Consider the following 57,671-nt stretch of genomic DNA (forward strand, 5'->3'; position numbering starts at 1 on the left):
CTGTTCGTCGTCATCTACTTCCTCAAGTGACCCGAGTGGCACCGATGGACTCCACCCCCGATCCCCGCAGGAAGGTTGCCTCGATGGCCTCCCCGAAGACGAAGAGCCGCGCCAAGAAGGGTCGCCGCCACCCTCTCGCCACGCTGGCCCTGATCGCCATCGGCCTCGGCCTGACGGGCGGCACGTACGCGGCCGTCGGCGTCGCCACCTCGGCCTCCGCCGAGACCTCGGCGAACAGCCAGCAGACCATCGACGAGGGCTCGAAGCTCTTCGCCGCCAACTGCGCGACCTGCCATGGCCTCGATGCCGCAGGGACCGACAACGCCCCGTCGCTGATCGGCGTCGGAGCGGCCTCCGTCGACTTCCAGGTGGGCACCGGCCGCATGCCGATGCAGATGCAGGGGCCGCAGGCGCTCGAGAAGCCCGTGCAGTTCACCGATGAGCAGGTCGCCGAGCTGGCCGCCTACGTCGCGTCGCTCGCCCCCGGCCCCGCGATCCCCGAGGGCGAGGTCCTCGACGGCCAGGGCGACACCGCCAACGGCGCCGAGCTCTTCCGCATCAACTGCGCGATGTGCCACAACGTGGCCGGTGCCGGTGGTGCGCTCACCGAGGGCAAGTTCGCTCCCCCGCTGGGCGGCGTGACCGAGGCGCACATCTACGAGGCAATGGTCACCGGACCGCAGAACATGCCGGTCTTCAACGACCTCAACATCTCGCCCGAGGACAAGCGCGACATCATCTCGTACCTCAAGTACATCGAGGCCAACCCGTCCCCCGGCGGATTCGCGCTCGGCTCCCTCGGGCCGGTCGCGGAGGGCCTCTTCCTCTGGATCTTCGGTCTGGGCGCCATCGTCGCGCTCACGGTGTGGATCACCGCCCGATCGAACTAGCGGACACCGGCGCCCCTCACGGGCGCTCCAGAACGGCACGAACTCAGAACGGCACGAACCATCCACCGGCACCGATCGTGCCGACAAGGCGTCCGAGACAACGGCGTGAGAAGGAGAACCATGGCAGAGCACGATGAGGGTGGCACGGACCTCGCCACCTCGTCGGCCACCGGGCACGGGACGGCTCCGGCCGGCACCGCGGTCGTGACGCGGGGACGCGTCCAGGACCCGGGTCTCCCGCCGCACCGCCCCCGGATGACCGACCTCGACCCCAAGGTCGAGAAGCGTGCCGAGCGCACGGTGTACACGCTCTTCTACCTCTCCTTCGCGGGCTCCATCTTCGCGGTCGCCGCGTACATGGCGTTCCCGATCACGGAGGACGTGGCCTCGGTGCGCCTCAACACCCTGTTCATCGGGCTCGGCATGTCGCTCGCCCTCCTGGGCATCGGCATCGCCGCCGTCCACTGGGGCAAGCAGCTGATGTCCGACCACGAGGGCATCGACATCCGCCACCCCGTCCGCAGCGCCGAGGACACCCGTGCCCGTGCGCTCGAGATCTTCGACCAGTCCGACAAGGAGTCCGGCTTCGGCCGCCGCTCCCTCGTCCGGAACAGCCTCATCGGCGCCCTGGTCGTCTTCCCCCTGCCCGCCGTGATCCTGTTCCGCGGCCTCGGCCCGCAGGACCAGAACCCCGTCGCCCTCCTCAAGACCACGATGTGGCGCGAGGGCACGAGGCTCACCCTGGACCCCTCCGGCGCTCCGATCCTCGCATCGGACGTCACCCTGGGTTCCGCCTTCCACGTCATCCCCGAGGGACTCGACGAGGTCGAGGGCAAGCTGGAGGAGAAGGCCAAGGCCGCCGTCCTCCTGATGCGCCTGAAGCCGGAAGACCTGATCGTCAGCGAGGGTCGCGAGACCTGGAACTACGACGGGATCGTCGCCTATTCCAAGATCTGCACGCACGTCGGCTGCCCCGTGGCACTGTACGAGCAGCAGACCCACCACCTGCTGTGCCCGTGCCACCAGTCGCAGTTCGACATCACGCGTGAAGCCGCTGTGATCTTCGGACCCGCGAAGCGCCCGCTTCCGCAGCTACCCATCACCATCGACGACGAGGGCTATCTGGTCGCGCAGAGCGACTTCACGGAGCCCGTCGGACCGTCCTTCTGGGAGCGATGACCACCATGTCCACCACCACCCCCTCACGCCCCGCCGGCTCCCCCGCCGAGCAGGGCGACGGCGTCATCCTCGGCAGCGGCAAGCTGCAGAAGGGCTACGTCGGAGCCGCCTCGAACTACATCGACGAGCGCACCAGCATCTCCGCGGTCGTCAAGGAGTTCGGTCGCAAGATCTTCCCCGACCACTGGTCCTTCCTGCTGGGTGAGGTGGCGCTGTACAGCTTCGTCATCATCCTGCTGTCGGGTACCTTCCTCACCTTCTTCTTCCAGGCCTCGATGGTCGAGACGCACTACGAGGGCAGCTATCTGCCGCTCAAGGGCATCGAGATGTCCGCGGCGATGTCCTCCTCGCTCGACATCTCGTTCGACATCCGCGGCGGCCTGCTGATGCGCCAGATCCACCACTGGGCGGCCCTGCTGTTCGTGGCCTCGATCGGCCTGCACATGCTCCGCATCTTCTTCACCGGCGCGTTCCGCAAGCCGCGCGAGCTCAACTGGGTCATCGGCTTCGTCCTCTTCATCCTCGCGATGGCCGAGGGCTTCACGGGCTACTCGCTCCCCGACGACCTGCTCTCGGGCAACGGCCTGCGCATCATCGACGGCATGGTCAAGGGCATCCCGATCGTCGGCACCTGGATCTCGTTCCTCCTCTTCGGCGGTGAGTTCCCGGGCACCGACATCGTCGGCCGCCTCTACACCCTGCACATCCTCCTGCTCCCGGCCCTGGTGCTCGCGTTCATCGCGCTTCACCTCGTGTTCGTGGTCGTGCACAAGCACACCCAGTTCCCCGGAGCCGGCAAGACCGAGCAGAACGTCGTCGGCTACCCGGTGCTGCCGGTCTACGCCGCCAAGGCCGGTGGATTCTTCTTCATCGTCTTCGGTGTCGTCGTCCTCATCGCCTCGTTCTTCACGATCAACCCGATCTGGAACTACGGACCGTACGACCCCTCCCCCGTGTCCGCCGGCACCCAGCCCGACTGGTACATCGGCTTCGCCGACGGTGCTCTGCGTCTGATCCCGCCGGGACTCGAGTGGGCCATCCCGGGCATCGGCACGCTGTCGTTCAACATCCTGATCCCGCTCGGCGGTCTGGGGCTCTTCATCGTCCTGGTGATGCTGTACCCGTTCATCGAGGCCTGGATCACGGGTGACAAGCGCGAGCACCACCTGCTCGACCGCCCGCGCAACGCCGCGACCCGCACCGCCATCGGCGCGGCCGGTGTCACGTTCTACGCCGGCCTCTGGGCCGCGGCGTCGTCCGACATCATCGCGACGCACTTCCACCTCACGATGGAGGGCGTCATCCACGCCCTGCAGTTCGCGGTCATCGTCGGTCCTTTCATCGCGTACTTCATCACGAAGCGCATCTGCCTCGCGCTGCAGAAGAAGGATCGCGAGATCGCCCTCCACGGCTTTGAGTCCGGCCGCATCGTCCGCCTCCCCGGAGGCGAGTTCATCGAGGTGCACCAGCAGCTCGACGAGTACGAGCGCTGGAAGCTGGTCAGTCAGGACGAGTACCAGCCGCTGATGATCCGTCCCGACTCGCGCGGCCGCATCACCGCCCCGCAGCGCGTCCGTGCCGGCCTCTCGAAGTGGTTCTTCGAGGACCGCATCACGCCCGTCACCCAGAAGGAGCTCGAGTCCTCGCACAGCGAGCACTGATACTCCTCAACGCCGAAGGGCCCGGACGATCCGTCGTCCGGGCCCTTCGGCGTTCCTGCGCTGCGAGGGCCGCACTGCGCCGGTGGAGCGGGCACAGCCGCCGACATCCGCGACCGGCGTTCCCTGAGGGAAGCCGGAGCGGCCCGTCTCGACGACGCCGGCGTCCAGAACCGCAGCGACCGGTGGACCGACACCGCGGACAGCGGGGCCGGGGAGCCATGCCTCCGCCCCTCATACGGCCTCAGCGACCTCCGGAGGGGCGGGTGCGCCGTCCCCTCCCCTCCGCCGCTGATCACCCCGAGTAGCCGAGCAGCCAGCGCACGCCGAACCGGTCGGTCACCTGCCCGTCGTGATCGCCCCACGGACGCTGCTGCAGCGGATCGACGTCGACGGCTCCCTCCGACAGGCGGGAGAACCACTGCGCCGTCCTCTCCGGGTCCGCGGCTCCGAGCAGGGAGAGCAGCATCCCCTCCGTCCGAATCGAGCCGGAGGCGTCCTCGTCCGCGGCGAAGAGCGGCACCGGACCTCGGAGGCTCCCGTGGGCGATGGCCTCGGGCGATCCGTCCTGGCGGCCGAACTCGGCGCGCGTGTGCAGCTCCAGCTCACCGCCGAAGACGGAGCCGTAGAAGCTCAGCGCCTCTCGTGCAGAGCCGGGCAGGAACAGGTAGGGAACGGCGCCCGGGGAGCGCTCCTGCGGCGATAGCGGGGTCGACGGAAGGGCGTTCTCGATCAGCTGCAACTGCGTCCCGTCAGGGTCGACCAAGAAGCCGACGCGCTGCCCCCCTGGCTCCCTGCGGACGGGGTGCAGGCACGGCCGGCCTCCGGTCCCCTCCTCGACACCGGCGTCGAGGATCCGCTGGTACAGCTCGTCGACGTCGTCGACTCGAATGCTGCAGCGGAACGAGCTCTTCTCCGGCTCGAGGTCGGGGAAGGGGAAGAACTCGAGCTCGACTCCGTCTCTGCGCAGGATCAGCCATCGGTCATCGCGGTACTCGGGGGCGAACCCGATCGTCGCGTAGAACCGCACCGTGGTGTCGAGGTCGCGGGACGGCAGGTTGGGCACGGCACGATCGGTCATGCGACGAGGCTACCCAGGCCCGCTGTCGCCGTCACCCGAGAAGTCAGGAAGGGCCGGGTGCCAGAGGAGAAGACCCTCAGCACCCGGCCCTGTCACCGGAGTCGTCGCCTCAGCGGGCGAAGTACCCGCGGTAGTACTCGTAGACCCAGCCGGCGATCGCGACGAGGAAGAGTCCGACTGCGATGTAGACGATCCAGAAGCCGACGGCGAGGCCGAGGAAGGCCAGCGCAGCCGAGGCACCGAGGATCAGCGGCCACCAGCTCCACGGGCTGAAGAAGCCCAGCTCGGGGTCGCCGTCGTCGATGTCCGCGTCCAGACGGTCCTCGGGCAGTTCGGCGCCCTGCGCCTTGTGCACGCGGCCGACGTAGAACGCGATGAACGCGCCCAGCACCGACGAGAGGGCGATGCCCACGGTGCCGACCCACTCGACCTGACCGGTATCGATCAGCGACCAGGTGATGTAGATGGCATCGGCCAGGAGGAAGAAGCCGGCGAGGAGCCAGAACAGATTGACGTTCGCGCGCATGGCCCTACTTCACCGTGCCTTCGGACTTGTCGTACGTGGGGGCGTCGGGAGCGTCCTTCGCCGGCCCGATGCCGACGGGGATGCCCGCCTCGGGGTGGTTGAGGTCGAAGGCCGGAGCCTCGCTGCGGATGCGCGGGATCGACGTGAAGTTGTGGCGGGGCGGCGGGCACGAGGTCGCCCACTCGAGCGAGCGCGAGAAGCCCCACGGGTCGTTCACGGTGACCTTGGGCGCCTTCCTGGCCGTGATGTACACGTTGAGGAAGAACGGGATCAGGGACACCGCGAGGATCATCGCGCCGACCGTCGAGAGCTGGTTCATCCACGTGAACCCGTCCTCGGGCAAGTAGCTGGCGTAGCGACGGGGCATACCCACGACGCCGAGCCAGTGCTGGATGAGGAACGTGGTGTGGAAGCCGATGAACAGGAGCCAGAAGTGCCACTTGCCCAGCGTCTCGTTCAGCATCTTGCCGGTCCACTTCGGCCACCAGAAGTAGAAGCCCGAGAACATCGCGAAGACGACGGTCCCGAAGACGACGTAGTGGAAGTGCGCCACGACGAAGTACGAGTCGGACACGTGGAAGTCGAGCGGCGGCGAGGCGAGGATCACGCCGGTGAGACCACCGAAGGTGAAGGTGATCAAGAAGCCGATCGCCCAGATCATCGGGGTCTCGAACGTCACCGAGCCGCGCCACATGGTGCCGATCCAGTTGAAGATCTTCACGCCGGTCGGAACCGCGATCAGCATGGTCATCAGCGAGAAGAACGGCAGGAGGACCGACCCGGTCACGTACATGTGGTGGGCCCACACGGTGACGGAGAGGGCGGCGATCGCGATCGTCGCGTAGATCAGGGTCTTGTAGCCGAAGATCGGCTTGCGGCTGAACACCGGGAAGACCTCGGACACGATGCCGAAGAACGGCAGCGCGATGATGTAGACCTCCGGGTGCCCGAAGAACCAGAACAGGTGCTGCCAGAGCAGCACGCCGCCGTTGGCCGCGTCGTAGATGTGCGCGTCGAAGACGCGGTCGGCTCCGAGGGCGAACATCGCGGCCGCGAGGACCGGGAACGCGAGGAGCACGAGGATCGACGTCACGAGGATGTTCCACGTGAAGATCGGCATGCGGAACATCGTCATGCCCGGCGCGCGCATCGTGATGATGGTCGTGATGAAGTTCACGGCGCCGAGGATCGTGCCGAAACCGGAGAGGGCGAGTCCGAAGACCCAGAGATTGCCGCCCAACCCTGGCGAGAACGTCGTGCTCGAGAGTGGCGCATAGGCGAACCAGCCGAAGGAGGCGGCCCCCTGCGGCGTCACGAAGCCGGCGACCGCGATCAGCGAGCCGAAGCTGTAGAACCAGTAGGCCAGCGCGTTGAGTCGCGGGAAGGCGACATCGGGGGCGCCGATCTGCAGCGGCATGAGCACGTTGGCGAACCCGGCGAACAGCGGCGTCGCGAACATCAGCAGCATGATCGTGCCGTGCATCGTGAAGAGCTGGTTGTACTGCTCGCGGGTCTCGACCACGGCGAGGCCGGGCTCGAAGAGCTGGGCACGAATGACCAGCGCCATCACTCCCGCGATGCAGAAGTAGATGAAGGACGTGATCAGGTACATGTACCCGATGACCTTGTGGTCGGTGGACGTCATCCAGCGAACGAGGACGTTCGCCTTGCGCTCGACCGGCGGTGTGCCGAATGCGCGGGACGACGGGGCGGGTGCTGTCGCGGTGCTCATGCTCCCTTACTCCTCGTTCTCGGTGCGGACCGGCGCGTCGGTGCCGGGAAGGTTGCTGTTGCGGTCGTACTCCGCGCCGAGCTGGCCGGTCTGGCCCGCGTCGCGAAGGGACTGGATGTAGTCCTCGTACTCGCCCTCGGAGACGACCTTCACGTTGAAGAGCATCGCGGAGTGGTACTCGCCGCAGAGCTCGGCGCACTTACCGGAGTAGGTGCCCTCCTTCAGCGGAGTGACGTACATGAAGTTCGTCTTGCCGGGGATCATGTCCTTCTTGTAGAGGAAGTCCACGACCCAGAAGGAGTGGATCACGTCGCGAGCATCGAGCTGGATCGTGATCTTCTTGCCGACGGGCAGGTAGAGGGTGGGCACCTCGGACTCGACGAGCGAACCGGCGGCGTCGCCGGTGCCTCCCTCGTACTGGCCCTGGATGCCGGCGGAGTAGACGTCCTCGTCGACGTAGTTGAAGTCCCACGCCCACTGCTTGCCGTAGACCTGGATGGTCTCGTCGGGGTCGTCGTAGGGCTGCTCGATGGCGGCCTGGTCGCGCGCGGTGAAGGCGAAGAAGCCGATCACGAGGATCAGCGGCACGATCGTGTAGAAGATCTCGATCGGCATGTTGTACCGCAGCTGCACGGGCAGGCCGGTCTGGCCCTTCCGGCGGCGGTAGACGACGACCGCCCAGATCGTGAGACCCCACGTGATCACACCGACTGCCAGCAGGACGATCCAGGAGGTGACCCAGAGTCCGATGACGCGGTCGACGTGGTTCGTCGTCCCGGGTTCGGTGGGGAGCCAGCCCTGGAGCTGCTCCTGCGTGCAGCCCGCGAGAACGAGGGCGAGGGCTCCTGCAACGGGGGCAGCGACCCACCTGCGGAGACGGCGATTGAAGCGCACCGGTGACCTTTCGGAAGACTGGGGACCAGTTCACACGAAACTGTATTAGACCGTCGCTAGCTTACTCTGCCGGTCCGCGACCCCGACGCAGCGACCCCGCTCTTGACGTCCGGAGCTCGCGGTGGCAGGGACGACGAACGGCGCCCGACGGCCCCTGGCGGGGGCTGTCGGGCGCCGGACGGGTGCGGCGTGTCGCCGCGGACGACCCTCAGTGGAAGCTGTCGCCGCAGGCGCAGCTGCCCTGCGCGTTGGGGTTGTCGATCGTGAAGCCCTGCTTCTGGATGGTGTCCTCGAAGTCGATCGAGGCGCCGTCGAGGTAGGGGACGCTCATCTTGTCGACCACGAGGCCGACGCCCTCGAACTCGACCACGGCGTCGTTGTCGAGCGTGCGCTCGTCGAAGTAGAGCTGGTAGATCAGGCCTGAGCAGCCACCGGGCTGGACGGCGACGCGCAGACGCAGGTCGTCGCGACCCTCCTGCTGGAGGAGGCTCTTCACCTTGGCCGCGGCCGTCTCGGTCATCGAGACGCCGTGCGCGGTGGTCGCGGGCGTCGTCTCGGCTGTCAGTGTCGTGTCGGACATGTCACTCCTCGGGGAACGGGCCGGATCGGACGGCGTGAGCCTCCGATTCTACGGTGGCAACCGGGAGACGGACCCGGGTATTCCGGATCCGCGGCCTCACTCGCTGCGGTGGGCCGCCGCGCGCAGGAGGAAGAGCGCCTCCGTCTGCGCCGCGCGCTTGAAGACGCCGAGGTGCAGCGACTCGTTCGGGCTGTGCGCGCGGGAGTCGGGGTCCTCGACCCCCGTCACCAGGATCTGCGCGGCGGGGAACTCGCGGACGAGATCGGCGATGAAGGGGATGCTGCCGCCGACGCTGGTCTCGAGGGCGTCGCGACCCCAGGCGTCCGCCATCGCGTCCTTCACCAGGCCGACGGCCCAGCCCGACGTGTCGACGAGGAAGGGCTCGCCCGTGTCGACGTCGTCGATCTCGAGCTGCGCACCGAACGGGGCATGCGCGTGCAGGTGGCGCTCGAGGGCGGCGAAGCCGTCGGGGGCGGCCTGGCCGGGAGCGATCCGGGCGCTGATCTTGACCGTGATCGCCGGGCTGAGGGTGTTGGACGCGTCGATGACGCTCGGCGCGTCGATCCCGGTGACGGTGATCGACGGCTTCGACCACACCCTCGAGAGGATCGGGCCCTCTCCGATCAGCGAGACGCCGTCGAGGACGCCCGCGTCCCGCCGGAACTCCGCCTCCGCGACCTCGGGGACGACTCCGTCGTGCGAGGTGAGGCCCTCGACAGCGACTGCGCCCGTCTCGGTCCAGAGAGTCGAGAGCAGCCGGAGAGTCGCGAGCATCGCGTCCGGGACCGCACCGCCGAGCATGCCCGAGTGCGAGGCGTGGTCGAGGGTGCGGACCGTGAGCGTGAAGGTGACGTTGCCGCGGAGTCCGACGGTCAGGGACGGCGTGTCGATGTCCCAGTTGTCGCTGTCGGCCACGACGATCACATCGGCGCGCAGGGCGTCGTGGTGCTCGCGGAGGAACGTCGGGAACGAGCGCGAGCCGAACTCCTCCTCGCCCTCGATGAAGAGGACGAGCCCCAGGTCGTGGTCGTCGCCGGCCACCTCGCGCAGCGCGCGGACGGCGGCGAGGTGCGAGACCACTCCGGCCTTGTCGTCGGCGGCCCCGCGCCCGTAGAGGCGGTCACCCCGCACGGTCGGCTCGAACGGAGGCGTGTCCCACGACGACTCGGCGCCCTGGGGCTGCACGTCGTGGTGGGCGTAGAGGAGGACCGTCGGTGCGCCGTTGCGGGCGGCTCGCGTGGCGAGGACGGCAGGCTGGCCGAGGACACCCGAGTCGCCGATGGTCGAGCGGCGGATCGAGACCTCCTCGAACACCCCCGTCTCGCGGGCCAGCTCGGCGACGGCGTCGGCACTCGCGGCCACGCGAGTGGCGTCGAAGCCGTCCCACGAGACGGAGGGGATCCGCACGAGCCGGCCGAGCTCGCCGAGCGATCGCGGCAGGTCGTCGCGGACGGCGGCGAGCACCGCCTCCTCGTCGGCGGAGAGTGTGGACGGCGGAGTCGGAGCGTCGTGGGCCATGGAGGTAATCTTAGGAAACTCCCTCGATACCAAGGACGTTCCCCGTGGCCAAGCCCCCGATCGCAACCGACAGCCCCGACGACGCCACCCCCGCGGCGTCCGGGAAGGGCCGGCCGACGCCGACGCGTCGCGAGCAGGAGCTGGCCCGCAAGCGGCCCCTCGTCACCACCGACCGCAAGCAGGCCGCTCGCGACGCCCGCGAGAAGGCCGCCGTGCAGCGTGAGCAGGCCCGGATCGGCATGGCCGCCGGCGACCAGCGCTACCTTCCGTTGCGCGACAAGGGCCCGCAGCGCAAGTTCGTTCGGGACTGGGTCGACGCGCGCTTCAGCCTCGGCGAGTTCCTCATCCCGGTGATGGTCGTCGTCCTGCTGCTCAGCTTCTTCCCGCAGCCGGAGCTGCAGTACGCCACGCTCGTCATCCTCTGGCTGTTCTTCCTCCTCGCGGTCATCGACTGCATCCTGCTCGGCATCCGCCTGCGCAGGAAGCTCGCCGAGCGCTACGGAGCCGACAAAGTCGAGAAGGGCATCCGCTGGTACGCCGCGATGCGCGCCCTCCAGCTCCGCGTCATGCGCCTCCCCAAGCCCCAGGTCAAGCGCCGGCAGTATCCGAGCTGAGCGCCGCTGCGCGGCGCTCAGTCTGAGCCCGTCCCCGCCGGGCTCAGCGCAGTCGGCCCGTGCAGGTGGTCGCGTTTCGCAGAGCGTCCTGCGTACGCCTAAGAAGATCCGCTGAAACGCGGATCTCCTGTTCGGCTCGCGGAGCGTCGCTGACACAGACCCTCCTGACCGAGCGGTCTTCGATGTCGCGGCGTGCAGGCGAATGCTTGGCTGGCGAGCCCGTATGTCGAGAGGTGCAGCCGAACGGCGGAATCGCGTGCCAGCGATTCCGTCCAGGCGGACGCAGGACGCTCTGCGGAACGCGACCACTGATATTGGCCGACTGCGCTGAGCCCGGCGAGGACGGGCTCAGTAGACGGCTCCGGGGGCTCAGAGGGGGCGGAGCGAGCGGAGCTCGCGCAGCCCCCTGTTGACACTGCGGGCCCAGAGGGGGCCGCGGTAGATGAAGGCGGTGTAGCCCTGGACGAGGGTGGCGCCGGCATCGAGGCGGGTCTGGACATCGGCGGCGGTCTCGACTCCGCCGACCGAGACGACGCAGAACGAGGCCGGCACGACGGTGCGGATGAGACGCAGGACCTCGAGTGAGCGTGCGGCGAGCGGCGCTCCCGAGAGTCCGCCCGCTCCAGCACGCTCGACGACGGCGGGATCGGTCTGCAGGCCTTCGCGGGAGAGGGTCGTGTTGGTGGCGATGATGCCGTCGAGGCCGAGGCGGACGGCGAGCTCCGCGACCCGCACGACCTCGTCGTCCGAGAGGTCGGGCGCAATCTTCACGAGCAGCGGAGTGGTGTCGGCCGCGTCCTCGACCGCGGCGAGCAGGGGCTCGAGCCTGTCGATCTCCTGCAGGCCCCGGAGGCCGGGTGTGTTCGGGGAGCTCACGTTCACGACCAGATAGTCGGCGAGCGGCGCGAGCATCCTGGCGCTGATCAGGTAGTCCTCGACGGCGTCGTCGACGGCGACCACGCGGCTTTTGCCGATGTTGACGCCGATGACCGGTCGACGACGCGCGTTGCGCAGGCGCGCGAGGCGCCCCGCTGCGGCGCGGGCACCGCGGTTGTTGAAGCCCATCCGGTTGATGACGGCGCGATCGGCGATCAGGCGGAACAGTCGCGGCCGGTCGTTGCCGGGCTGCGGCTGCGCGGTGAGGGTGCCGATCTCGACGTGGCCGAATCCGAGCGCACCGAGCCCGAGGACGGCGGTGGCGTCCTTGTCGAAGCCGGCGGCGACTCCGAACGGGGTCTCGAAGCGCAGGCCGAGCGTCTCGACCGACAGGTCGGCGCGCGGCATCGTGACACGGCGCACGAGCGGGGCGACGAGCCCGAGCGCACGGATGACCGGGAACGCGAGGTGATGGGCTCGCTCGGGATCGAGACGGCGCAGGACGGTCGAGAACAGCAGCGGGTACACGGCGCTCAGACCTCGTCGGCGCCGGAGACGGCGCCGGCTCTCTCGGCCCGCAGCAGCAGGATCGCCGACTCGAAGTCGTCGAGCGAGTCGAAGGCCTGGTAGACGCTTGCGAACCGCAGGTACGCGACCTCGTCGAGCTCGCGCAGCGGCGCCAGGATGGCGAGGCCGATGTCGTTCGCGTCGATCTGCGAGGCGCCGGTCGAGCGGATGTGCTCCTCCACCCGCTGGGCGAGCACGGCGAGGTCGGAGTCGGTGACGGGCCTGCCCTGGCACGCCTTGCGGACGCCGCTGACGATCTTCTCGCGGCTGAAGGGCTCGACGACTCCGCTGCGCTTGATCACGACGAGGCTCGCGGTCTCGGTGGTCGAGAAGCGACGGCCGCAGGCGGGGCACTGGCGGCGTCGGCGGATCGAGAGGCCGTCGTCGCTGGTGCGCGAGTCGATGACCCGCGAGTCGGGATGCCGGCAGAAGGGGCAGAACATCGGAGTGGCCTCTCGGGATCAGGCGAAGCGCGCGTCGACCGCATCGCCGTGCGCGGGCAGCGCCTCGGCGTCGCTGAGGGCGCGGATGTACGGGGCGACGCGCTCGAGGGCCGCGCGGTCGTACGAGATCAGCTGCTGCGGGCGGAGGAAGGTGTACGCGCCGAGCCCGGAGGAGAAGCGGGCCTGCCCGAGGGTCGGCAGCACGTGGTTCGAGCCGGCGAGGTAGTCGCCGAGGCTCACGGGAGAGGTGGGGCCGAGGAAGATCGCGCCGGCGTCGTGGATCCGCTCGGCGGTCGCAGCAGGGTCGACCGTGTGCAGCTCGAGGTGCTCGGGGCCGTAGGCGTCGCTGAAGGCGCAGGCGGTGTCGAGGTCGTCGACGATCACGAGTGCCGACTGCGGGCCGCCGAGAGCGATGGCGACGCGCTCGGAGTGGTGCGTGCGAGCCGCCTGCTGCTCGACCTCACGCTCGACGGCGCGCGCCAGCTCGATGTCGTCGGTGACGAGGACGACCGAGGCGGACTCGTCGTGCTCGGCCTGGCTGATCAGGTCGGCGGCGACCAGTCGCGGGTCGGCGCTGGAGTCGGCGATCACGAGGATCTCGGTCGGTCCGGCCTCGGAGTCGATGCCGACCTGGCCGAGGACCTGCCGCTTGGCGGTGGTCACCCAGACGTTTCCGGGGCCGGTGACGATGTTGACGGGCTCGAGCCCGATCGAGTCGACGCCGTAGGCGAGGGCGGCGACGGCGCCCGCTCCCCCGGCCGCGTAGACCTCGTCGATGCCGAGGAGCCCCGCGGCCGCGAGGATCGTGGGGTGCACAGCTCCGCCGAACGCCTTCTGCGGAGGCGAGGTGATCGCGACAGAGGCGACGCCCGCCGCCTGCGCGGGAACGGCGTTCATGACGACGCTCGAGGGGTAGACGGCCTTGCCGCCGGGGACGTAGAGGCCGGCGCGGGCGACCGGCTGCCAGCGCTGCGTGACCGTCGCTCCATCGTCGAGGCGCGTGGTGCGGGCCGGCGGGATCTGCGCGGCGCTCGCCTGGCGGACCCGGTCGATCGCCTCCTCGAGGGCACGCCGGATGCCGGGATCGAGGTCGCGGACGGCCGCGGCGATGTGCTCGGCGGGCACCCGCAGGTGCGGCGGGCGGACGCCGTCGAGCCGCTCGGACTGCTCGAGGAGTGCCTCCGCCCCGCGAGCGCGGACGTCGGCGATCAGCTCGGCGACCACCGGCCCGACGTTCGCGCTGGTGCCCGGATTGCGGGGCACGAGAGCGAGCAGTTCGGTCGCGGACGGACGACGGCCCCGGAGGTCGAGAGTCTGGATCATGGCGCCCCCAGTCTACCGGCCCGCCCCCACCCCCTCCGGCGACGCAGGCGTACGGGCCACCCCCCGACGACGGTCGGTCTCGATACGCCCCTGCGGTGCGACTCGACCACCGGGCCGGCCTGTCTCGGCGCAGCCGGACCCCGCCGACAGCCGGCGCGACCACCTCCGAGGCGAACGGTCGATTCGCGTCTCAGCGAATCGATCTAGCCGTGCGCACCACGCTCCACCTGCGCAACCACCTCGGAGAGCCGACTGCGCAGAGCCCGGCAGGGACGGGCTCTGCGACGAACACAGCAAACGGTCGATTCGCGTCTCAGCGAATCGATCTAGCCGTGCGCAGGACGCTCCACCTGCGCAACCACCTCTGGAAGCCGACCGCGCGAAGCCGGGCAGGGACCGGCTTCGACATCACCTCAGTACAGGCAGTTGGGCCCCAGGAGGGACTTGAGCTCTCCGAACAGGTCGGGGGTGATCCGCACCGGGAAGGGCACCTCGAAGATGCGGGCGGTCTCGCCCTTGATCAGCTTCAGGCGCACCTCGGTGCGGCCGGAGTGCCGGATGAGGACGTCGCTGAGCTGCGAGACCGTGTCGGTCGTCGCGCGCGACTCCGGCATTGAGACGGTCAGCGGGCCCGAGTCGCCGTCCTGGTTGAGCTCGGGAGCGAAGAGGCTGAACGCGTGCAGGTTCATCCCGTCGTCCCGCATGCTCACACGGCCACGGACGACGACGATCGAGTCGTTGGTGAGGGCCGGTGCGAACTCCTGGTACGCCTTGCCCATGAACATGCAGGTGATCTCGCCGCCGAAGTCCTCGACCTGGATCATGCCGTACTGGTTGCCCGAGGTCTTCGCCATCCGGTGCTGGACGCTGGTGACCAGCCCTGCGACGACCACGGTCTCGCCGTCGGCGATCGAGTCGGATCCGAGCAGGTCGACGATGGTCGTGCTGTAGTGCTTGGCGAGCTCGGTCTCGAGCCCGGCGAGCGGGTGGTCCGAGACGTAGAGGCCGAGCATGTCGCGCTCGAAGGCGAGCTTGTCGCGCTTGGCCCACTCGGGTCGCTCCGGCACCTGGATCGCCGCCTGCGGCTCGTCCCAGAGGCTGTCGAAGTCGAAGCCGACCTGTCCGTTCGCCTCGTTGCGCTTCTCGCCCACGGCCGCCTCGACGGAGGCCTCGTGGACCTCGACGAGCGCGCGCCGGGTCGATCCGAGCGAGTCGAAGGCGCCGGCCTTGATCAGCGACTCGATGGTGCGCTTGTTGGCCACCGGCAGCGGCGCCTTGCGGAGGAAGTCGTGGAAGCTCTCGAAGCGCCCCTTCTCCTCGCGCGCCGTGCGGATGCCCTCGACGACGTTGGTGCCGACGTTGCGCACGGCGCCGAGGCCGAAGCGGATGTCGGTGCCGACCGCGGCGAAGAACCCGATCGACTCGTTGACGTCAGGCGGGAGGACCTTGATCCCCATCCGCCGGCACTCGTTGAGGTAGGCCGCCATCTTGTCCTTGGAGTCGCCGACGCTCGTCAGGAGCGCGGCCATGTACTCCGCGGGGTAGTGCGCCTTGAGGTAGGCGGTCCAGTACGAGATGACTCCGTAGGCCGCCGAGTGCGCCTTGTTGAAGGCGTAGTCCGAGAAGGGGAGCAGGATGTCCCAGAGCGTCTTCACCGCGGCCATCGAGTAGCCGTTGTCGGCCATGCCGCCCGAGAAGCCCTCGAACTGCTTGTCGAGCTCGGACTTCTTCTTCTTGCCCATCGCGCGCCGGAGCAGATCGGCCTGCGCGAGCGTGAAGCCGGCGAGCTTCTGCGCGATCGACATCACCTGCTCCTGGTAGACGATCAGTCCGTATGTGCCGCCGAGCACCTCCGCGAGCGGCTCCTCGAGCTCGGGGTGGATCGGGGTGATCTGCTGGATGCCGTTCTTGCGCAGCGCGTAGTTGGTGTGGGAGTCGGCTCCCATCGGCCCGGGCCGGTAGAGCGCGAGGACGGCCGAGATGTCCTCGAAGTTGTCGGGCTTCATCAGTCGCAGGAGACCGCGCATCGGCCCGCCGTCGAGCTGGAAGACGCCGAGCGTGTCGCCGCGGGCGAGCAGCTCGTAGGCGGCGGGGTCGTCGAGCTCGAGGTCCTCGAGCACGAGGTCCTCACCGCGGTTCGCCCGGATGTTGTCGAGGGCGTCGTCGATGATCGTGAGGTTCCGCAGCCCCAGGAAGTCCATCTTGATGAGGCCGAGCGACTCGCACGCGGGGTAGTCGAACTGCGTGACGATCTGGCCGTCCTGCTCCCGCTTCATGATCGGGATGATGTCCTTGAGCGGATCGCTCGACATGATGACGCCCGCGGCGTGGACGCCCCACTGGCGCTTGAGGTTCTCGAGCCCGAGTGCCGTGTCGAAGACGAGCTTCGCCTGCGGATCCTCGGCGATCACGTTCCTGACGTCGAGCGCCTCCTTGTAGCGGGGGTGCTCGGGGTCGTTGATCCCGGTGAGCGGGATGTCCTTGCCCATGATCGCCGGGGGCATCGCCTTGGTGAGCTTCTCGCCCATACCGAACGGGAATCCCAGCACGCGGGAGGCGTCCTTCAGCGCCTGCTTGGCCTTGATGGTGCCGTAGGTGACGATCTGCGCGACGCGCTCGTCGCCGTACTTGTCGGTGACGTAGCGGATGACCTCGCCGCGGCGACGGTCGTCGAAGTCGACGTCGAAGTCGGGCATCGAGACGCGGTCGGGGTTGAGGAACCGCTCGAAGATCAGTCCGTGACGCAGCGGGTCGAGGTCGGTGATCTTCATCGCGTAGGCGGCCATCGAGCCGGCGCCCGATCCGCGGCCGGGGCCCACGCGGATGCCGTTGCGCTTGGACCAGTTGATGAAGTCGGCGACGACGAGGAAGTAGCCGGGGAAGCCCATCTGGAGGATGACGCGGGTCTCGTAGTCGGCGCGGTCGCGCACCTCCTGCGAGATGCCGTCGGGGTAGCGCTCGTTCAGGCCCGCCTCGACCTCCTTGACGAACCAGGTGTCCTCGGTCTCCCCCTCGGGAACCGGGAAGCGCGGCATGTAGTTCGCAGAGGTGTCGAACTGCACGTCGCAGCGCTCGGCGATCAGCAGCGTGTTGTCGCACGCCTCCGGGTGGTCGCGGAAGACCTGACGCATCTCGCGGGGCGACTTGAGGTAGAACTCGTCGGCGTCGAACTTGAACCGCTTCGGATCGTCCAGCGTCGTACCGGACTGCACGCACAGCAGCGCCGCGTGCGAGGTCGCGTCGTGGGCGTGCGTGTAGTGCAGGTCGTTCGTCGCGACGAGCGGGAGGTCGAGGTCCTTCGCGAGGCGGATCACGTCGCCGATCACGCGGCGCTCGATGTCGAGCCCGTGGTCCATGATCTCGGCGAAGAAGTTCTCCTTGCCGAAGATGTCGCGGTAGTCGGCGGCGGCCTGGCGAGCCTCCTTGTACTGGCCGAGCCGGAGGCGGGTCTGCACCTCGCCGCTCGGGCACCCGGTCGTGCCGATCAGCCCCTCGGAGTGCTCCGCGAGGATCTCGCGGTCCATCCGGGGCTTGAAGTAGTAGCCCTCGATCGACGCCCGCGACGAGAGGCGGAACAGGTTGTGCATTCCCGTCGTCGTCGAGCTCAGCAGGGTCATGTGCGTGTAGGCGCCCGAACCCGAGACGTCGTCCTGCCCGCCGTCGCCCCAGCGGATCCTCGTCTTGTCGGAGCGGTGGGTGCCGGGGGTGAGGTAGGCCTCGGTGCCGATGATCGGCTTGATCCCCGCGGCCGTCGCCGTGCGCCAGAAGTCGAAGGCGCCGAAGACGTTGCCGTGGTCGGTGACGGCGATCGCCGGCATGCCCTCCTCCACCGCCGCGTCGATCAGCGGCTTCACGCGCGCAGCACCGTCGAGCATCGAGTACTCGCTGTGCACGTGCAGGTGAACGAAGGAATCGTTACTCGGCAAGGATGCGCCTCCGACGGACTGCGGGCGGGGGGACCGGGGACCTGGAGGAGGTCGCGACCGGGGCGGCAGAAAGTCTAACCGCGCCGGGGGAGGCATCGGCCGGGAGCGCGGGATCCGCTCTCGACGGCGCACCGGGCAGGGGCATCACTCGCCGCGGAGGACCTCGAGGGCGTGGGCCAGATCGTCGGGATAGGACGCCTCGAACGACACCCACTCCCCCGATCCCGGATGGGTGAAACCGAGCCGGACCGCGTCGAGCCACTGCCGGGTGAGACCGAGTCGTCTGGACAGCGTCGGATCGGCCCCGTACATGGCGTCGCCCACGCACGGGTGGCGTTGAGCGGCCATGTGCACGCGGATCTGGTGGGTGCGCCCGGTCTCGAGGTGGATCTCGAGCAGGGAGGCGAACGGGAACGCCTCGATCGTCTCGTAGTGCGTCACCGACGGCTTCCCATCGGCTCGGACCGCGAACTTCCAGTCGGAGGAGGGGTGCCGGCCGAGCGGCGCGTCGATCGTGCCCGCGAGCGGATCGGGGTGCCCCTGCACGACCGCGTGGTACACCTTCTCGACGGTGCGGTCGTGGAAGGCGCGCTTGAGATGGGTGTAGGCCCTCTCCGACTTGGCGACGACCATCAGCCCGCTGGTCCCGGCGTCGAGGCGGTGCACGATGCCCGCTCGCTCCGCCGCTCCGGACGTGGCGATCGTGAACCCCGCCGCGGCGAGGGCGCCGAGGACGGTCGGGCCCTCCCAGCCGACGGCGGGATGAGCCGCGACTCCGACGGGCTTGTCGATCACGACGATGTCGTCGTCGTCGTGCACGATCCCGAGATCGGGGACCGCGATCGGGATGATCCGCGGCTCCTCCCTCGGCGACCACTCGACGCTCAGCCAGGATCCGGCCGAGACCCGGTCGCTCTTGTCGAGGACGCGTCCGTCCGCCGTCACTCCCCCGGCCTCGGCCACTTCGGCAGCGAAGGTGCGCGAGAAGCCGAGCAGCTTGGCCACAGCGGCGTCGGCGCGCAACCCCTCGAGCCCGTCGGGGACGGGGAGGGAGCGCGACTGGACCATCAGGCGCCGCCGCGGACGTCGGGGTCGTGCGCGGGCTCCTCGGCGGCCGGGGCCTCGGGCTCCTCGGCGGTGCGGGAGTCGCGTGTGCCGTCCAGCCCGACCCCGCGCAGACTCAGGATCACGAAGATCGCCATCGCGGTGCAGATGGAGATGTCGGCGATGTTGTAGATCGCAGGCAGCAGCCACGGAGTGAAGACGAAGTCGACGACATGGCCGAGGCCGAACGACGGCTCGCGGAAGAGACGGTCGAAGAGGTTGCCCAGAGTGCCGCCGAGCAGCAGTCCGAAGAAGATCGCCCACGCCGTCGAGCGGATGCGTCGCGCGAACCAGAGGACGGCGACGACCACGCACGCGGCGATGATCGAGAAGATCCAGGTGGAGCCGCTCGCGAGCGAGAACGCGGCTCCGGGGTTCTTCACGTAGTGGAAGATCAGGACGTCGCCCAGGATGTGGACGTCCTCGCCGAGGACGAGGTTCGTCGTGACCAGGTACTTCGCGGTCTGGTCGATCGCGAAGACCGCGAGCGCAACGAGGCCGAGGGTGACCAGCACCCTCGGCCTGACGTTCGCTGCGGCGGAACTACGCCCCAAAACCGGGGAAGGAGGACGCCTCGGCCGACACCGGCTGGGTGTCGAGGTCGCGGAGCTGGCCCTCGATGTAGCTCTTCAGCTTCTGGCGGTACTCGCGCTCGAAGGTGCGGAGACCGTCGATGCGCTCCTCGACCGCGGCGCGCTCCTCGTCGAGCTTGGCGATCTGCGCGCGCTGCTTGGCCTCGGCCTCGGCGACGAGACGGGCGGCCGTGGCACGCCCCTCTGCTACCAGGGCGTCACGCTTCTCTGCACCCTCGCGGACGTGCTCCTCGTGGAGACGACGAGCGAGCTGCAGGAGTCCGCTGGAGCTCTCGGCCTCGTCGACCGGAGCGGCCTGCGAGGCGACGGGAGCGACGACCGGTGCGGGAGCCGGCTCGGGCTCGGGTTCCGGCTCGGGCTCCGGAGCGGGAGCCTCGTCGACGACCGGGGCCGGCGCGTCGGCTGCTCCGCCGTCGCGCTGGAGGTCGGAGATGCGGGAGTCGCCGGCGGAGAGGCGCTGGCGCAGCTCCTCGTTCTCCTGGTTCAGGCGGCGCAGCTCGACGACGACCTCGTCGAGGAAGTCGTCGACCTCGTCCTGGTCGTATCCCTCACGGAACTTGGTCGGCTGGAACCGCTTATTGACAACATCTTCGGGAGTGAGCGCCATGGCTTTCCACCTTCGATTTCAAGTAGGTACACGTTGACAAACGTTCGACTAAAGCTAGCAACTTCGAGCCCGAGGCGCAGTGCGAGCACCGCGGGCGACGTCCGGTCTGCGCCGACGATACGGCGCCGACGATGCAGGGTTCCCCTGCACGACGATCGATCCTACCGGGGCGACAGCGCCGAGGGCGACAGCACACGCACGGCGGGCACCCGGCCGACGCCACCCGGAGGGCGGCGACCGGGTGTCACGCGGCCTGGAGCCAGGTGGCGATGTACATGCCGACGATGACGCAGAGCATGGTGAGGCTCCAGCCGAAGTCGAGCGCGATCGGTCCGATCGAGACCGGCTTGATCAGCCGGCGGAAGAACGCGATCGGCGGATCCGTGACGGTGTAGACCGTCTCCGCGGCGACGAGGCCGACCCCGCGTGGACGCCAGTCGCGACGGATCACACGGACCAGGTCGAGGACGAACCGGGCCCACATCGCGAAGAAGTAGAGCAGGAGGAGGAAGTAGAGGACGCTCCCGAGGAGCGAGACGACGGAGTTCACCGCGGAACAGGGCTCCCGCGATCAGGACTTCGCGAAGAACGACGCGTCGGCGTCGCTCTCGGCGGAAGCCGAATCGCCGGCGACCGTGATGTGCGACGGCGAGAGAAGGAAGACCTTGCTCGTCACACGCTCGATCCGGCCGTAGAGGCCCTGCGAGAGTCCGCTCGCGAAGTCGATGAGACGACGGGCGTCCGCATCGCTCATCTGCGAGAGGTTGATGATCACCGGGATGCCGTCGCGGAAGTTCTCGGCGATGACCTGGGCGTCGCGGTACTGCTTGGGGTGGACGGTGAGGATCTCGTTCATCTCGGCGTGTGCCGTCGCCTTCGGGGTCTGGGGGGTGGGCTTGCGGAGCGGGGTGACCGTCGCGCGGGGCTGCGGGGTCTGCTCGACCGGGGGGACGGGCTGGACCGGGGAGACCGGTGCGCGATGGGCAGTGGCGGGAGCCGCCTCGACGGTGTCGGCGCGCTCGTACTCGATCTCCTCGTCGGCGAGTCCGAGGTAGACCATCGTCTTCTTCAGCGGGTTGGCCATGGGTGTCCTCCGTGTCGTCGTCACTCCCACGGGTGGATCGTGCGCGGGTGGATCGCGCACAGGTGGGTCGTGACGAGATTACGGGCGAGCGGGCCGATTGCCGGTGATTGCGGAACCGATTCGCAGGTGTGTCGCGCCCTCGGCGATCGCCTCCGCGAAGTCGTTCGACATGCCGGCCGAGATGGCGCTCGCCGCCGGATCGACGGCGCGCACGCGCTCCGAGAGCACGCGCAGGCGGGCGAACGCGGCGCGCGGCTCCTCGCCGAGCGGAGCGACGGCCATCACGCCGCGCAGGACCAGACCGGGAGCCGCGACGAGGGCGTCCGCGAGCGCGTCGACGTCGACCGGGGCGGCTCCTCCGCGACCCGGATCCCCGCTCAGGTCGACCTGGAGGAACACGTCGAGGGGGTCGCCCTCGGCGATATCGAGCAGCGGGACCAGGGCGAGTCGGTCGACCGAGTGCACCGCGTCGGCGTAGCGCCGGACCTGCCGCGCCTTCTTGCTCTGCAGCTGCCCGATGAAGTGCCACCGGGCCGCCGTGCCCTCGAGGACGGCGGCCTTCTCCTGCGCCTCCTGGTGCCGGTTCTCTCCGAAGTCGACGACCCCCAGCTCGAGGAGGCCCTGGAGGAGCTCGACGGGGTGGAACTTCGTCACCACGATCGTCGTGAGCTCCGACGGATCACGGCCGACCGAGCGGGCCGCGTCGGCGACCCGCTCGGAGACGGCGCTCCAGCGCTCGGACAGCCCCGGATCGACCACGACGACTACTTGAGGAAGTCGGGGATGTCCAGGTCGCTCTCGTCGTCGTCGAACGACGGGTCGGCGACCGGGGCGGGGGCGGCGACCGGCGTGCTCGACCAGATCGAGCCGGCGGCCGGCGTGGCGACCGGAGCGGGAGCGGGCTCCGCGGCGCTCTCGGCGGGAGCGCTCTGCTGCGCGCGCGGCTGAGCGAGCTGGGCAGGCGCCTGAGCACCGGGCTCTCCGCCGTCGAAGCCCGCCGCGATGACCGTGACGCGCACCTCGTCACCGAGGGTGTCGTCGATGACCGCACCGAAGATGATGTTCGCCTCGGGGTGCACCGCCTCCTGGACCAGCCGGGCGGCGTCGTTGATCTCGAAGATGCCGAGGTTCGACCCGCCCTGGATCGAGAGGAGCACGCCGTGCGCGCCGTCGATGCTGGCCTCGAGCAGCGGTGAGGCGACCGCCAGCTCGGCGGCCTTGATCGCCCGATCGGCTCCGCGGGAGGAGCCGATGCCCATCAGCGCCGAACCCGCGCCCTGCATGACCGACTTCACGTCGGCGAAGTCGAGGTTGATGAGACCCGGGGTCGTGATGAGGTCGGTGATGCCCTGGACACCGGCGAGGAGCACCTGGTCGGCGGTCGCGAACGCCTCCAGCATCGAGATGCCGCGGTCGCTGATCTCGAGGAGGCGGTCGTTGGGGACGACGATGAGGGTGTCGACCTCGTTCTTCAGGGTCGCGACACCCGCCTCGGCCTGAGTCTGACGGCGACGGCCCTCGAAGCCGAACGGCTTCGTGACCACACCGATGGTGAGAGCGCCGATCGACTTCGCGATGCGCGCGACGACGGGGGCACCGCCGGTGCCCGTTCCGCCGCCCTCGCCCGCGGTGACGAAGACCATGTCGGCACCCGCGAGCACCTCCTCGATCTCCTCCGCGTGGTCCTCGGCGGCGCGACGGCCGACCTCGGGGTCGGCGCCGGCGCCGAGTCCGCGGGTGAGCTCGCGTCCGACGTCGAGCTTGACGTCGGCGTCACTGAGCAGGAGCGCCTGTGCGTCGGTGTTGATGGCGATGAATTCGACGCCGCGCAGGCCGAGTTCGATCATGCGGTTGACGGCGTTGACGCCGCCACCGCCGATGCCGACGACCTTGATCACGGCGAGATAGTTCTGGTTTGACGTCACGTCTCCGGCCTCCGGGCTGAACCTTAAACCTGTAGTTGAGGCTTAAAGTTATACTGAGTATGCATGTGGGGTTCGTCTGACGGTAGGCGGAGTGCGTCGCTGCCCCCAGCAGACACGCCCGCATTCGGCAAAGAGCCGACCGGATCCGCTCTCATCGGGGCGCGGTGACCGCGGCCTGCGGTGATGAGACGTCATAGGTCCTGACAGTGGCCGGATCCGCGGCGGCCATCAGCTTCTCGAGCACGACAGCCTTCAGCGCCGACTGGTCGGACCCGCCCCACATCACGACGGAGCCGTTCGAGAGCGTCAGCGCGACGTCGTCGCCCGTGGTCGCCGCAACGGCAGTCACCTGACCGGCCAGGCTGGCGGGGACGGTGCGAAGCACCTGTGCGATCACCCGGAAGGCGGCTCCGGAGGCGCCCCCCGTCGGCGTCGTGACGATCGGGTAGCCCGGCTGAGCGGCGTCCGCCGTCTCGATGACGACTCCTGCCGCATCGACGAGGTCGAAGCGCCCCGCGTTCGCGAAGACGGCGATCGGGGTGCGCTCGACCACGGTGACGACGAGGGTGCTCGGCGGGCGGGTCTGCACCGAGTAGCTCTGCACGAGCGGATACGCGCCGAGCACGGCTCCCACCTCCGATCGGTCGACGAGAGTGAGCGGTACGCCGATCTGATCCGACAGCGACGCCTGGATCTCGCCGGCACTGACGCGCTGCGTCCCCGAGATCTCGATCGTCCTGACCGCCATGAGTGGCGAGTACGCGGCGATCGCCACGATGAGCGCGAGGACCGCGAGGGATCCGGCGGTGACCAGCGCGATGGTGCGCCGGCGACGGGCGCGCTTGGTGAAGCGCCGGACCTCGCCTCGCTCGAACCGTCGCCGCTCCTTCGCCGCTCGGGCGACGTCGCGGCGCTCTCCGCCCGGCAGCCGGACGCTGCCGAGCCGTGCTCCGACCCGTGCCCCCGCCGACGGACGAGCAGGCGCTTCGGGCGTCGGAGCCGGCGCCTTCTTCACCGTGAGCGGCGAGACGATGCGGATCGGCTCCGTGGGTTCTCCGCTCGACGCGGTCTCCGCCGGTTCGACGCGGCCCGGCGGCCGAGCCGGTCGGACGCCGTCGGGGCGCTTCATGCGCTGCTCCTGGAGACCTGGCCCCGGGTCATCGAGCGACCGGAGCGCCCTCGCTCGCTCCGAGCGATTCGAGCAGCTGCGGGATGATCCGGTACACGTCGCCGCAGCCGAGGGTGATCACGAAGTCGCCCTCTCGCGCGATCTCGGCGGTGCGGCGGGCCGCCTCCTCCCAGTCGGCGAGGAACGTCACGTGCGACGGGTCGGCGAACTTCCCGCTGACGAGGGCGCCGGTGACGCCGGGCTCCGGATCCTCTCGCGCGCCGTAGACGTCGAGGACGACGGTCTCGTCGGCGTAGAGCTCGAGCGCCTCGGCGAACTCCCGGGCGAAGAGCCTCGTGCGGCTGTAGAGGTGGGGCTGGTGGACGGCGATGATGCGCCCCTCCCCTACGACGGTGCGCGCGGCGGAGAGCGCGGCCGCCACCTCGGTGGGGTGGTGCGCGTAGTCGTCGTAGACGCTGACACCGCGGACCGAGCCGTGCAGCTCGAAGCGGCGCTCCGTGCCTCCGAAGGCCGCGATCGCCTCGAGCGACGCGGCGGGCTCGAAGCCGAGGCCGACCAGGACCGCGAAGGCGCCGGCAGCGTTGACGGCGTTGTGGCGACCGGGGATGCGCAGGCGTGCGGAGTAGCGGCGGCCCTCGTACTCGAGGGAGAAGCCGACCGGGCCGACGAGCTCCAGGTCGACGACACGGACGTCGGCGCCCTCCGCCTCGCCGAAGGTGAGGACCCGCTTCCCCGAGAGCTTCTCGGACACGCGGACGGCACCGGGATCGTCGGAGGAGACGACCACGAGCTCGCCGGCGTTCGACGCGAAGGTGACGAACGCCTCCTCGAACGCCTCGAGCGAGCCGTAGTGGTCGAGGTGGTCGGGATCGACGTTGGTGATCAGCGTCACCGCCGCGTCGTAGAGGAGGAAGCTGCCGTCGGACTCGTCGGCCTCGACGACGAAGACCTCGCCCGACCCCGCGGCGGAGGAGGTGCCGAGGCTCTCGATGATGCCGCCGTTGACGAAGCTGGGGTCGGCATCGACGCCGAGGAGCCCGGTGACGATCATGCCGGTGGAGGTCGTCTTGCCGTGCGCGCCGGCGACGGCGACGAGCCGGTGCCCGCGGACCAGCCAGGCGAGCGCCTGCGACCGGTGCAGCACGGGGAGGCCGCGCTCCTTGGCGAGCAGGTACTCCGGATTGTCCTGCCAGAGCGCGGAGGTGACGACGACCGCCTCCGCGTCGCCGAGGTGGGCCGCGTCGTGCCCGATGGCGACTGGGATGCCGAGCTCGCGGAGCTGCTCGATCGGGTGCGACTCGCGCACGTCGGAGCCCGTGACGCGGTGACCGGCGTGGTGGAAAAGGCGCGCTATGCCGCTCATCCCCGACCCGCCGATGCCGATGAAGTGGACCGAGCCGAGCTCGTCGGGGACGGTGATGCCGAGGTCGGGCTTGATCACGGTGCTCTCGCTTTCGGATGGTCGACAGGGCGCGAGAGGTGCCGCGCGCCCCGCGCCGGATCAGTGTAGACGGTGACCGGGAGGGGTTCTCCGAGCCGCGCGGACGGGCGTCATCGACGCGACTGCAGCGCGAGCTCGACCAGGTCGACGAGCCGCTCGGAGCCGTCGCGGACGCCGACCGACGCGGCCTTCCGGCCCATCTCGTCGCGGCGGGAGGCGTCCTGGAGCAGGGGGACGAGGGAGTCGTCGACCCACCCGGGCAGGAACGCGGCGTCCTCGACGAGCACCGCTCCCCCGGCGTCGACCACTCCCCGCGCGTTGAAGCGCTGCTCGCCGTTGCCGACCGGGTACGGGATGTAGACCGCCGGCAGGCCGAGGGCGCTCAGCTCGCTGACCGTCGCGGCGCCGGCGCGGGAGACGGCGAGGTCGGCGGCCGAAAGGGCGAGGTCCATCCGGTCGCAGTAGGACAGGAGGTGGTAGCCGGCGATGCCGGGATCGGTGATCTCGGCGCGGTCGCCCGTGATGTGCAGGATCTGGAAACCGGTCGCCAGGACGGCCGACGCGGAGGCGTGCACCGTCGCGTTGATCCGCCGGGCGCCGAGCGACCCGCCGGTGACGAGCAGGGTGGGGCGCGCGGGGTCGAGGCCGAACTCGCGCACCGCCTCCTCGCGCCGCGCCGCGCGGTCGAGGTCCGCGATCTCGCGCCGGAGCGGCATGCCGACGGTCCGTGCGTGCGGCAGCGGGGTGCCGTCGAACGCGACGCCGACCCACGGCGTCCCGCGGGCTCCGAGTCTGTTGGCGAGGCCCGGGCGGGCGTTCGCCTCGTGCACGACGAAAGGGACGCGGGCGCGGCGGGCCGCGAGGTAGGCGGGAGCGGCGGCGTACCCACCGAAGCCGACGACGGCGTCGATCCGGCGCTCCCGGATCGTGCGGACGATGCCGTCGACCGTGGCGCGGAACGCGGCGGGGAAGCGCAGCGCGGCGGGGTTCGGCCGGCGCGGGAACGGCAGGCGCGGGATCACCGAGAGCTCGTAGCCGCGGAGCGGGACGAGTCGCGCCTCGAGCCCCTCGGCCGTGCCGAGCACGAGCACCTCGTCGTCGGATCGGCGCGCGCGGATCTCGTCGGCGGTCGCGAGCAGAGGATTGACATGGCCGGCGGTCCCGCCGCCGGCCAGCAGGAAGCGGGTCACTTCCCGCTCACCTCGTCGTGGCGGCGGCCGGCGCCGAGCACGGGCAGCGGCGCCGTCTGCGTGCGCGCGAACGAGAGGACGACTCCGATCGCGATCAGCGAGCTGACCAGCGCCGTGCCTCCGGAGGAGATGAGCGGCAAGGGGACCCCGAGCACCGGGAGCACCCCCAGCACCACGCCGATGTTGACGAACGCCTGGCCGATGAGCCAGACCATCACGGCGCCCGTGGCGATGCGGACGAAGGGATCGGTCGAGGAGTGGATCACTCGGAAGAAGGCGACGGCGAGCACCACGAAGAGGGCGAGGACCACGATCGCGCCGATCAGGCCGAGCTCCTCGCCGATGATGGCGAAGATGTAGTCGTTGTCGGCGGCCGGGAGCCACGACCACTTCGCCTTCGAGTTCCCGAGGCCGACTCCGAAGATCCCGCCGGAGGCCATCGCCCAGGTGCCGTGGACGGGCTGCCAGCACGAGTTCTGGTACTCCTCGCTGTTCGAGCAGTCGCCGAGGAACGACATGATCCGGGTGAGCCGGTTCTCGCTCGAGACTGCGAAGAGAACGGCTCCGACGGCGCCGACGACCACGATGGGGATGATCACCCGCATCCGCATGTTCGCGTAGAAGAGCGCCGCGAGCACGATGCCCGCCATGATCACGACGGTGCCGAGGTCGCCGCCGAGGAGGACGAGCCCGATCGACCCGCCCGCGACGATGCCGACCGGGATCAGCGCGTCCTTCCAATCCTCCGGACCGCGGTAGCGACGGGCGAGGAGGAGTCCGAGCCAGAGTGCGAGACCGAGCTTGATGAGCTCGGACGGCTGCATGGTGAACCCGCCGAAACGGAGCCAGTTGGTGTTGCCGCCGACCGACCAGCCCAGAGGAGTGAAGACGACCAGCACCTGCAGGAAGCATCCGATGCCGAGTATCGCCGGCGTCGCCTTCTTCCAGAAGACGAGCGGCAGCCGCGAGACGACCAGCATCAGCGGAACGCCGAGCAGCGCGAAGCCGCCCTGGCGGTAGAAGCCGCCGAACGAGTCGTCGCTGCTGATGTAGGACGTGACCGAGGAGGAGGACAGCACCATCGTCAGCCCGAAGAGCACGAGGAAGAGCGTCGTGCCGAAGAGCAGGTAGAAGTTGGGCGACTCCGACGCGAAGACCCGAGAGAGCACGATCCGCGCGGTGCGCGCACCGCCCTTCCTGGCTCCGGCGCCCTTCGCGGAGCCGGCCTTCTCAGTCCGGGAGCGACCCGGGAGTCTGCTCGTCGTCGGAGCGGTCATCGGCCCCTCCTCCCAGATACGTCGTCACCGCGGCCGCGAACGAGCGGCCTCGAGCCGCGTAGTCGCGGAACTGGTCCATCGACGCCGCAGCGGGCGCGAGCAGAACGACGTCGCCCGGAAGGGCCAGCATCGCCGCGGCCTCGACGGCCGCCTGCATCACGGCCCCAGTCTCATCCGCCGCCACCTCGGTGACGGGGAGTTCGGGCGCGTGTCGCTGGAATGCCTCGAGGACCGCCGCGCGGTCGACTCCGATGATCACCGCGCCCCGGAGCCTGCCGACGTGAGCGGCAACGAGGGAGCCGACGTCGACGCCCTTCAGCAGGCCGCCGACCAGCCAGACCACCGAGGGATACGCACGGAGGGAGGCGTCGGCCGCGTGCGGATTCGTCGCCTTGGAGTCGTCGACCCACGTCACCCCTGCGCTCTCGGCCACCACCTGGATACGGTGCGCGTCGAGCTCGAACGTCGACAGCGCGCGACGGATCGCGCCGGGCTCGATACCGCACGCCCGCGAGAGCGCGGCGGCGGCGAGGATGTTCTGCACGATGTGGGGTGCTGCGAGGTGGCGCGCGGCCAGCTCGTCGACCGTGGCGATCTCGAGGGCGTTCGTCCGGCGGTCCTCGAGGAACGCGCGGTCGCAGAGGATCCCGTCGACGATGCCGAAGTCGCTCGGGCCGGGGACGCCGAGCCCGAAGCCGATGGCGCGCGCACCCTCGACCACCTCGGCGTCGAGGACCATCTGCTCGGTCGCCGCGTCGGAGCGGTTGTAGACGCAGGCGACCCGGGTGTTCGCGTAGACCTTGGCCTTCGCCGCGCGGTACTCCTCGAACGACCCGTGCCAGTCGAGGTGGTCCTCGGCGATGTTGAGGCAGGCGCTCGCGATCGGCTCTATCGCGCCGAGGTAGTGCAGCTGGTAGCTCGAGAGCTCGACGACGAGCACGTCGAAGCCCTGCGGATCGCGCACGGCGTCGAGCACCGGGATGCCGATGTTGCCGCACGGGGCGGCGCGGAGCCCGCCGGCCACGAGCATGCTCGCCGTCAGCTGCACCGTCGTGGTCTTGCCGTTCGTGCCCGTGACGGCGATCCACTCCGCGGGGGCGCCGTCCGGGCCCGTCACCTTGTCGCGCACGCGCCAGGCCAGCTCGACGTCCCCCCACAGGGCGATTCCGGACGAGACGGCCCATTCGACGATCGGATGCGTCGGGCGGAAGCCGGGCGAGACGATCACGAGCTCCGGGTCGAAGGCGGTGAGCTGCTCCGGCACGGCGTCGAGGCGCTCCGCGCGGTGCAGACGCGCGCCGATCACCTCGAGGAGGCGCTCGCGCTGCTCGTCGGCGCGATCGGCGAGGACGAGGACGTCGGAGCCGAGCTCGGTCAGCGTATCGGCGACCGAGAAACCGGTCACTCCGAGTCCGAGCACGGCGACGCGCAGACCGCGCCAGTCGGAGTGCCAGCTGCGGAGCGCATCGAGGCGGGCGACGAGAGCGGGATCGGTCATGCCAGGGAGAGCCATTCGAGGTAGAAGAGCCCGACGCCTGCGGCGACGAGGATGCCGGCGATGATCCAGAAGCGGACCACCACCGTGATCTCGGCCCAGCCCTTGAGCTCGAAGTGGTGGTGGAGCGGGCTCATCAGGAAGATGCGCTTGCCCCGGGTGATCTTGAAGTAGATCCGCTGCAGGATGACCGAGCCGGTGACGATCACGAAGAGGCCGCCGATCAGGATGACGAGCAGCTCGGTGCGGGTCAGGATGGCGAGGGCCGCGAGGGCGCCGCCGAGGCCGAGCGACCCGGTGTCGCCCATGAAGATCTGTGCCGGCGAGGTGTTCCACCAGAGGAATCCGACGAGCGCGCCCGAGATGGCCGCGGCGATGATCGCGAGGTCGAAGGGGTCGCTGACCTGATAGCACTTGTCGGCCACTTCGGGGTTCAGCTGCGCGTCGAAGCACCACTGGTTCGACTGCCAGAAGCCGATGATCACGTAGGAGCCGATGGCCAGGATCGACGAGCCGGTCGCGAGGCCGTCCAGTCCGTCGGCCACGTTCACGCCGTTCGACGTGCTCGTCACGATCACGCAGATCCACAGCACGAAGAGCCCGATGCCGATCCAGCCGAGCGAGGCGAAGTCGAGCGGCAGATCGCGGATGAACGAGATCGAGGTGGAGGCCGGTGTCAGGCCGTTGGAGTCGCGCACCATGATCGCGATCACGGCGAAGGCCGCCGCGACGATCACCTGACCCGCGATCTTGGCCCAACCGCCGAGCCCGAGACTGCGCTGATTGCGGGTCTTGAGGAAGTCGTCGAGGAAGCCGACGAGGCCGAGCCCGACCATCATGAAGAGCACGAGCAGTGCCGACGGAGCGATCGCCCGGTTGCCGAACAGCATCGCGAGGAAGTATCCCGCGACGGTGGCGAAGATGATGACGATGCCGCCCATCGTCGCCGTGCCGTGCTTGACGTGGTGCGACTTCGGTCCGTCCTCGCGGATGAACTGACCCCACTTGAGCCTGTGGAAGAGGCGGATGAACAGCGGCGTCAGCAGCAGCGTGAAGGCGCCGGAGAAGGCTCCGGCCAGGAGGAGTGCTCTCATCGGTGGCGCTCCCCCAGTCGGTCGCCGAGGAATCGCAGGCCGGCGGAGTTCGACGACTTCACCAGCACGGTGTCTCCGCTCTGCAGGTAGCCGTCGAGGACGTCGAACGCCTCGTCGGCGGTCTCGACGAAGACGGACTCGCCGCTCCAGGAGCCCTCGCGCTCGGCCGCCACGTGGATGCGGCGCGCTCCGGCGCCGACCACGACGATCTGCGCGATGTTGAGGCGGACGGCGAGCAGGCCGATCCGGTCGTGCTCCTCGTCGGCCCACTCCCCGAGCTCGCTCATCTCGCCGAGGACCGCGACGGTGCGGCCCTCCGGCTTCCTGATCTGGGCGAGGGTCCGCAGTGCGGCGGCGGTGGAGTCGGGGGACGCGTTGTACGCGTCGTTGACGACGGTCACGTCCGGGCCGCCGAGGACCTGCATCCGCCAGCGCTCGGCGAGCGTGACGGTGGAGAGTGCCTCGACCACGGCGTCGAGCGGCACGCCGACCGAGAGCGCGGCGGCCGTCGCGGCGAGGGCGTTCATGACGTGGTGCTCGCCGAGCACCCGGAGGAACAGCTCGGCGCTGCCCGGCTCCCGACCCTCGCCCGCGGTCACCTGGATCGTGAAGCGGGTGCCCTCAGCCGAGGACTCGACGTCGACGGCCCGCACGTCGGCGCCCTCGCCTCTGCCGAACCAGAGCACGCGGGCGGCGGTGCGGTGCGCCATCGAGGCGACACGGCCGTCGTCGATGTTGAGGACCGCGACGTCGTCGGCGGTGAGGTCGGCGACCATCTCGGTCTTCGCCTCGAGGGTGCGCTCGATCCCGCCGAACTCGCCGGCGTGCGCCAGCCCCACGGCGAGGACGACGCCCACGTCGGGCTTGGCCATCCGCACGAGGCGGCGGATCTCGCCCACGGCGCTGGCACCCATCTCGGCGACGAGGAACCGCGTCGACTCCGAGACCTGGAGCATCGTGATCGGAGCGCCGACCTCGTTGTTGAACGAGCCGCGGGGAGCGACGGTCTCTCCGACCCGCTCGAGCACGGTGCGCAGCAGGTTCTTCGTGGTCGTCTTGCCGTTCGAGCCGGTCACGCCGATGACGGTGAGACCGCCGAGCGCGCGCACCCGGCGGACGACCTCGGTCGCCAGGGCGCCCAGAGCCTCGACGGAGTCGTCGACGAGCACCTGGGGCACGTCGAGGTCGAGCGGTCGCTCGACGATGAGGAGCGCGGCGCCGTTCTCGACGGCGACCGGCGCGAAGAGGTGGCCGTCGGTGTGCTCGCCGCGCTTGGCGACGAAGACGCCGCCCGGCACGATCTCGCGCGAGTCGGTCTCGGTCGGGCCGTCGATGACGGTCGAGGCGTTCGAGGACGCGCCGGCGAGGTGCAGGCGACCGGAGACGGCCGCGGCGATCTCGGTGAGGGTCAGGGCGATCATCTAGAGCCAGCCCGCCTCGCGCAGGGCCTGACGGACGTCGTCTCGGGCCGAATACGGCATGTGCACTCCTGCGATCTCCTGGTAGTCCTCGTGGCCCGGTCCGGCGTAGAGGATCGAATCGCCCTCGCGCGCGAGCGCGACGGCGGCGCGCACGGCGGCACGCGGGTCGGGGATCTCGTGGATCTCCCGGTCGGGGACGGCTGAGGCCGCCGACTGGACGAGAACCGCGCGGATGGCCGCCGGATCCTCCCAGCGCGGGTGGAAGTCGGTCACGACGACGACGTCGGAGAGACGAGCGGCGATCGCGCCCATCTCGGCGCGCTTGGTCGTGTCGCGGTCGCCGTCGGCTCCGAACACCATGATCAAGCGGCCGGGCGTGAGGGCGCGCAGGGCCTCGAGGGCGTTGGCGAAGGCGTCGGGAGTGTGCCCGTAGTCGACGTAGACGCTGGGTCCGCGATCCCCCGAGACGCGCTCGGCGCGACCCGGGATGTACACGTCGAGCCGGCTCTCCTCGAGCGCGTGCGCGATCGCCTCGAGGTCGAAGCCGGACTCGACGAGCATCACGATCGCCAGGGCCGCGTTCGCCGCCATGTACCAGCCGATCAGCGGGATGGTCACCTCGACCGAGCGGTTCTCGGGCCCGTCGAGGCGGAAGGTCGTGCCCTCGGACGTGCCGGCGACGACGGTCATCGACCAGTCGGCCTCGTGCGCGGGCGCGACGCCGACGACCGGCGAGCTCGCGAGGGTGGTCACGGGGATCCGGCTGCGCTCGGCGAGCTGCCTCCCCCAGACGCTGTCGACGGTGACGACCCCTCGGCGCGCCCGCTCCGGCTGGAACAGGTCGGCCTTCGCCTCGAAGTAGTGCTCCATGTCGGCGTAGTCGTCGAGGTGGTCGTGGCTGAGGTTGGTGAAGCCGACGACGTCGAAGACGAGGCCGTCGATCCGGTGACGCGTCAGCGCCTGCGCCGACACTTCGATGGAGACGGCCCGCACGGCCGACTCCCGCATCCGGGCGAGCAGGCCGTGCAGCTCGCTGGCCTCGGGAGTCGTCAGAGCGCTCACCACGGCGACATCGCCGATGCGCCGCTCGGCGGTCGAGCTGAGGCCCGACACGACACCGAGGCGGCGGAGGAGGGCGTCGAGCAGGTACACGACGCTGGTCTTGCCGTTCGTCCCGGTGACGCCGAAGAGCGTGGGGACGTCCTCGCGCGTGCGGTGGATCCACGCCGCGACGTCACCGAGGGCGGCTCGCGGGTCCGGCGTCACGAGCACGGGAAGTCCGGAGGACGCGGCGAGGGCCGCCCCCTCGGGATCGGTCAGGACGGCGACCGCACCCGACGCTGCTGCGTCGGCCGAGAACGCGGCGCCGTGCGCGCGACGTCCGGCGACACCGACGTACAGGTCGCCCGACTCGACCTGGCGCGAATCGAGCGTGACGCCGCTGACCTCCACGCCCTCGACGCCGCGGACGGGGCCGAGCGAGAACTCCGTCACCAGCTGCGACAGCGAACGGGGCACGGGGTGCTCCGGACGGAGGGAGGTCTGCGGGCGAGTGTCGTGCAATGCCCGCTCTTTCTCTCGATCTGGTGCTTCTGGTCTGTGCAGTTCTGGCGCGATCACCACGTGGTGGGGTACTGCACCGGCGGCACCGTCGACGGCTCCACCCTGTTCGTCTTCAGGACCTGCGTCATGACCTGCTGGAACACGGGGGCGGTCGCCTGGGACGTGTTCATCTTAACCGGATCGGCGATGGTGACCGTCACGACGTACTCCGGGTCCTCCGCCGGCGCGAGGCCGGCGAGCGAGACGGTGTAGCTCGACGAGTAGCCGCCGTTGCCGTCCGGCTGCTGCGCGGTTCCGGTCTTCGTGGCGATGTTGTAGCCGTCGACGTGGATGTAGTCGGCGAGCCATCCCTCGTTGTAATGGGTCTGCAGCATGTCGACGACGTCCTTCGCGGCCGACGGTGAGACGACCTGGGTACCGGTGGAGTCGGGCACGTCGATCACCGAGCCGTCGGCCGTCGTGCAGCCGGCGACGAGCTGTGCCGGAAGGCGCACTCCGCCGTTGCCGAGCGTCTGGTAGATCCCCGCGACCTGGACGGCGGTCGCCGAGACGCCCTGCCCGAACATGGTCGTGTAGTTCGTCTGGTTGTCCCAGTCCTGGTAGTCGGCGAGCTGGCCACCGGACTCACCGGGGAAGTCCACGGCGGTCGAGGCGCCGAGCCCGAACTTCGTCATGTAGTCGTAGCGCTTCTCTGCCGAGAGCTTCGAGCCGAGCGTCGCGATGCCCACGTTCGACGAGTCCTTGAGGATGCCCGTGAGCGTGTAGTTGGTCGGAGTGTGCGCGAAGTCGTCGCTGAACGACGCACCGTCCTTCTCGAACGTGTCGGGAATCACCGCCTGGGTGGTCGGCGTGGCGAGTCCCTGGTCGATGAGCATCGCCGCGGTCATCGGCTTGAACGTCGATCCGGGCTCGAACGGGCTCTGGAACGCGCGCGAGCCGCGATCGGCCGCCGCGCTCGCGGAGACGTTGTTGGGGTCGACCGTCGGCGTCTCGGCGACGGTCAGCAGCTTGCCGGTCTTGACCTCCTGCACGACGACGATGCCGTAGCTGCCGCCGACCTCCGCCACGCGCGCCGAGAGCACCTGCTGCGCGTAGTACTGCAGATCGGAGTCGATCGTCAGCTGCAGCTGCCCGCCGTCGACGGCGGGCGTCTCCGAGACCGTGCTGCCCGGGATCCGCACGTAGTCGGCGCTGCGCTCGTAGCTCTCGGAGCCGTTCGCGCCGGCGAGACAGGCGTTGTCGGCGTACTCCACACCCTCCTGAGCCGCACCGTCGGCGCCGACGTAGCCGACCAGGTTGCCCGCGACCGCGCCGTTGGGGTACGTGCGGCCCTGCTGCGTCTCGAAGTACGTCCACGGGATGTCGAGCGCGATGAGCTTCTGGTAGGCCTCGAGGTCGAGCCCCTCCGAGAGGATCAGGTAGTTCGCCTTCGGGTCCTGGGCGAGCGCTCCGCTCACGGCCGCGGTGATCTGCTCGACCGACTGCCCGGTGATCGCGCCGATCTCCGATGCGGCCTGCTCCACGCTGACCACGACCTCCTGGCCGTCGGGCATCTCGCGGAGGAACTCGGCCACGTTCTTGGGCGACGTCGTGAGCCGGTAGCGGGTCGTCGTGTCCGCGAGGACGGTGCCGGAGCGATCGACGATCGTGCCGCGGGTGCCGTAGGTGACGACACTGTTCGACTGGTTCTGCGCCGCCTCGTCGGTCAGCTCGTTCGCCCGGACGATCTGGATGTCGACCAGCTTTCCGATGAAGAGTCCGACGATCGCGATGATGATGACGAAGGTGACGGCGGTGCGCCTCCTGCTTGACCGGTGGTGTCTCACTGCGGAGCTGTCCTTCTTCCTCCGGGCGGCAGCGCCGTCCTTCGTCGTGGCCGTCGCGGCAGGTGTGGCGTGCGGGTCAGTGCGTGATGGGAGCCGGGAGCTCGCCCTGCAACGGTACGGCCGAGGTCGCCGAGGCCGCGGAGGACGCGCTCGCGTCGGCGGACGCGGCGGGGGGCTGGATCAGGGCGTTCGGGACGAGCGTCGAGGCGGTGGCGGCGGTGCCGACCTCGCTCGCGGCGGCCGAGGCCGGGTCACCCAGCACGGCGCCGTCCGACAGGCGGAGGTAGACCGGAGCGGTGTTCGCCACCATCCCGAGGCCCTGCGCCGCCGTCGCGAGGTTCTGCGGCGAGCTGAGCGTGTCGACCGCGTCCTGCTTCTCGGCATTGCTGCGGGTGAGCGTCTTCTGCTCGGTCTGCAGCGCCGAGATCTGGTACGCGCCCTGCGAGAGCCCGACGCTCACGAGCAGCTGCACGACGATGATCGCGAACAGGCCCGCGACGGCGACGATCCCGTAGACGAGCTTGGGGCGCGGGCTCTTCGCCGCGTCGGGGACCGCCTCGATGCGGGGCCGCTCGGTCGGGGCACCGGGCCGGGCCGGCCGTGCCTGCTCGATGGCGATGACGGGTTCGATGACTGCGGTGGCGCTCATGCGGTCCTCCTGATCCTCTCGGCCGCGCGCAGGCGCACGGGTGTTGCTCGGGGGTTGTGGGCCTTCTCGTCGTCGGACGCGAGCTCGGCGCCGCGGATGACGAGCCGGAACTCGGGTCGGTGCTCGGGGAGCTCCATCGGGAGCCCCTCGGGTGCGGTGGAGGAGGAGGCGGCCTGCAGCGCCCGCTTGACGATGCGATCCTCGAGCGACTGGTACGCCTCGACGACGATGCGTCCGCCGACCGCCACGCGGCCCAGGGCCGCGGGGATCGCCCGCTCGAGCACCGACAGCTCCTGGTTGACCTCGATGCGCAGGGCCTGGAACACCCGCTTCGCCGGGTGGCCGTTGCGCTGGATCGCGACCGGGGTCGCCGCCTGGATGATCTCGACGAGCCGGCCGGAGCGCTCGATCGGGGCGGTCGCCCGCGCCTCCACGATCCGCTTCGCATAGCGGGCGGCGAGCCGCTCCTCGCCGTACTCGTGGAAGATCCGGCGGAGGGAGATCTCGTCGTAGTCGGCGAGGATGCTCGCCGCCGTCAGCGGGGCGGTGGCATCCATCCGCATGTCGAGCGGCGCGTCCTTGGAGTAGGAGAAGCCGCGCTCGGTCTCGTCCAGCTGGAGGGAGGAGACGCCGAGGTCGAAGAGCGCGCCGTCGATCTCGTCGATGCCGAGCTCGTCGAGCACCTCGGGCAGCTCGTCGTAGACGGCGTGGACGAGGTCGATCCGCGACGCGTGCGCCGACAGACGGTCCCCCGCGAGCTCCAGCGCCTCGGGGTCGCGGTCGAGCCCGACGAGGTGCAGTCGCGGGAAGCGCTCGAGCAGGGCGAGCGAGTGGCCGCCCATGCCGAGGGTGGCGTCGACGAGGACGGCCCCGTCGCGCTCGAGGGCGGGAGCGAGCAGTTCGATGCAGCGCTCGAGCAGCACGGGGATGTGGCGCTCCTCGGTGGGGCGTGCGCCGTTCTTCTGGGAGCGTTCGGGCTTCTCGGAGGCATCGGTCATGGTGGTCCCGTCGTCCTGTTCCTGCCGCCCGATCCCCATCCAGCTCACGACCGGACACCGGGGAAGGTGCGTCCGGGCGCCGAGTGGCTGGGAGTCGCGCGGCAGGAGCTAGAACAGGCCGGGGATCACCTCCTCCTGGGTGTCGGAGAATACGGACTCCTGCTCCTGCAGGTAGGTCTCCCAGGCGCCCTGCGCCCAGATCTCGGCGCGATTGCCCGCACCGATGACGGTGAGATCACGATCGAGACCCGCGTAGGCCCGCAGCGGGGCCGGCAGGGTCACGCGGTTCTGCTTGTCGGGAGTCTCGGCGCTCGCGCCCGACAGGAAGACGCGGAGGAAGTCGCGAGCCTGCTTGCTGGTGACGGGCGCCTGGCGGATCTTCTCGTGCATCACCTCGAACTCGCTCTGGCTGAACACGTAGAGGCACCGCTCCTGGCCGCGCGTGACGACGACTCCGGAGGAGAGCTCGTCGCGGAACTTGGCGGGGAGGATCACGCGGCCCTTCTCGTCGAGCTTGGGGGAATAGGTGCCGAGGAACACTGACTGCCCCCCATTTCTTCCGGCCAAGGACGGTGTGTGCCCCACAGTACTCCACTTCCCCCCACTCTCAACCCCGCCGCACGCGGCGGCGCGCCGGAGAGACCCCCGTCATCCGCAGAATTCCGCGGCGCGGGAGCGGTGGAGCGGAGTGGAGGGGGAAGTGCTCACCGGGGAGCATCCAGGCGCAAAAAAAGGGCCGATCCGTGAGGATCGACCCTGTGGTGGTGCGGAGTGGTGCTAGCTGCGGCCGTCGCCCCGGTTGTCCCACCGCTCGTTCAGACGGTCCATGAAGCCGGAGCCCTGGCGGCCGCTCGAGGAGCGGGGCTTGCTCGCCCGGCCGACGGTCGGCAGACCAGACTCGGCGGAGCCTCCCGCAGCGGGGCGCATCGCGACGACGACGCCCGCGAGCATCAGCGCGAAGCCTCCGACGCCGACGAGGGGCTGACGGATCGCGACTCCGGTGACGAGGACCGCGAGGCCGACGATCGCCAGGAGGATCCCGAGCACGAGTGCCCGGTAGTTGGTTCCACCGCGTCCCTTGCTGACCGCCGCGACGAAATCCGCGTCGTTCTGATAGAGATTGCGCTCCATCTCGTCGAGGAGCCGTTGCTCGTGTTCCGAAAGCGGCATCGGGACCCCTTCAGGGTGTGGCGTCGGCGGGTGTAGTCGGCGCGGGCGGCGGTGCCGGGGTGGGCGGCACGGTGTGGACGACCGCGCGGGTAGCGCTTCAGTGTAGACCGGGCCACGCGCGGGCCGCTAGGAGCCGCCCGTACGACGTCCGGTCGTGCATAGTCTGGTCGGGTGAACCACAGCACTCGTCTGGTCGATCGCGTCCAGTTCCGAATCGAAGACTTCCTCGCCGGGCGCACGCCAATTCTGCGCTCCCTCGGAGAGGACGTCCGGGCCGTCGGCGACCTTTCGCGGGACTTTCTCAGCGGGGGGAAGCGGTTCCGCGCGCGCTTCTGCGAGGCGGGCTGGACCGCCGTCTCGGCGGTGCCGAGCGAGGAGCACCCGAGCGGCTCCGACCCGATCGCCCGGGTCGGCGCGAGCCTCGAGCTCTTCCACGCCGCCGCGCTCGTCCACGACGACGTCATCGACAATTCCGACACCCGTCGCGGTGCGCCGTCGGCGCACCGCCGATTCGCCGCACTGCACGACACGAGCGGCTGGACGGGCTCCGCGGAGGAGTTCGGGCGCTCCTCCGCGATCCTGCTGGGCGACCTGCTGCTGGTCTGGTCCGACGAGGTCTTCGCGGAGGCGGAGTGGTCGCTGGAGGACCGCTGCAGCGCCGAGCGCGCCCGGGCCGAGTTCAACCTGATGCGCACCGAGGTGACCCTCGGCCAGTACCTCGACATCCTCGAGGAGAACGCCTGGGTCCGGCATCCCGAGCACGAGCACCTCGATCGGGCCGAGCGGGTGGTCGTCTACAAGAGCGCGAAGTACAGCATCGAGGCGCCGCTCGCGATCGGCGGCTCCCTCGGCGGAGGCGACGACGCCCAGCTCGACGCGCTCCGCCGCTTCGGCCTGCCCCTCGGCATCGCCTTCCAGCTCCGGGACGACGTGCTCGGTGTCTTCGGCGACCCGGCCGTGACCGGCAAGCCGGCCGGCGACGACCTGCGCGAGGGCAAGCGCACCATGCTCCTCGGACTGGCCCGGGCGGCGGCGGCGGAGGCGGACCGGGCCGAGCTCGACGCCGTCGTCGGGCGCAGCGACGCCTCGGACGCCGACATCGCCCGTGCCCAGGAGATCGTGGCGGCGAGTGGTGCGCTCGACCGGCTCGAGGAGCGGATCCTCCGCGAGGTCGACAGCGCGCTCGCCGTGCTGCCCGAGGCTCCGCTCCGCGCGGAGGGCATGGCCGAGCTGCGCGAGCTCGCCGAGCGCGTCAGCGTGCGCGCGGCCTGAGAGTCGGGCGCGGCTGATGACGCCGCGGCTGTTCAGCAGCGACGGACCAGAGGCGACGGGTCAGGCCAGGGCCTGAGCGACCCGGCGCACCTCGGCCTTGCGGCCGGCGCGCAGAGCCAGCACCGGGCTGGTGCCGAGGCTCTCCTCCTCCGACAGGAGCCAGTCGACCGCCTCGTCGTCGGAGAAGCCGGAGTCGGCCAGCAGGATCGCGGTCCCGCGGATCTCGCTCATCGGCTCCGCGTCGCGGAGGAACAGGGACGGCACCTTGAGGACGCCGTCGCGCCGGGTGCCGATCAGGTGTCGCTCCTCGAGCAGCCGGCGGACGCGGCTCACGTTCAACCCGGTCAGCTCGACGAGATCGGGGATCGTCAGCCACTCGGTGTCGGAGAGGGACGAGGAGGCTGCGGAAGCGGACGAGTCGGTCACCCGCCAAGACTGCCACGCCCTCTCGACCCGTCCAACCCGCCGAGCCGCCTGTGCGGGCGCTCACCCGCGTTGCTCACGGGTTCGCGGAAGGCTCTTGCCTAGACTCATCGCGTGACCACCAGCCAGCTCGACCCCCTCCTCGGCCGTCTCGTCGACGGCCGCTACGAGGTGCGCTCGAGGATCGCCCGCGGCGGCATGGCGACGGTCTACCTCGCGAACGACCTGCGCCTCGATCGCCGCGTCGCGATCAAGGTCATGCACGGGCATCTCTCCGACGACCAGGTCTTCAAGAACCGGTTCGTGCAGGAGGCGCGCTCGGCCGCGCGGCTGGCGCACCCCAATGTCGTGAGCGTCTTCGACCAGGGCCAGGACTCCGACATGGCCTACCTGGTCATGGAGTACCTGCCCGGCATCACGCTCCGCGACCTGCTCAAGGAGCGCGGCCGGCTGACCGCCCAGCAGGTGGTCGACATCATGCACTCGGTGCTGTCCGGACTCGCGGCCGCCCACCGGGCGGGGATCCTGCACCGCGATCTCAAGCCCGAGAACGTGCTGCTCGCCGACGACGGCCGCATCAAGATCGGCGACTTCGGCCTCGCGCGCGCCGCCTCCGCGAACACCGCCTCCGGCCAGGCCCTGCTGGGCACGATCGCCTACCTCTCCCCCGAGCTGGTCACCCGAGGCACCGCTGACACGCGCAGCGACATCTACGCCATCGGCATCATGATCTACGAGATGCTCACCGGCGAGCAGCCCTTCACGGGCGAGCAGCCGATGCAGATCGCCTACCAGCATGCGAACGACTCGGTGCCCTACCCGAGCGCGAAGGTGCCCTCCGTGCCGACCTCGCTGGACGAGCTCGTGCTGTGGGCGACCGAGCGCGATCCCGACATGCGGCCGCGCGACGCGGGAGTGATGCTCTCCCAGCTGCTCGAGGCCGAGCGGCTGATGGGCATCACTCCGACCGATCGGCGCGGAGACACTCAGGCCGTCACTCCGCTCCCGTCGCCGCCCGACTCCGCGCCGGCGACCGCCGCGCTGTTCGACGCCGCGACACCCGGGCAGACGACCGTGCTCGCCGAACCTGTGGAGGAGGCCGTCGACGACGACGCGGTCGCGCGCCTCGCCGCCCGGCGGCGCGTACGACGACGTCGAGGCGTCCTGCTCACTGTGATCGTCCTGCTGCTGGCGCTGCTCGGCGGAGGCACCGCCTGGTGGTTCGGCGAGGGTCCCGGCGCGATCGTGTCGATCCCCGACGTCGTCAGCAAGACGCAGGACGAGGCCGTGGCGGAGCTGCAGGCGCAGGGCTTCGAGGTGACACCGCAGCAGGTCCCCGACCTCACTGTCCCCGCCGGCACGGTCATGAGCTCCGACCCCTCCGGCGGCCAGGGCGTGCACAAGGGCTCGCTCATCACACTCGTCGTCTCCAGCGGTCCACGGCAGCTGGAGGTGCCGCCACTCGTCGGCCTGACCCAGGACGAGGCGACGGCCGCCATCACCAACGGCTCGTTCACTCCGGGAGAGGTGACGAAGGTCTTCGACGCCGACGTCGCAGCCGGTGTCGTCATCTCGGCATCGCTGCCCGACGGCTCCGCACTGCCCGCGACGATGTCCGAGACCAGCACCATCGCGATGGTGGTCAGCCTCGGGACGATCCCGAACGTCGTCGGCCTCTCGCTCGAGGCCGCCACCGATGCCGCCGAGCAGGCGGGGCTCGCTCTCGACAGCAGCGGCGAGGACTGGAGCGACACCGTCGCCGTCGGCATCGTGCTGACCCAGGCCAACCCCGAGGCTCCGGCGACGACCGGTGACACCATCTCGGTCGTGGTGTCCAAGGGACCGGAGCCGGTCGCCGTTCCGAACGTGGTCGGGATGACCCGCGAGCAGGCCAAGGCCGCGCTCGACGCGGTCGACCTGAAGTGGAGCTACTCGCTCTCGACGCTCGGTCCGCTGATCGACGCCGCCCCCGACGAGCTGACCAAGGTCACCAACCAGTCCAACAAGGCCGGCGACCCCGTCCAGCGCGGCACCACCATCCAGCTGTCGATCACCATCACGACCTAGCCGTTTGGTGGTGGGAGCGCGAGCGCTCCCGCCACCGCGGTCGGCAGACGAAGTGGTTGCGCTCCGAGGAGCGTCTCGCGTCCGGCTAGGGCGAATCGCTGACACGCGATTCACCCGTTCGCCTCGGAGGGAGCGGGTGGTCTGCAGGCGCACCGCCGGTGCGTCGACACCGCCCAGCCTGTTGATCGAGTAGCCCGCGGAGCGGGCGTATCGAGATCCACCAGCGTCAGAAGACTAGGTCAGAAGCCCGATCTGCTGGCGGACAGCGGTCTCGATACGCCCCTCCGGAGCTACTCGACCAGCGTGCTGGCGCGCGAACGCCTCTTTTCCCTCACCACCGCGACGCGAACCGACTTCGCCGCTCGATACGCCGCCTGCGGGGCTACTCGACCCGCGTGCTGGTGGGAACGTGTCGCTTCTTCCCTCACCACCGAGACGCGCCGCGCCTTCGCCGCGCGATACACCCCTCCGAGGGTGCGACGGAGTGGCATCCGTACCGGGAGGCTCAGCGTCGGACGCCACGACGCCCGGACATCCCGTCACCGGACCAGCCAGCCACCTCTTAGGCGAACGGGTGAATCGCGTTCCAGCGATTCGACCTAGCCGAACGCGGGACGCTCTCGGGGACGCAACCACGCTGGAAAGCCGACCGCGGTGAGGGGCGCGCTCGCGCTCCCCTCACCAGATGGCGCCCTCGTCGCGGAGGAATTGCGGCCGCGCCGAGCGGCTGCGCCGCTCAACGCTGCCGCAATTCCTCCGCGACGAGGAACGCGAGCTCCAGCGACTGCATGTGGTTGAGGCGGGGGTCGCAGACGGACTCGTAACGGGTGGCGAGGTCGGCCTCGTCGATCTGCTCGGAACCGCCGAGGCACTCGGTGACGTCGTCTCCGGTGAGCTCGACGTGGATGCCGCCGGGGTGCGTGCCGACGGCTCGGTGCGCCTCGAAGAAGCCCTTGACCTCGTCGACCACGTCGTCGAAGCGGCGCGTCTTGTACCCGGTCGGAGTCGTGAGCCCGTTGCCGTGCATCGGGTCGGTCACCCAGAGCGGCAGGGCGTCGCTCCGCTTGACGGCCTCGAGCAGCGGCGGGAGGGCGTCGCGGATCCTCCCGGCGCCCATCCGCGTGATGAAGGTCAGGCGGCCGGGCTCACGGTCGGGGTCGAGCTTCTCGATCAACTCGAGCATCGTCTCGGGCGTCGTCGAGGGGCCGAGCTTCACGCCGATCGGGTTGCGGACGCGCGACAGGAAGTCGACGTGCGCGCCGTCGAGCTCGCGGGTCCGCTCGCCGATCCAGATGAAGTGGCTCGAGGTGTTGTACGGCGTGCCGGTGCGCGAGTCGATGCGCGTCATCGGGCGCTCGTAGTCCATCAGCAGGCCCTCGTGGCCGGTGTAGAACTCGGTGCGCTTCATGCCCTCGAAGTCGGCTCCGCACGCAACCATGAACTTCACGGCGCGGTCGATCTCGCGGGCGAGCTGCTCGTAGCGCTGGTTCTGAGGGTTCTCGGTGAAGCCCTTGTTCCAGTAGTGCACGAGGCGCAGGTCGGCGAACCCGCCCTGCGTGAACGCGCGAATGAGGTTCAGCGTGGAGGCGGCCGTGTGGTACCCCTGCACGATGCGCCGCGGGTCGGCCGTGCGCGACTCCGGAGTGAACTCGTAGCCGTTGACGATGTCGCCGCGGTAGGCGGGCAGCGTCACGTCGCCGCGCGTCTCGAGATCGCTCGAGCGCGGCTTGGCGAACTGACCGGCCATCCGGCCCATCTTGATGACGGGCATGCTCGCGCCGTAGGTGAGGACGACCGCCATCTGCAGCACCGTCTTGACGCGGTTGCGGATCTGGTCGGCCGTGGCGCCCGCGAAGGTCTCGGCGCAGTCGCCGCCCTGCAGGAGGAACGCCTCGCCGCGGGCCGCGTTGCCGAGCCGCTCGCGCAGCTGATCGACCTCGCCCGCGAACACCAGCGGAGGCAGCCCCGCGATCTCGGCGGAGGCGGCGCTCACCGCGTCCGCGTCGGGCCAGTTCGGCTGCTGCTTGATCTCGAGCTCGCGCCAATAGTCCAGGCCGGCGACCACGGAGGGGGCGGCTTGGACGTACGGTTCGTTCGGATCGATGACCACGAGGGAGTCCTGGTTCTGACGGGCGCGCGGGGCGCGGGAGCCGACCGTCCGGACGGACGGCAGCGGTTGACGAGCCTATCGCCTCGGGAGGGGCTCCCCCGGGCCGGTGGCGGAGCGCTCGGCGCGCACTCAGCGGGTGAGCGCGGCGCGCTTCTCCTTGACCGACGTGGCGTACACGTCGAGGTACTCCTGGCCGCTCAGGGCCAGGAGCTCGTACATGATCTCGTCGGTGATCGAGCGCAGGATGAACCGGTCGCCCTCCATGCCCTCGAAGCGGCTGAAGTCGAGCGGCTCGCCGAAGACGATGCCGATGCGCCCGAGCTTGGGCAGACGGCTCCCGATCGGCATGATCCGCGCGGTGTCGATCATCGCGACGGGGATCACGGGCACGCGCGCCTCGAGGACCATGCGCGCGACTCCGGTGCGGCCGCGGTACATGCGCCCGTCGGGGCTGCGGGTGCCCTCCGGATAGATGCCGAGCGCCTCGCCGCCGGCGAGGACCCGCAGGCCCGTGTTGAGGGACGCCTCAGACGCCTTGCCGCCCGAGCGGTCGATCGGCAGCATCCCGGTGGCCGTGAAGAACATCTTCGTCGCCCAGCCCTTGAGGCCCTTGCCGGTGAAGTAGTCGCTCTTGGCGAGGAACACCATGTTGCGCTCGATCACCAGCGGCAGGAACACGGAGTCGATGAACGACAGGTGGTTGCTCGCGAGGATTACGCCGCCCGTCGCCGGGACGCGGTCGGCGCCGACCACCCACGGGCGGAAGATCGTCTTCAGGAGGGGACCCGCGACGATGTGCTTCATGAACCAGTAGAACAACGGTCGACTCCTCAGCGAATCTGTCGGGTCAGCATCTCGAGCGGCACTCAGAGGGTGCTGGCGTGGAGGCGGGCCAGGTCGGCCGCTCCCACGACTCCTGCGTCGTTCACCAGCTCCGCGATGCGGAACTCGGGCTCGGGGTGGTAGCCCCGCGCGGGCAGGTTGTCGAGATAGGCCTGACGGATCGGGTCGAGCAGGAGATCACCCGCCTGCGCGACTCCGCCTCCGATCACGAACATCTGGGGGTCGAGAACGGCGCTCAGGCTCGCCGCGGCCTCACCGAGCCAGTGGCCGAGCTGCCGCAGGGCAGCGAGGGCCCCGAGGTCGCCGCTCGTGATGAGCTCCGAGATGACGCGGCCGTCGAGCGTCCCGCCGTTGCGGGCGCGTGCGTCGGCGATGCCCTGGCCGATCCCGCCTGCATCGGCCAGCTCGCCGGCGAAGCGCTGCAGAGCCCGGCCCGAGCCGTACTGCTCGATGCATCCGCGGGCGCCGCACCCGCACGGCAGTCCTCCGGGGACGACGCGCATGTGACCGATCTCGGCGGCGGCTCCGAAGCCTCCGCGGAGGAGGCGGTCGTTGATGACGATCGCGCCGCCGACGCCCGTGCCGATCGTCAGCATCAGCATGTCGCTGACGAGGCGGCCCGAGCCGTAGCGGAACTCGGCCCAGCCGGCCGCGTTCGCGTCGTTCTCGATGATGATCGGCAGGTCGATCCGGGCCGAGAGCTTCTCGCGGAACGGCTCGTTGCGCCAGTTGATGTTGGGGGCGTAGTAGACGATCGACTGCGACGCGTCGATGAAGCCGGCGGCGGCGACTCCGACCGCGGCGACGTCGCCTGCCGGCAGGCCCTCGCGCAGCCGCCCGACCATCTCGACGACCACGTCCACGATCAGCTCGGGGTGACCGGCGGGGGTGGGCTGGCGATCCTCGCGGAGGATCCCGCCGAACTCGTCGACGAGCGCTCCCGCGATCTTCGTGCCGCCGATGTCGATACCGATCGCGTGCACGCGAACCGCCCTTCCCTCGCCGTCGACGCCGAGGCGCCGTCGATCCGCCTCGTTCGGCGACCAGGACGAGTGTAGTGACCGGGTGGGTCGGCGGAGGGGGCGGGCGATCGTGTCGCAGGCGCAGCCGTCTCGGTCGATCGCCTTCTGCGTGTGAATCGAGTCTGAGTGGATCTACAGCTTCGGCTCCGCCGGTAGGCTGGACGCGACGTTCGTTCAGGTTACGAAGGAGTTTCCGTGGAACAGTTCGATTCGCCCCTCGTGGTGGCCGCAGACCCGCAGGCGAACACGACGGCCCTGCTGCTCGACCGCGTGCGCGAGACTCCGGACCGCCCCCTCTTCGCCCTCCCCGACGGCGACGGCTGGCGCGATGTCACCGCGCAGCAGTTCCTCGACCAGGTGGTCGCTCTCGCCAAGGGCCTCGTCGCCTCGGGCATCGAACCCGGCGAGAAGATCGGGCTGATCTGCAAGACGCGCTACGAGTGGACGCTGATCGACTTCGCGGTCTGGTTCGCCGGCGGCGTGCTCGTCCCCGTCTACGAGACCTCCTCCCCCGCGCAGGTGCAGTGGAACCTGGCCGACTCCGGTGCCCACGCGGTCATCGTCGAGACGGCCGATCACTTCGCCCGCTTCGACGAGGTCCGCGCCGACCTGCCCGACGTGCGGACGGCGTGGCAGATCGGGCTCGGCGACCTCGACAAGCTCGCCGAGCGCGGAGTCGACGTCCCCGACGCCGAGATCGAGCGCCGCCGCTCGCTGGCCACCGGCTCCGACATCGCGACGATCATCTACACCTCCGGTTCGACCGGTCGCCCCAAGGGCTGCATCATCCGCCACTCGAACTTCGTCGAGCTCAGCCGCAACTCGGCCGTCGCGCTGACCGAGCTGATCCACCAGCCCGGAGCGTCGACGCTCCTCTTCATCACGACCGCCCACGTCTTCGCGCGCTTCATCGCGATCCTCTGCGTCCACGGCGGAGTGAAGGTCGGGCACCAGGCCGATACCAAGCAGCTGCTGCCCTCGCTCGGGTCGTTCAAGCCGACCTTCCTCCTGGCCGTGCCGCGCGTGTTCGAGAAGGTCTACAACTCGGCCGAGCAGAAGGCCGAAGCGGGCGGCAAGGGCAAGATCTTCCGCAGAGCCGCCGACGTCGCCGTCGCCCACTCCATCGCCGTGGAGGCCGGATCCGTCCCGTTCGCGCTCAAGCTGCAGTTCCTGCTCTTCGACCGCCTCGTCTACTCGAAGCTGCGGACCGCGATGGGCGGCAACGTGCGCTTCGCCGTGTCTGGGTCCGCCCCGCTGGGCGACCGGCTCGGCCACTTCTTCCACAGCCTCGGCATCAAGATCCTCGAGGGCTACGGGCTGACCGAGACGACCGCGCCCGCGAGCGTGAACCGGACCGAGCGCTTCAAGATCGGCACCGTCGGGCCGGCGATGCCCGGAGTGTCGATCCGCATCGCGGACGACGGCGAGATCCAGGTGCGCGGCATCGACGTGTTCGGCGGGTACTGGAACAACGAGACCGCGACAGCCGAGGCCTTCGACGGCGAGTGGTTCCGCACCGGCGACCTCGGGACGCTCGACGAGGACGGCTACCTCCGCGTCACCGGCCGCAAGAAGGAGATCATCGTCACGGCCGGCGGCAAGAACGTCGCACCGGCCGCGCTCGAGGACCCGATCCGCGCGAACCCGCTCGTCGGCCAGGTCGTCGTGGTCGGCGACCAGCGCCCGTTCATCGCCGCGCTGGTCACCCTCGACCCCGAGATGCTGCCGACCTGGCTCGGCAACAACGGCCAGAGCGCCGGGCTCTCGCTCGAGGAGGCGGCCGTGAACCCGGCCGTCCTCGCCGAAGTGCAGCGCGCCGTCGACGCCGCGAACGCGACCGTCTCGCGCGCCGAGTCCATCCGCAAGTTCGTGATCCTGCCCACCGAGTTCACGGAGGCGAGCGGTCACCTCACCCCGAAGATGAGCATCAAGCGCACCGTGATCCTCGCCGACTACGCGGACACCATCGGGGCTGTGTATTCGGCGGCGCCGGCTACTGAAGGCATCTCACTTCGGTAGGTGCGGCGTCGGATCCCCTCGTCCGAAGACGGCGCCGCTCTGGGCCGGTCCCTGCCCGGCCCAGCGCAGTCGGCTCTGATAGATGGCCGGGTCGGGGGGAGCGTCCTGCGTCCGCCGACGGGAAAGCGCTCCGACGCGCTCTCCCGGATACGGCTCGGAGGGGTCGGCGATCTGCAAGCGCGCCCGCAAGGCGAAGCCGCAGGCCGCATGTTCTGGAGCTGGTGGATCTCGATGCGCCCGCTGCGCGGGCTATTCGATCAGCATGGCTGCGGAGACCCGGGATACGCCCCACCGACGGCGAGCCTGCAGATTGTCGGAACCTCGGAGCCGTACCCGGGAAAGCGCGTCACAGCGCTTTCACGTCGGCGAACGCTCGACGCTCTCTGGAGTGGAACCACCTCGGGCAGCCGACCGCGCTGAGCCGCGCGGGGAGCGGCTCAGAGACAGTTCAGAACCAGGGCTGCGCCCTGACGGACTTCATCGCGCTCCGGCGGTCGTCCTTGGAGAGGCGGTCGAGGTAGAGGCGGCCGTCGAGGTGGTCGCACTCGTGCTGGAGGGCCTGGGCCATCAGACCGTCGCCCTCGAGGACGACCTCGTTGCCGTCGAGATCGGTGCCGCGCACCTTCGCGTGCGGGTAGCGGATCGCGGGGTACCAGAGGTTCGGGACCGAGAGGCAGCCCTCGTCCACCGGCTGCGGTTCTCCGCTGAGCTCGACGATCTCGGGGTTGAGGACATAGCCGATGACACCGTCGACGTTGTAGCTGAAGGCGCGGAGGTTCACGCCGATCTGCGGAGCGGCGACGCCCGCGCGGCCGTCGGGCCGGACGCTGTCGACGAGGTCTTCGACCAGGCCGCGGATGCCGTCGTCGATCGCGCCGATCGGGTCGGACACGGTCTTGAGGACCGGGTCCCCGAAGAGTCGGATCTGGCGTTCGGTCATGTGGTGCGCTCCCTCAGGGCCTCCTCCGCCGACAGGAGGGCGTTCTCGATGACTTCGCTCGCCGCAGGGTGCGGCCAGTACTGGCTGCGGGCGAGGCCGCGGATGCCGACTCCGGCGCTGGCGGCCTGGACGAGCGGCTGAATGAGAATACTCGCCTGCGGCCCCATCAGGTGGGCGCCGAGCAGTCCGCCGTCGAGTCCGACGACCAGGGTGCAGACGCTCGAGTCGTCCTCGAGGGCCCAGCCGTAGGCGGTGGAGCCGTACTCCTGGGTGACCGAGACGGCCTCGATGGCGGCGTCCGCCGCCTCGGCCGCCGTCATGCCGAAGTAGGCGACCTGCGGATGGGCGAAGATCGCGGACGGCACCGGCGCGAGGGTGTTCGACAGCAGCTCGGTGGGGTGCAACAGGTTGTGCGCGACGATACGGGCCTCGTGGTTCGCGACGTGCTTGAGCTGCCACTCGGAGGAGATGTCGCCGAGCGCGAAGAGCCCGGGCACCGGCCGGCCGCCCGAGAGCACGCGCTGCTCGGTGTCCACGGCGACGCGGCCGTCGTCGTGCAGGTCGATGCCGACCGAGGCCGCGGCGACGGTGTCGCTGTTGGGCTCGCGGCCGAGCGCCACTAGCACGACGTCGGTCTCGATGCTCGAGCCGTCGTCGAACCCGACGACGAGGGAGTCCCCCTCCGCGTCGATGCCGGACGCGGAGACTCCGGTGCGCACCTCCCAGCGCTCGCGTGCCAGGGCGGTGAAGCGCCGAGCGATGTCCTCGTCGAGCGCTCGCAGGAGTCTGTCGCTCCGGACAGCGATGGTGACCGCGGTGCCGAACGCCGCGAAGACGTGGGCGAACTCCACGGCGACGGCGCCGCCTCCGAGGATCACCATCCGCCCGGGCAGCTCGTCGATCCGCATGATCGACGAGGAGTCGTGGATCCGGGGATCGGGCTCGTACGCGGCGAGGAGCGGACGAGGACGTGATCCCGCCGCGATCACGACGGTCGGCGCGCTGATGCGCACTCCACTCGCGCTCGCCAGCACGTGGGGCCGGCCGCTGCCTCCCAGCGACTCGAAGCCGAAGCTCTCGCGGTACAGGGTGAGGTTCTCGGAGCGGTTCGCGCGGTAGTCGAGCCCGCCCTCGCTGATCGAGTCGGTGCGGCCGAAGACGCGGTCGCGGACCTCGGGCCAGCTCGGGCGCGCGACCGAGGCGTGCAGGCCGATCGGGTCGGCCTGATCGGCGTCGGTGACCACATCGGCGACGTGCACGAACATCTTGGTCGGGATGCAGCCCGCATTGAGGCAGGTGCCGCCGAACCACTCGCCGTCGTCGAGCAGAGCGACCCGCTGCCCCGCGAACTCGGGGCCGATGATCGAATTGCCGGACCCGGCGCCGATGATGATCAGGTCGAAGGCCACTGGAGCGTCGAGCACCGCGGTGTCCGCCTGGCCGGTGTCGACGGCCTCAGGCACGACGGACCGGCATGCCCTCGACGACGAGCGCGGCGAGGCGGCGCGCCGCGTCCTTCGTCGCCGGGCGCAGCTGCTGCCACTTCACCACGGAGCCCGCGGCGAGCACCGGGTCGTAGGGGATGCGGACGATGTCGCGCACCCGCGACCGGAAGTGCGACTCGATCTCCTCGAGCTTCACGAGACTCGCGCTGTCGGTCGCCGTGTTGAGCGCGACGACGGCATTCTTCACGAGGTCGCCGTGGCCGTTCGCATCGAGCCACGTCAGCGTCTCGGAGGCGAGGCGCGCCTCGTCGATGCTGCCTCCGGACACGATCACCACGGTGTCCGCGCGCTGGAGCGTCGGACGCATCACCGAGTGCACGATGCCCGTGCCGCAGTCGGTGAGCATGATCGAGTAGAAGCGCTCGACCAGATCGGCGACGACGTTGTAGTCGTCCTCGTCGAAGGCCTCCGACAGCTGCGGGTCGGTGTCGGAGGCGAGCACGTCGAGGCGCGTCTCATCACGCGAGACCATGGTCGAGAAATCGGTGAACCCGGTCACTCCGGAGGCGCGGTTGACGACGTCGCGGACGGTCGAGCGGGTCTGCTTCGGCACGCGCTCGGCCAGCGTTCCGCGGTCGGGGTTGGCGTCGACCGCGATGATGCGGTCCTCGCGCGCATCGGCGAGGGCCATGCCGAGGAGGGTCGTGACGGTGGTCTTGCCGACCCCGCCCTTGCGCGTCATCACGGGGACGAAGCGGGTGCCGCCCTCGAACTGGCGGCCGATCCGCTCGTCGAGCGCCTTCCAGGCCTGCACCTTCGCGGAGTCGCCGAGGTTGACGGCGTGGAAGGTGAGGCCGTAGACGAATCGGTTCCAGCCCCCGGTCGGCGCCGGGCGGGTCTTGCGGTTGACCTCGAGCAGGCGGTCGGGCGTGAGCATCGACGACGATTCGGGAGCCCCCGTCCCCGGACCACCGTGCTCGGCGCGGAGTCGGTCGCGCCGGGTCTCGGCTCGGGCGGCCTCGGCGTCGGAGTGCTCGGACTCGCGGCTCTCGCCGCGGCCCCGCGGGCGTTCCCCGTCGTCCTCGGGGAGGACCGAGACGTCGTCGCGCGAGGGGTAGCCCGCGGACACGGGCCGGATCGCACCGGGGACGTCGGCGGGAGCCGAGGGGAGGTCGACGGGGCGCGTCGACGGGATGCCGAGGGTGCCGATGTCGACCGACTCGTCCTCGATCGGCGCAGGGGCGCTCGAGCGCCGCCTCGGCGGGGGGTCGAGCAGGATCCCGTCCGGGATGCGCGTCGGAGCGGTGTCGCTCGCCCGCGGCACGTACTGCTCCGAGTCCCTGGCCGCGTCGAGGGCGGTCCGGGGCGTGGGGCCGGTGTCGGTGTCGGGCTGTTCGTCGTTGCGCTCATCCATGCGAACGAGCCTCCTTCCGCTTGCGGGTCAGTCTACCGAGGGCCTGCGGGCGGCCCCCTGGGCTGGAGGCGGGCCGAGGAGTCCTGCTAGGACGGCTCGACGACCACGAGCAGGTCTCCCGCGTCGACCTGCTGCGTGACCGGCACGGCGAGACGGCGCACGACCCCGGCGACGGAGCAGGTGATCGCCGCCTCCATCTTCATCGCCTCGATCGTCGCGACCGCGGCGCCCGCCTCGATCCGATCACCGACCGCCACCTTGAGCGTCACGACTCCGGCGAACGGCGCCGCGACCTGCGACGGGTCGGCGCGATCGGCGCGCTCGGCGCTCACCGTGTCGACGGTGATGGTCGCGTCGCGGACGAAGACGGGGCGCAGCTGCCCGTTGAGGGTGGTCATCACGGTGCGCATGCCCCGGTCGTCGGCGTCGCCGATGGCCTCCAGGCCGACGAAGAGGCGGACGCCCCGTGCGATCTCGACGACGTGCTCCTCGCCCTGACGGAGCCCGTAGAGGTAGTCGGCCGTGTCGAGCGCCGAGACGTCTCCGTAGGTCTCCCGCACCTGGTCGAACTGCTTCGCCGGGCCAGGGAAGAGCAGACGGTTCAGCGTCGCACGACGGGCGGCCGAGTCGTCGCCCGCGAGAACCGCGCCGTCCTCGGCCGACACCTCTGCGACGCCGATGCGGACGTCGCGCCCCTCGAGCACCCTCGAGCGGAACGGCTCGGGCCAGCCGCCGGGCAGCTCGCCGAGCTCGCCCGCCATGAAGCCGACGACGGAGTCGGGGATGTCGTAGTTCTGCGGGTTCTCGGCGAAGTCGGCCGGGTCGGCGTCGACCGCAGCGAGGTGCAGCGCCAGGTCTCCCACGACCTTCGACGACGGAGTGACCTTCGGGACGCGCCCCAGGATCCGGTCGGCCGCGGCGTAGAGGTCCTCGACGACCTCGAAGCGGTCGGCCAGGCCCAGCGCGATCGCCTGCTGACGGAGGTTCGAGAGCTGGCCGCCCGGGATCTCGTGCCGGTACACGCGCCCGGTCGGCCCGGGCAGCCCGGACTCGAACGGCCGGTAGAGCGCGCGGACCGCCTCCCAGTAGGGCTCGAGATCCGAGACGGAGGAGAGACTCAGGCCTGTGTCGCGCGGGGTGTGCGCGAGGGCGGCGACGAGGGCCGACAGCGACGGCTGGCTGGTGGTGCCCGCCATCGGAGCGGACGCGGCGTCGACCGCGTCGGCCCCCGCCTCCGCTGCGGCGAGGAGGGTCGCCAGCTGGCCGCCGGGGGTGTCGTGGGTGTGCACGTGCACCGGCAGGTCGAACCGCTCGCGCAGCGCTGACACGAGCCTCGACGCGGCGTACGGGCGCAGGAGCCCAGCCATGTCCTTGACGGCGAGGACGTGCGCGCCGGCGTCGACGATCTGCTCGGCGAGGCGCAGGTAGTAGTCGAGCGTGTAGAGGTCCTCGCCGGGGTCGAGCAGGTCGCCGGTGTAGCAGAGCGCGACCTCGGCGACCGTGCTGCCCGTCGCGAGGACGGCGTCGATGGCGGGCCGCATCTGCGACACGTCGTTCAGAGCGTCGAAGATCCGGAAGACGTCGACTCCGGTCGCCGCGGCCTCGCGCACGAAGGCGTCGGTCACCTCCGTGGGGTACGGCGTGTAGCCGACCGTGTTGCGGCCGCGCAGCAGCATCTGGATCGCGATGTTCGGCAGGGCCTCGCGGAGGGACGCCAGACGCTCCCAGGGGTCCTCGCCGAGGAAGCGCAGAGCGACGTCGTAGGTCGCCCCGCCCCATGCCTCGACCGAGAGCAGGCCCGGCGTCAGGCGCGCCACCGAGGGAGCGACCGCGATCAGATCGCGCGAGCGCACCCGCGTCGCGAGGAGCGACTGGTGCGCATCGCGGAAGGTCGTGTCGGTCACCGCGAGGGCCGTCTGCGCGCGGAGGGCCGCGGCGAAACCGCGCGGACCGAGCTCGAGCAGGCGCTGGCGCGATCCCTCTGGAGCGGGCACCGCGGTGTCGACGACCGGCAGCTTCTCGACGGGAGGCAGGCCGGGCGGGCGCTCGCCGTGCGGCTGGTTGACGGTCACCTCGGCGAGCCAGGCGAGCAGCTTCGTCCCGCGGTCGCGCGACTCGCGGCCGGCGAGGAGCTGGGGGCGCTCGTCGATGAAGGAGGTGCTGAGGTCGCCCGCCGCGAACGCCGGATCGTCGAGCACCGCCTGCAGGAACGGGATGTTGGTCGAGACGCCGCGGATGCGGAACTCGGCCAGCGCGCGCTTGGCACGGCCGACCGCGGCCGGGAAGTCACGGCCCCGGCAGGTCAGCTTGGCCAGCATCGAGTCGAAGTGCGGGCTGATCTGCGCGCCGGGGTTGATCGTGCCGCCGTCGAGGCGGATCCCGCCGCCGCCCGGCGAGCGGTAGGTGGTGATCTTGCCGGTGTCGGGGCGGAAGCCGGCGGCCGGATCCTCGGTCGTGATGCGGCACTGGAGCGCGGCTCCGTGCAGGCGCAGCTCGCTCTGGGTGAGACCCAGCTCGGCGAGCGTCTGACCCGCCGCGATGCGCATCTGGCTCGCGACGAGATCGACGTCGGTCACCTCCTCCGTCACCGTGTGCTCGACCTGGATGCGCGGATTCATCTCGATGAAGACGTGCTCGCCCGCCCGCTCCCCCGCCGTGTCGAGGAGGAACTCCACGGTTCCGGCGTTCACGTAGCCGATCGACCGCGCGAAGGCGATCGCGTCGCGGTACATCGCCCGGCGGGTGGCCTCGTCGAGGTTCGGGGCCGGAGCGATCTCGACGACCTTCTGGTGCCGGCGCTGCACCGAGCAGTCGCGCTCGAAGAGGTGCACGGTCTCGCCCGTGGCGTCGGCCAGGATCTGCACCTCGATGTGGCGGGGGCGGACCACCGCCTGCTCGAGGAACATCGTCGGATCGCCGAACGCGCTGTCGGCCTCGCGCATGGCCGCCTCGAGCGCGGGACGCAGCTCCTCCGGAGTGCCGACCCTCCGCATGCCTCGGCCACCGCCGCCCGCGACGGCCTTCGCGAAGATCGGGAAGCCGATCGCCTCGGCGCCCGCGATCAGCTCGTCGAGATCCCGCGAGGCCGGAGTCGAGCGGAGGACGGGGACCCCGGCCGCTGTGGCGTGCTCCTTGGCGGTGACCTTGTTGCCGGCCATCTCGAGCACCCGCGCAGGCGGACCGATGAAGGCGATGCCGGCGTCGGCCGCGGCACGCGCGAGATCGGGGTTCTCGGAGAGGAAGCCGTAGCCCGGGTAGATCGCATCGGCTCCGCTCTCGCGGGCGACCCGGATGATCTCGCCCACATCGAGGTAGGCGCGCACGGGATGGCCCCGCTCGCCGATCTGGTACGCCTCGTCGGCCTTCAGCCGGTGCATCGAGTTGCGGTCCTCGTACGGGTACACCGCGACAGTGCGCGCCCCCAGCTCGTACGCGGCGCGGAACGCCCGGATCGCGATCTCGCCGCGGTTGGCCACAAGGATCTTCGAGAACATGGGAGTCCTTCGGGTCGGTCCTCCGGTGGCGACGAGGGAGCCGGAGTCGCGACGGTGCGATCCCCGCTTCAGCATCCCGGGCCGGGCAGGCACGCAGGGAACGGTTAGGTTCTCCACCCTAGTGAACGTAAAGTAGTCAGCCATGCATGTACTCAGCGTGAGCTCCCTCAAGGGCGGCGTCGGCAAGACGACGGTGACCCTCGGCCTCGCCTCCGCGGCGTTCTCGAAGGGACTGCGAACGCTGGTCGTCGACCTCGATCCGCAGTCCGATGTCTCGACCGGAATGGACATCAACGTCGCCGGCCACTTGAACATCGCGGATGTGCTGACCTCGCCCAAGGAGAAGATCGTCCGCTCGGCGATCGCCCCCTCCGGCTGGACGAAGGAGCACCACGGCACGATCGACGTACTGATCGGCAGCCCGTCGGCGATCAACTTCGACGGCCCGCACCCCAGCATCCGCGACATCTGGAAGCTCGAGGAGGCGCTCGCCAGCGTCGAGGCCGACTACGATCTCGTCCTCATCGACTGCGCGCCGTCGCTCAACGCGCTCACGCGCACCGCGTGGGCGGCCAGTGACCGGGTGGCCGTCGTGACGGAGCCGGGACTCTTCTCGGTCGCCGCCGCCGACCGCGCCCTGCGCGCGATCGAGGAGATCCGCCGCGGGCTCAGCCCGCGCCTCCAGCCGCTCGGCATCATCGTCAACCGCGCCCGCGTGCAGTCGCTCGAGCACCAGTTCAGGATCAAGGAGCTGCGCGACATGTTCGGGCCGCTCGTCCTCAGCCCGCAGCTGCCGGAGCGCACGTCGCTGCAGCAGGCGCAGGGCGCCGCGAAGCCGGTGCACGTCTGGCCCGGCGAGAGCGCGCAGGAGATGGCGCACAACTTCGACCTGCTGCTCGACCGCGTCATCCGCACCGGCCGGATCGGCGAGCAGGTCACGGCGGCGAAGTAGACGCCGGGCCGAGCGCGCACGGAGAGCAGGGCAGTCGCGGAGATCCATGGACGCCGTCGTCGGCAGCTCGTCGAGATGAGCGGATGATCGCTCGCGCCCCGTCACCACGAGTGCTCGGAGTGATCCGCCTCATGTGGGTGCTCGGCTTCCTCATCGGGACAACGACTCACACGGCGGATCTGATCATCGGCGGGCCGAACGCCTACAGCGCCTTCCCCCTCGGCGTCCGGCTGTTCTGGATGACGCTGACGATCCTGGATCCGATCACCGCTGCGCTGATCGTCTTCAGGCGGCGCTCCGGCATCGTGCTCGGAATCGTCGTGATCACCGCCGACATCGCGGTGAACTGGACCGTCTTCGCCACCGTCGGCGGGCTCTCATCCTTCGGGGTCATCAGTCAGAGCCTGTTCGCGGTGCTCCTCGTCGTCACGGTCCGCCGTCTCTGGGTCTGGTTCGGGCGCTCGTCTGCAGGAGGAAGCAGCTCCGTGAGCGAAGCGGCCTGACCACCCACGACGGCCGAGCGGGCCGGGCGCTGATGCACCGAGCCTGTGGATGACTCCACTCGGACAGGGCGGCGACGAGCGTCGTCGAAGCGGCAGCTGCAGGGCCCGTCACCAGCAGGGACGGCGGGCGACCACCCGGCCGCTTCGCGCGCCGGAGGAGCGGTCAGCCGACCTTGCGGGAGGCGCGGCGCTGGGCCAGCTCGTCCATCGGGTCGAGGGTCTGGTGGTCGAGGTCGACGAGGCTGGACTCGACCTCGCGGAGGACCTTGCCGACGGCGATGCCGAAGACGCCCTGGCCACGGCTGAGGAGGTCGATGACCTCGTCGTTCGACGTGCAGAGGTAGACGCTCGCCCCATCGCTCATGAGGGTGGTCTGCGCGAGGTCGTCGACGCCGGACTCGCGGAGCTGGTTGACCGCGGTGCGGATCTGCTGGAGCGAGATACCCGTGTCGAGCAGGCGCTTCACGAGCTTGAGGACGAGGATGTCGCGGAAACCGTAGAGCCGCTGCGTCCCGGACCCGGAGGCCTCCCGGACGGTGGGGGCGACGAGCTCTGTGCGGGCCCAGTAGTCGAGCTGGCGGTAGGTGATACCGGCGGCGCGAGCCGCGACGGCTCCGCGGTAGCCGGCGTGGGCGTCGAGGTCGGGCAGACCATCGGTGAACAGGACGAGGTCGCGCTCGCCGCGTGCGTCGCGGCTGACTTCTCTCATTCCGTTGCCTCTCGGTTCCGATCGCCGGATCCTCCGAACGCGCTCCCTACGGTACTCACCGGCGGGTGCCGAGTAAACGACATCC

Annotated in this window: 49 protein-coding genes (1 of these 49 cut by a window edge); 10 read left to right on the forward strand and 39 right to left on the reverse strand. The window is 70.1% G+C overall.

Annotation, left to right across the window (positions count from 1 at the left end; all coding sequences use genetic code 11):
* The 4 genes from ctaE to qcrB all read left to right on the forward strand — a co-directional run.
* On the forward strand, positions 1-30 hold the end of the coding sequence (gene ctaE, locus ASG06_RS13420; protein ID WP_056043045.1) for an aa3-type cytochrome oxidase subunit III. Its footprint begins 609 nt before the window's first position; the window shows 30 of its 639 coding nt (coding positions 610-639); its start codon lies beyond the left edge, outside the window; it ends in the stop codon at positions 28-30.
* Positions 31-83: 53 nt separating this feature from the next.
* Positions 84-890 (forward strand): cytochrome bc1 complex diheme cytochrome c subunit, encoded by an 807-nt coding sequence (qcrC, locus tag ASG06_RS13425; RefSeq protein ID WP_056043047.1) that lies wholly within the window; start codon positions 84-86, stop codon positions 888-890.
* A 120-nt stretch (positions 891-1,010) separates the two neighbouring features.
* Positions 1,011-2,069 carry a cytochrome bc1 complex Rieske iron-sulfur subunit gene (gene qcrA / locus ASG06_RS13430; protein WP_056043050.1) on the forward strand — a complete coding sequence of 353 codons (1,059 nt, stop codon included), beginning with the start codon at positions 1,011-1,013 and terminating at the stop codon, positions 2,067-2,069.
* Positions 2,070-2,074: 5 nt separating this feature from the next.
* On the forward strand, positions 2,075-3,730 hold the full coding sequence (gene qcrB, locus ASG06_RS13435) for a cytochrome bc1 complex cytochrome b subunit (RefSeq protein WP_056043541.1): 1,656 nt from the start codon (positions 2,075-2,077) through the stop codon (positions 3,728-3,730).
* A gap of 292 nt (positions 3,731-4,022) precedes the next feature.
* On the opposite strand, the gene ASG06_RS20650 is transcribed toward qcrB, so the two are convergent.
* The 6 genes from ASG06_RS20650 to ASG06_RS13470 all read right to left on the reverse strand — a co-directional run bounded on the left by ASG06_RS20650 (position 4,023) and on the right by ASG06_RS13470 (position 10,058).
* Positions 4,023-4,808, reverse strand: a complete 786-nt coding sequence (locus ASG06_RS20650; protein ID WP_327205496.1) for a VOC family protein — start codon at positions 4,806-4,808, stop codon at positions 4,023-4,025.
* A 109-nt stretch (positions 4,809-4,917) separates the two neighbouring features.
* Complete coding sequence (locus tag ASG06_RS13450; protein WP_056043052.1) at positions 4,918-5,334, reverse strand: cytochrome c oxidase subunit 4; 417 nt, start codon at positions 5,332-5,334, stop codon at positions 4,918-4,920.
* A 4-nt stretch (positions 5,335-5,338) separates the two neighbouring features.
* Entirely contained in the window at positions 5,339-7,066 is a 1,728-nt protein-coding gene (gene ctaD / locus ASG06_RS13455; RefSeq protein WP_056043055.1) for an aa3-type cytochrome oxidase subunit I, read from the reverse strand.
* Positions 7,067-7,072: 6 nt separating this feature from the next.
* A complete protein-coding gene (gene ctaC / locus ASG06_RS13460) occupies positions 7,073-7,960 on the reverse strand; it encodes an aa3-type cytochrome oxidase subunit II (protein WP_056043059.1) in 888 nt (295 codons plus the stop codon).
* Between the two features lie 208 nt (positions 7,961-8,168).
* The gene (erpA, locus tag ASG06_RS13465) at positions 8,169-8,540 is read right to left on the reverse strand and encodes an iron-sulfur cluster insertion protein ErpA (RefSeq protein ID WP_056043061.1); all 372 of its coding nucleotides are present in this window, start codon (positions 8,538-8,540) and stop codon (positions 8,169-8,171) included.
* Between the two features lie 96 nt (positions 8,541-8,636).
* Entirely contained in the window at positions 8,637-10,058 is a 1,422-nt protein-coding gene (locus ASG06_RS13470) for a dipeptidase (RefSeq protein WP_056043064.1), read from the reverse strand.
* Positions 10,059-10,102: 44 nt separating this feature from the next.
* Here ASG06_RS13470 and ASG06_RS13475 point away from each other — a divergent pair, with 44 nt between their 5' ends.
* A complete protein-coding gene (locus ASG06_RS13475) occupies positions 10,103-10,672 on the forward strand; it encodes a DUF3043 domain-containing protein (protein WP_056043067.1) in 570 nt (189 codons plus the stop codon).
* Positions 10,673-11,041: 369 nt separating this feature from the next.
* Here the strand turns inward: ASG06_RS13475 and ASG06_RS13480 are convergent, their stop codons facing one another.
* The 24 genes from ASG06_RS13480 to ASG06_RS13595 all read right to left on the reverse strand — a co-directional run bounded on the left by ASG06_RS13480 (position 11,042) and on the right by ASG06_RS13595 (position 38,373).
* Positions 11,042-12,076 (reverse strand): quinone-dependent dihydroorotate dehydrogenase, encoded by a 1,035-nt coding sequence (locus ASG06_RS13480; RefSeq protein ID WP_056043070.1) that lies wholly within the window; start codon positions 12,074-12,076, stop codon positions 11,042-11,044.
* A gap of 5 nt (positions 12,077-12,081) precedes the next feature.
* Complete coding sequence (gene nrdR / locus ASG06_RS13485) at positions 12,082-12,558, reverse strand: transcriptional regulator NrdR (protein ID WP_056043072.1); 477 nt, start codon at positions 12,556-12,558, stop codon at positions 12,082-12,084.
* An 18-nt stretch (positions 12,559-12,576) separates the two neighbouring features.
* Complete coding sequence (gene hisD / locus ASG06_RS13490; protein WP_056043075.1) at positions 12,577-13,881, reverse strand: histidinol dehydrogenase; 1,305 nt, start codon at positions 13,879-13,881, stop codon at positions 12,577-12,579.
* Between the two features lie 413 nt (positions 13,882-14,294).
* Positions 14,295-17,756, reverse strand: coding sequence for a DNA polymerase III subunit alpha (dnaE, locus tag ASG06_RS13495; RefSeq protein WP_056043547.1), 3,462 nt, complete (start codon positions 17,754-17,756; stop codon positions 14,295-14,297).
* Between the two features lie 195 nt (positions 17,757-17,951).
* Positions 17,952-18,875 (reverse strand): RluA family pseudouridine synthase, encoded by a 924-nt coding sequence (locus ASG06_RS13500; protein WP_056043078.1) that lies wholly within the window; start codon positions 18,873-18,875, stop codon positions 17,952-17,954.
* Positions 18,875-19,426 carry a signal peptidase II gene (lspA, locus tag ASG06_RS13505; RefSeq protein WP_056043080.1) on the reverse strand — a complete coding sequence of 184 codons (552 nt, stop codon included), beginning with the start codon at positions 19,424-19,426 and terminating at the stop codon, positions 18,875-18,877. The genes ASG06_RS13500 and lspA overlap by 1 nt, the downstream gene beginning before the upstream one ends.
* A gap of 28 nt (positions 19,427-19,454) precedes the next feature.
* Positions 19,455-20,111 (reverse strand): DivIVA domain-containing protein, encoded by a 657-nt coding sequence (locus tag ASG06_RS13510; RefSeq protein ID WP_056043082.1) that lies wholly within the window; start codon positions 20,109-20,111, stop codon positions 19,455-19,457.
* A 244-nt stretch (positions 20,112-20,355) separates the two neighbouring features.
* Entirely contained in the window at positions 20,356-20,661 is a 306-nt protein-coding gene (locus ASG06_RS13515; protein ID WP_056043086.1) for a YggT family protein, read from the reverse strand.
* Positions 20,662-20,682: 21 nt separating this feature from the next.
* Entirely contained in the window at positions 20,683-21,195 is a 513-nt protein-coding gene (locus ASG06_RS13520) for a cell division protein SepF (protein WP_056043091.1), read from the reverse strand.
* Between the two features lie 78 nt (positions 21,196-21,273).
* The gene (locus tag ASG06_RS13525; RefSeq protein WP_056043094.1) at positions 21,274-21,954 is read right to left on the reverse strand and encodes a YggS family pyridoxal phosphate-dependent enzyme; all 681 of its coding nucleotides are present in this window, start codon (positions 21,952-21,954) and stop codon (positions 21,274-21,276) included.
* Between the two features lie 5 nt (positions 21,955-21,959).
* Complete coding sequence (gene ftsZ / locus ASG06_RS13530; protein ID WP_056043099.1) at positions 21,960-23,120, reverse strand: cell division protein FtsZ; 1,161 nt, start codon at positions 23,118-23,120, stop codon at positions 21,960-21,962.
* 151 nt (positions 23,121-23,271) lie between these two features.
* Entirely contained in the window at positions 23,272-24,249 is a 978-nt protein-coding gene (locus ASG06_RS13535; protein WP_082499232.1) for an FtsQ-type POTRA domain-containing protein, read from the reverse strand.
* 28 nt (positions 24,250-24,277) lie between these two features.
* The gene (murC, locus tag ASG06_RS13540) at positions 24,278-25,690 is read right to left on the reverse strand and encodes a UDP-N-acetylmuramate--L-alanine ligase (protein WP_056043102.1); all 1,413 of its coding nucleotides are present in this window, start codon (positions 25,688-25,690) and stop codon (positions 24,278-24,280) included.
* 110 nt (positions 25,691-25,800) lie between these two features.
* Positions 25,801-26,880 (reverse strand): UDP-N-acetylglucosamine--N-acetylmuramyl-(pentapeptide) pyrophosphoryl-undecaprenol N-acetylglucosamine transferase, encoded by a 1,080-nt coding sequence (locus ASG06_RS13545; protein WP_056043104.1) that lies wholly within the window; start codon positions 26,878-26,880, stop codon positions 25,801-25,803.
* Complete coding sequence (ftsW, locus tag ASG06_RS13550; RefSeq protein ID WP_082499233.1) at positions 26,877-28,157, reverse strand: putative lipid II flippase FtsW; 1,281 nt, start codon at positions 28,155-28,157, stop codon at positions 26,877-26,879. The genes ASG06_RS13545 and ftsW overlap by 4 nt, the downstream gene beginning before the upstream one ends.
* The gene (gene murD / locus ASG06_RS13555) at positions 28,111-29,655 is read right to left on the reverse strand and encodes a UDP-N-acetylmuramoyl-L-alanine--D-glutamate ligase (protein WP_056043108.1); all 1,545 of its coding nucleotides are present in this window, start codon (positions 29,653-29,655) and stop codon (positions 28,111-28,113) included. The genes ftsW and murD overlap by 47 nt, the downstream gene beginning before the upstream one ends.
* Complete coding sequence (mraY, locus tag ASG06_RS13560; protein ID WP_056043111.1) at positions 29,652-30,746, reverse strand: phospho-N-acetylmuramoyl-pentapeptide-transferase; 1,095 nt, start codon at positions 30,744-30,746, stop codon at positions 29,652-29,654. Before mraY ends, murD begins: the two co-directional genes overlap by 4 nt.
* Positions 30,743-32,167, reverse strand: coding sequence for a UDP-N-acetylmuramoyl-tripeptide--D-alanyl-D-alanine ligase (locus tag ASG06_RS13565; RefSeq protein WP_056043114.1), 1,425 nt, complete (start codon positions 32,165-32,167; stop codon positions 30,743-30,745). The genes mraY and ASG06_RS13565 overlap by 4 nt, the downstream gene beginning before the upstream one ends.
* A complete protein-coding gene (locus tag ASG06_RS13570; RefSeq protein ID WP_231727733.1) occupies positions 32,168-33,685 on the reverse strand; it encodes a Mur ligase family protein in 1,518 nt (505 codons plus the stop codon).
* Positions 33,686-33,783: 98 nt separating this feature from the next.
* Complete coding sequence (locus ASG06_RS13575; RefSeq protein WP_231727735.1) at positions 33,784-35,556, reverse strand: peptidoglycan D,D-transpeptidase FtsI family protein; 1,773 nt, start codon at positions 35,554-35,556, stop codon at positions 33,784-33,786.
* A 76-nt stretch (positions 35,557-35,632) separates the two neighbouring features.
* Complete coding sequence (locus tag ASG06_RS13580) at positions 35,633-36,205, reverse strand: hypothetical protein (RefSeq protein ID WP_056043120.1); 573 nt, start codon at positions 36,203-36,205, stop codon at positions 35,633-35,635.
* Positions 36,202-37,203: a 16S rRNA (cytosine(1402)-N(4))-methyltransferase RsmH gene (gene rsmH / locus ASG06_RS13585; RefSeq protein WP_056043123.1), complete on the reverse strand. Its 1,002-nt coding sequence runs from the start codon at positions 37,201-37,203 to the stop codon at positions 36,202-36,204. The genes ASG06_RS13580 and rsmH overlap by 4 nt, the downstream gene beginning before the upstream one ends.
* Positions 37,204-37,311: 108 nt before the next feature.
* On the reverse strand, positions 37,312-37,743 hold the full coding sequence (gene mraZ / locus ASG06_RS13590) for a division/cell wall cluster transcriptional repressor MraZ (protein WP_056043126.1): 432 nt from the start codon (positions 37,741-37,743) through the stop codon (positions 37,312-37,314).
* A 237-nt stretch (positions 37,744-37,980) separates the two neighbouring features.
* Entirely contained in the window at positions 37,981-38,373 is a 393-nt protein-coding gene (locus ASG06_RS13595; RefSeq protein ID WP_056043129.1) for a DUF3040 domain-containing protein, read from the reverse strand.
* Positions 38,374-38,544: 171 nt separating this feature from the next.
* On the opposite strand from ASG06_RS13595, the gene ASG06_RS13600 reads away from it, so the two are divergent.
* Positions 38,545-39,645 carry a polyprenyl synthetase family protein gene (locus ASG06_RS13600; RefSeq protein ID WP_056043132.1) on the forward strand — a complete coding sequence of 367 codons (1,101 nt, stop codon included), beginning with the start codon at positions 38,545-38,547 and terminating at the stop codon, positions 39,643-39,645.
* Positions 39,646-39,705: 60 nt separating this feature from the next.
* Here ASG06_RS13600 and ASG06_RS13605 read toward each other — a convergent pair whose 3' ends face one another.
* On the reverse strand, positions 39,706-40,071 hold the full coding sequence (locus ASG06_RS13605) for an Rv2175c family DNA-binding protein (RefSeq protein WP_056043136.1): 366 nt from the start codon (positions 40,069-40,071) through the stop codon (positions 39,706-39,708).
* Between the two features lie 111 nt (positions 40,072-40,182).
* Here ASG06_RS13605 and pknB point away from each other — a divergent pair, with 111 nt between their 5' ends.
* Complete coding sequence (gene pknB, locus ASG06_RS13610; protein WP_056043139.1) at positions 40,183-42,135, forward strand: Stk1 family PASTA domain-containing Ser/Thr kinase; 1,953 nt, start codon at positions 40,183-40,185, stop codon at positions 42,133-42,135.
* A gap of 736 nt (positions 42,136-42,871) precedes the next feature.
* Here the strand turns inward: pknB and ASG06_RS13615 are convergent.
* The 3 genes from ASG06_RS13615 to ASG06_RS13625 form a co-directional block, all read right to left on the reverse strand.
* The gene (locus tag ASG06_RS13615) at positions 42,872-44,200 is read right to left on the reverse strand and encodes a class II 3-deoxy-7-phosphoheptulonate synthase (RefSeq protein ID WP_056043558.1); all 1,329 of its coding nucleotides are present in this window, start codon (positions 44,198-44,200) and stop codon (positions 42,872-42,874) included.
* A 174-nt stretch (positions 44,201-44,374) separates the two neighbouring features.
* The gene (locus ASG06_RS13620) at positions 44,375-45,064 is read right to left on the reverse strand and encodes a lysophospholipid acyltransferase family protein (RefSeq protein WP_056043143.1); all 690 of its coding nucleotides are present in this window, start codon (positions 45,062-45,064) and stop codon (positions 44,375-44,377) included.
* A 47-nt stretch (positions 45,065-45,111) separates the two neighbouring features.
* On the reverse strand, positions 45,112-46,071 hold the full coding sequence (locus ASG06_RS13625) for an ROK family glucokinase (RefSeq protein ID WP_056043146.1): 960 nt from the start codon (positions 46,069-46,071) through the stop codon (positions 45,112-45,114).
* Between the two features lie 234 nt (positions 46,072-46,305).
* Between ASG06_RS13625 and ASG06_RS13630 the strand changes: the two genes are divergently transcribed.
* A complete protein-coding gene (locus tag ASG06_RS13630; protein WP_056043149.1) occupies positions 46,306-48,129 on the forward strand; it encodes an AMP-dependent synthetase/ligase in 1,824 nt (607 codons plus the stop codon).
* Positions 48,130-48,577: 448 nt separating this feature from the next.
* On the opposite strand, the gene def is transcribed toward ASG06_RS13630, so the two are convergent.
* The 4 genes from def to ASG06_RS13650 form a co-directional block, all read right to left on the reverse strand.
* The gene (gene def, locus ASG06_RS13635; RefSeq protein WP_056043152.1) at positions 48,578-49,069 is read right to left on the reverse strand and encodes a peptide deformylase; all 492 of its coding nucleotides are present in this window, start codon (positions 49,067-49,069) and stop codon (positions 48,578-48,580) included.
* The gene (locus ASG06_RS13640; protein WP_231727737.1) at positions 49,066-50,532 is read right to left on the reverse strand and encodes a mycothione reductase; all 1,467 of its coding nucleotides are present in this window, start codon (positions 50,530-50,532) and stop codon (positions 49,066-49,068) included. Before ASG06_RS13640 ends, def begins: the two co-directional genes overlap by 4 nt.
* Positions 50,525-51,928 carry a MinD/ParA family ATP-binding protein gene (locus tag ASG06_RS13645; protein WP_082499235.1) on the reverse strand — a complete coding sequence of 468 codons (1,404 nt, stop codon included), beginning with the start codon at positions 51,926-51,928 and terminating at the stop codon, positions 50,525-50,527. The genes ASG06_RS13640 and ASG06_RS13645 overlap by 8 nt, the downstream gene beginning before the upstream one ends.
* 86 nt (positions 51,929-52,014) lie before the next feature.
* The gene (locus ASG06_RS13650; RefSeq protein ID WP_056043155.1) at positions 52,015-55,422 is read right to left on the reverse strand and encodes a pyruvate carboxylase; all 3,408 of its coding nucleotides are present in this window, start codon (positions 55,420-55,422) and stop codon (positions 52,015-52,017) included.
* Between the two features lie 142 nt (positions 55,423-55,564).
* Here ASG06_RS13650 and ASG06_RS13655 point away from each other — a divergent pair, with 142 nt between their 5' ends.
* Both ASG06_RS13655 and ASG06_RS13660 read left to right on the forward strand, forming a co-directional pair.
* On the forward strand, positions 55,565-56,374 hold the full coding sequence (locus tag ASG06_RS13655; protein WP_056043158.1) for a ParA family protein: 810 nt from the start codon (positions 55,565-55,567) through the stop codon (positions 56,372-56,374).
* An 83-nt stretch (positions 56,375-56,457) separates the two neighbouring features.
* A complete protein-coding gene (locus ASG06_RS13660) occupies positions 56,458-56,877 on the forward strand; it encodes a hypothetical protein (protein WP_156465985.1) in 420 nt (139 codons plus the stop codon).
* A 163-nt stretch (positions 56,878-57,040) separates the two neighbouring features.
* On the opposite strand, the gene ASG06_RS13665 is transcribed toward ASG06_RS13660, so the two are convergent.
* Entirely contained in the window at positions 57,041-57,586 is a 546-nt protein-coding gene (locus ASG06_RS13665) for a MerR family transcriptional regulator (protein WP_056043165.1), read from the reverse strand.
* Positions 57,587-57,671 lie beyond the last annotated feature (85 nt).

It is taken from the genome of Rathayibacter sp. Leaf185, from assembly GCF_001423885.1.
Lineage (GTDB): Bacteria > Actinomycetota > Actinomycetes > Actinomycetales > Microbacteriaceae > Rathayibacter.

Bases quoted from the DNA above. Each gene is read 5' to 3' on its own strand.
- qcrC (WP_056043047.1), top strand. From the start codon at position 84: ATGGCCTCCCCGAAGACGAAGAGCCGCGCCAAGAAGGGTCGCCGCCAC.
- qcrA (WP_056043050.1), top strand. From the start codon at position 1,011: ATGGCAGAGCACGATGAGGGTGGCACGGACCTCGCCACCTCGTCGGCC.
- qcrB (WP_056043541.1), top strand. From the start codon at position 2,075: ATGTCCACCACCACCCCCTCACGCCCCGCCGGCTCCCCCGCCGAGCAG.
- ASG06_RS20650 (WP_327205496.1), bottom strand. From the start codon at position 4,808: ATGACCGATCGTGCCGTGCCCAACCTGCCGTCCCGCGACCTCGACACC.
- ASG06_RS13450 (WP_056043052.1), bottom strand. From the start codon at position 5,334: ATGCGCGCGAACGTCAATCTGTTCTGGCTCCTCGCCGGCTTCTTCCTC.
- ctaD (WP_056043055.1), bottom strand. From the start codon at position 7,066: ATGAGCACCGCGACAGCACCCGCCCCGTCGTCCCGCGCATTCGGCACA.
- erpA (WP_056043061.1), bottom strand. From the start codon at position 8,540: ATGTCCGACACGACACTGACAGCCGAGACGACGCCCGCGACCACCGCG.
- ASG06_RS13470 (WP_056043064.1), bottom strand. From the start codon at position 10,058: ATGGCCCACGACGCTCCGACTCCGCCGTCCACACTCTCCGCCGACGAG.
- nrdR (WP_056043072.1), bottom strand. From the start codon at position 12,558: ATGTTCTGCCCCTTCTGCCGGCATCCCGACTCGCGGGTCATCGACTCG.
- hisD (WP_056043075.1), bottom strand. From the start codon at position 13,881: ATGATCCAGACTCTCGACCTCCGGGGCCGTCGTCCGTCCGCGACCGAA.
- dnaE (WP_056043547.1), bottom strand. From the start codon at position 17,756: ATGCTCGACGGTGCTGCGCGCGTGAAGCCGCTGATCGACGCGGCGGTG.
- ASG06_RS13500 (WP_056043078.1), bottom strand. From the start codon at position 18,875: ATGGTCCAGTCGCGCTCCCTCCCCGTCCCCGACGGGCTCGAGGGGTTG.
- ASG06_RS13510 (WP_056043082.1), bottom strand. From the start codon at position 20,111: ATGGCGCTCACTCCCGAAGATGTTGTCAATAAGCGGTTCCAGCCGACC.
- ASG06_RS13520 (WP_056043091.1), bottom strand. From the start codon at position 21,195: ATGGCCAACCCGCTGAAGAAGACGATGGTCTACCTCGGACTCGCCGAC.
- ASG06_RS13535 (WP_082499232.1), bottom strand. From the start codon at position 24,249: ATGAAGCGCCCCGACGGCGTCCGACCGGCTCGGCCGCCGGGCCGCGTC.
- ftsW (WP_082499233.1), bottom strand. From the start codon at position 28,157: ATGACCGCTCCGACGACGAGCAGACTCCCGGGTCGCTCCCGGACTGAG.
- murD (WP_056043108.1), bottom strand. From the start codon at position 29,655: ATGACCGATCCCGCTCTCGTCGCCCGCCTCGATGCGCTCCGCAGCTGG.
- mraY (WP_056043111.1), bottom strand. From the start codon at position 30,746: ATGAGAGCACTCCTCCTGGCCGGAGCCTTCTCCGGCGCCTTCACGCTG.
- ASG06_RS13565 (WP_056043114.1), bottom strand. From the start codon at position 32,167: ATGATCGCCCTGACCCTCACCGAGATCGCCGCGGCCGTCTCCGGTCGC.
- ASG06_RS13580 (WP_056043120.1), bottom strand. From the start codon at position 36,205: ATGAGCGCCACCGCAGTCATCGAACCCGTCATCGCCATCGAGCAGGCA.
- rsmH (WP_056043123.1), bottom strand. From the start codon at position 37,203: ATGACCGATGCCTCCGAGAAGCCCGAACGCTCCCAGAAGAACGGCGCA.
- ASG06_RS13595 (WP_056043129.1), bottom strand. From the start codon at position 38,373: ATGCCGCTTTCGGAACACGAGCAACGGCTCCTCGACGAGATGGAGCGC.
- def (WP_056043152.1), bottom strand. From the start codon at position 49,069: ATGACCGAACGCCAGATCCGACTCTTCGGGGACCCGGTCCTCAAGACC.
- ASG06_RS13645 (WP_082499235.1), bottom strand. From the start codon at position 51,928: ATGGATGAGCGCAACGACGAACAGCCCGACACCGACACCGGCCCCACG.
- ASG06_RS13650 (WP_056043155.1), bottom strand. From the start codon at position 55,422: ATGTTCTCGAAGATCCTTGTGGCCAACCGCGGCGAGATCGCGATCCGG.
- ASG06_RS13655 (WP_056043158.1), top strand. From the start codon at position 55,565: ATGCATGTACTCAGCGTGAGCTCCCTCAAGGGCGGCGTCGGCAAGACG.
- ASG06_RS13660 (WP_156465985.1), top strand. From the start codon at position 56,458: ATGATCGCTCGCGCCCCGTCACCACGAGTGCTCGGAGTGATCCGCCTC.
- ASG06_RS13665 (WP_056043165.1), bottom strand. From the start codon at position 57,586: ATGAGAGAAGTCAGCCGCGACGCACGCGGCGAGCGCGACCTCGTCCTG.